Source organism: Pseudomonas sp. 43mfcvi1.1 (assembly GCF_900115935.1).
GTDB classification, from domain to species: Bacteria; Pseudomonadota; Gammaproteobacteria; order Pseudomonadales; family Pseudomonadaceae; genus Aquipseudomonas; species Aquipseudomonas bijieensis.
Window position 1 is genome coordinate 287365 of record NZ_UETT01000005.1, and the last position, 54897, is coordinate 342261.

At 60.3% G+C, this 54897-nt stretch carries 60 protein-coding genes, 1 tRNA gene and 1 pseudogene (2 of these 62 cut by a window edge); 43 read left to right on the top strand and 19 right to left on the bottom strand.

Annotated elements, in window-relative coordinates; translation table 11 throughout:
- Positions 1–1732: the 3' portion of a TonB-dependent receptor gene (locus tag DTP52_RS12205; RefSeq protein WP_109753594.1), read on the top strand. It extends 617 nt beyond the left edge of the window; the window shows 1732 of its 2349 coding nt (coding positions 618–2349); its start codon lies beyond the left edge, outside the window; the stop codon is at positions 1730–1732.
- Here the strand turns inward: DTP52_RS12205 and DTP52_RS12210 are convergent.
- Positions 1716–2801 (bottom strand): sensor domain-containing diguanylate cyclase, encoded by a 1086-nt coding sequence (locus DTP52_RS12210; protein ID WP_109753595.1) that lies wholly within the window; start codon positions 2799–2801, stop codon positions 1716–1718. The two genes, DTP52_RS12205 and DTP52_RS12210, sit on opposite strands and share 17 nt — an antisense overlap.
- A 498-nt stretch (positions 2802–3299) precedes the next feature.
- On the opposite strand from DTP52_RS12210, the gene DTP52_RS12215 reads away from it, so the two are divergent.
- Together DTP52_RS12215 and DTP52_RS12220 are read left to right on the top strand one after the other, a co-directional pair.
- A complete protein-coding gene (locus DTP52_RS12215) occupies positions 3300–3659 on the top strand; it encodes a DUF6124 family protein (protein WP_109753596.1) in 360 nt (119 codons plus the stop codon).
- 224 nt (positions 3660–3883) lie between these two features.
- Positions 3884–4114, top strand: coding sequence for a DUF6429 family protein (locus DTP52_RS12220; protein ID WP_109753597.1), 231 nt, complete (start codon positions 3884–3886; stop codon positions 4112–4114).
- 364 nt (positions 4115–4478) lie between these two features.
- Here DTP52_RS12220 and DTP52_RS12225 read toward each other — a convergent pair whose 3' ends face one another.
- The 6 genes from DTP52_RS12225 to DTP52_RS12250 all read right to left on the bottom strand — a co-directional run bounded on the left by DTP52_RS12225 (position 4479) and on the right by DTP52_RS12250 (position 7347).
- Positions 4479–4670: a hypothetical protein gene (locus DTP52_RS12225; RefSeq protein ID WP_109753598.1), complete on the bottom strand. Its 192-nt coding sequence runs from the start codon at positions 4668–4670 to the stop codon at positions 4479–4481.
- 273 nt (positions 4671–4943) lie between these two features.
- Positions 4944–5174 carry a hypothetical protein gene (locus DTP52_RS12230; RefSeq protein WP_109753599.1) on the bottom strand — a complete coding sequence of 77 codons (231 nt, stop codon included), beginning with the start codon at positions 5172–5174 and terminating at the stop codon, positions 4944–4946.
- A gap of 90 nt (positions 5175–5264) precedes the next feature.
- Complete coding sequence (locus DTP52_RS12235) at positions 5265–5519, bottom strand: colicin E3-like toxin immunity protein (RefSeq protein WP_109753600.1); 255 nt, start codon at positions 5517–5519, stop codon at positions 5265–5267.
- Between the two features lie 29 nt (positions 5520–5548).
- Positions 5549–5797, bottom strand: coding sequence for a pyocin S6 family toxin immunity protein (locus tag DTP52_RS12240; protein WP_109753601.1), 249 nt, complete (start codon positions 5795–5797; stop codon positions 5549–5551).
- A gap of 58 nt (positions 5798–5855) precedes the next feature.
- Positions 5856–6110: a colicin E3-like toxin immunity protein gene (locus DTP52_RS12245; RefSeq protein WP_109753602.1), complete on the bottom strand. Its 255-nt coding sequence runs from the start codon at positions 6108–6110 to the stop codon at positions 5856–5858.
- A 7-nt stretch (positions 6111–6117) separates the two neighbouring features.
- Entirely contained in the window at positions 6118–7347 is a 1230-nt protein-coding gene (locus DTP52_RS12250) for a colicin E3/pyocin S6 family cytotoxin (RefSeq protein WP_109753603.1), read from the bottom strand.
- Positions 7348–7837: 490 nt separating this feature from the next.
- On the opposite strand from DTP52_RS12250, the gene DTP52_RS12255 reads away from it, so the two are divergent.
- The gene (locus tag DTP52_RS12255; protein WP_109753604.1) at positions 7838–8197 is read left to right on the top strand and encodes a DUF6124 family protein; all 360 of its coding nucleotides are present in this window, start codon (positions 7838–7840) and stop codon (positions 8195–8197) included.
- A 254-nt stretch (positions 8198–8451) separates the two neighbouring features.
- Here the strand turns inward: DTP52_RS12255 and DTP52_RS12260 are convergent, their stop codons facing one another.
- The 4 genes from DTP52_RS12260 to DTP52_RS12275 all read right to left on the bottom strand — a co-directional run bounded on the left by DTP52_RS12260 (position 8452) and on the right by DTP52_RS12275 (position 9980).
- Positions 8452–8946 (bottom strand): hypothetical protein, encoded by a 495-nt coding sequence (locus tag DTP52_RS12260; protein WP_109753605.1) that lies wholly within the window; start codon positions 8944–8946, stop codon positions 8452–8454.
- A gap of 1 nt (position 8947) precedes the next feature.
- Positions 8948–9241, bottom strand: coding sequence for a hypothetical protein (locus DTP52_RS12265; protein ID WP_109753606.1), 294 nt, complete (start codon positions 9239–9241; stop codon positions 8948–8950).
- A gap of 24 nt (positions 9242–9265) precedes the next feature.
- The gene (locus DTP52_RS12270) at positions 9266–9595 is read right to left on the bottom strand and encodes a hypothetical protein (RefSeq protein ID WP_109753607.1); all 330 of its coding nucleotides are present in this window, start codon (positions 9593–9595) and stop codon (positions 9266–9268) included.
- A gap of 300 nt (positions 9596–9895) precedes the next feature.
- Positions 9896–9980 (bottom strand) — tRNA-Leu (locus tag DTP52_RS12275).
- Positions 9981–10088: 108 nt separating this feature from the next.
- Between DTP52_RS12275 and queA the strand changes: the two genes are divergently transcribed.
- The 6 genes from queA (at position 10089) to DTP52_RS12305 (ending at position 16172) form a co-directional block, all read left to right on the top strand.
- Positions 10089–11138, top strand: a complete 1050-nt coding sequence (queA, locus tag DTP52_RS12280) for a tRNA preQ1(34) S-adenosylmethionine ribosyltransferase-isomerase QueA (protein ID WP_109753608.1) — start codon at positions 10089–10091, stop codon at positions 11136–11138.
- Between the two features lie 14 nt (positions 11139–11152).
- Positions 11153–12268, top strand: a complete 1116-nt coding sequence (tgt, locus tag DTP52_RS12285) for a tRNA guanosine(34) transglycosylase Tgt (RefSeq protein WP_178082482.1) — start codon at positions 11153–11155, stop codon at positions 12266–12268.
- Between the two features lie 43 nt (positions 12269–12311).
- On the top strand, positions 12312–12650 hold the full coding sequence (yajC, locus tag DTP52_RS12290; RefSeq protein WP_007916913.1) for a preprotein translocase subunit YajC: 339 nt from the start codon (positions 12312–12314) through the stop codon (positions 12648–12650).
- A gap of 63 nt (positions 12651–12713) precedes the next feature.
- On the top strand, positions 12714–14582 hold the full coding sequence (gene secD, locus DTP52_RS12295) for a protein translocase subunit SecD (RefSeq protein ID WP_109753610.1): 1869 nt from the start codon (positions 12714–12716) through the stop codon (positions 14580–14582).
- Positions 14583–14591: 9 nt separating this feature from the next.
- Positions 14592–15506, top strand: coding sequence for a protein translocase subunit SecF (gene secF / locus DTP52_RS12300; protein WP_109753611.1), 915 nt, complete (start codon positions 14592–14594; stop codon positions 15504–15506).
- A gap of 117 nt (positions 15507–15623) precedes the next feature.
- Positions 15624–16172 carry a glycine zipper 2TM domain-containing protein gene (locus DTP52_RS12305; RefSeq protein WP_109753612.1) on the top strand — a complete coding sequence of 183 codons (549 nt, stop codon included), beginning with the start codon at positions 15624–15626 and terminating at the stop codon, positions 16170–16172.
- A gap of 266 nt (positions 16173–16438) precedes the next feature.
- On the opposite strand, the gene suhB is transcribed toward DTP52_RS12305, so the two are convergent.
- The gene (gene suhB / locus DTP52_RS12310) at positions 16439–17257 is read right to left on the bottom strand and encodes an inositol-phosphate phosphatase (RefSeq protein WP_003185165.1); all 819 of its coding nucleotides are present in this window, start codon (positions 17255–17257) and stop codon (positions 16439–16441) included.
- Positions 17258–17401: 144 nt separating this feature from the next.
- On the opposite strand from suhB, the gene trmJ reads away from it, so the two are divergent.
- From trmJ to DTP52_RS12420, 22 genes are all read left to right on the top strand, one after another.
- On the top strand, positions 17402–18172 hold the full coding sequence (gene trmJ, locus DTP52_RS12315; RefSeq protein WP_109753613.1) for a tRNA (cytosine(32)/uridine(32)-2'-O)-methyltransferase TrmJ: 771 nt from the start codon (positions 17402–17404) through the stop codon (positions 18170–18172).
- A gap of 1 nt (position 18173) precedes the next feature.
- Positions 18174–18950, top strand: coding sequence for a serine O-acetyltransferase (gene cysE, locus DTP52_RS12320; RefSeq protein ID WP_109753614.1), 777 nt, complete (start codon positions 18174–18176; stop codon positions 18948–18950).
- A 262-nt stretch (positions 18951–19212) separates the two neighbouring features.
- A complete protein-coding gene (gene iscR / locus DTP52_RS12325; protein WP_003185160.1) occupies positions 19213–19704 on the top strand; it encodes a Fe-S cluster assembly transcriptional regulator IscR in 492 nt (163 codons plus the stop codon).
- A gap of 50 nt (positions 19705–19754) precedes the next feature.
- On the top strand, positions 19755–20969 hold the full coding sequence (locus DTP52_RS12330) for an IscS subfamily cysteine desulfurase (RefSeq protein ID WP_109753615.1): 1215 nt from the start codon (positions 19755–19757) through the stop codon (positions 20967–20969).
- 43 nt (positions 20970–21012) lie between these two features.
- Positions 21013–21399, top strand: coding sequence for a Fe-S cluster assembly scaffold IscU (gene iscU, locus DTP52_RS12335; RefSeq protein WP_003185157.1), 387 nt, complete (start codon positions 21013–21015; stop codon positions 21397–21399).
- 24 nt (positions 21400–21423) lie between these two features.
- On the top strand, positions 21424–21747 hold the full coding sequence (iscA, locus tag DTP52_RS12340) for an iron-sulfur cluster assembly protein IscA (RefSeq protein ID WP_030139597.1): 324 nt from the start codon (positions 21424–21426) through the stop codon (positions 21745–21747).
- An 8-nt stretch (positions 21748–21755) separates the two neighbouring features.
- On the top strand, positions 21756–22277 hold the full coding sequence (gene hscB / locus DTP52_RS12345) for a co-chaperone HscB (RefSeq protein WP_003197997.1): 522 nt from the start codon (positions 21756–21758) through the stop codon (positions 22275–22277).
- Positions 22278–22327: 50 nt separating this feature from the next.
- Complete coding sequence (hscA, locus tag DTP52_RS12350) at positions 22328–24190, top strand: Fe-S protein assembly chaperone HscA (RefSeq protein WP_109753616.1); 1863 nt, start codon at positions 22328–22330, stop codon at positions 24188–24190.
- Positions 24191–24193: 3 nt separating this feature from the next.
- Positions 24194–24535, top strand: coding sequence for an ISC system 2Fe-2S type ferredoxin (gene fdx / locus DTP52_RS12355; RefSeq protein WP_092402602.1), 342 nt, complete (start codon positions 24194–24196; stop codon positions 24533–24535).
- A gap of 13 nt (positions 24536–24548) precedes the next feature.
- Positions 24549–24749: a Fe-S cluster assembly protein IscX gene (gene iscX / locus DTP52_RS12360; protein WP_109753617.1), complete on the top strand. Its 201-nt coding sequence runs from the start codon at positions 24549–24551 to the stop codon at positions 24747–24749.
- Between the two features lie 88 nt (positions 24750–24837).
- Entirely contained in the window at positions 24838–25263 is a 426-nt protein-coding gene (gene ndk / locus DTP52_RS12365; protein ID WP_042727994.1) for a nucleoside-diphosphate kinase, read from the top strand.
- Positions 25264–25291: 28 nt separating this feature from the next.
- Positions 25292–26440 (top strand): 23S rRNA (adenine(2503)-C(2))-methyltransferase RlmN, encoded by a 1149-nt coding sequence (gene rlmN, locus DTP52_RS12370; RefSeq protein WP_109753618.1) that lies wholly within the window; start codon positions 25292–25294, stop codon positions 26438–26440.
- Positions 26441–26452: 12 nt separating this feature from the next.
- Positions 26453–27211: a type IV pilus biogenesis/stability protein PilW gene (gene pilW, locus DTP52_RS12375; protein WP_109753619.1), complete on the top strand. Its 759-nt coding sequence runs from the start codon at positions 26453–26455 to the stop codon at positions 27209–27211.
- Entirely contained in the window at positions 27211–28248 is a 1038-nt protein-coding gene (locus DTP52_RS12380) for a RodZ family helix-turn-helix domain-containing protein (RefSeq protein ID WP_109753620.1), read from the top strand. The genes pilW and DTP52_RS12380 overlap by 1 nt, the downstream gene beginning before the upstream one ends.
- Positions 28249–28251: 3 nt before the next feature.
- Positions 28252–29361, top strand: coding sequence for a flavodoxin-dependent (E)-4-hydroxy-3-methylbut-2-enyl-diphosphate synthase (ispG, locus tag DTP52_RS12385; RefSeq protein ID WP_003185136.1), 1110 nt, complete (start codon positions 28252–28254; stop codon positions 29359–29361).
- 24 nt (positions 29362–29385) lie between these two features.
- Positions 29386–30675, top strand: a complete 1290-nt coding sequence (hisS, locus tag DTP52_RS12390; protein WP_109753621.1) for a histidine--tRNA ligase — start codon at positions 29386–29388, stop codon at positions 30673–30675.
- A gap of 40 nt (positions 30676–30715) precedes the next feature.
- Positions 30716–31357 (top strand): tetratricopeptide repeat protein, encoded by a 642-nt coding sequence (locus tag DTP52_RS12395; RefSeq protein WP_109753622.1) that lies wholly within the window; start codon positions 30716–30718, stop codon positions 31355–31357.
- Positions 31350–32501 (top strand): outer membrane protein assembly factor BamB, encoded by a 1152-nt coding sequence (gene bamB, locus DTP52_RS12400; protein WP_109753623.1) that lies wholly within the window; start codon positions 31350–31352, stop codon positions 32499–32501. Before DTP52_RS12395 ends, bamB begins: the two co-directional genes overlap by 8 nt.
- Positions 32502–32634: 133 nt before the next feature.
- The gene (der, locus tag DTP52_RS12405) at positions 32635–34107 is read left to right on the top strand and encodes a ribosome biogenesis GTPase Der (RefSeq protein WP_063322847.1); all 1473 of its coding nucleotides are present in this window, start codon (positions 32635–32637) and stop codon (positions 34105–34107) included.
- Positions 34108–34352: 245 nt separating this feature from the next.
- Positions 34353–35501: a pyridoxal phosphate-dependent aminotransferase gene (locus DTP52_RS12410; protein ID WP_109753624.1), complete on the top strand. Its 1149-nt coding sequence runs from the start codon at positions 34353–34355 to the stop codon at positions 35499–35501.
- Positions 35489–36283, top strand: a complete 795-nt coding sequence (locus DTP52_RS12415; protein WP_109753625.1) for an amidohydrolase — start codon at positions 35489–35491, stop codon at positions 36281–36283. Before DTP52_RS12410 ends, DTP52_RS12415 begins: the two co-directional genes overlap by 13 nt.
- A gap of 65 nt (positions 36284–36348) precedes the next feature.
- Positions 36349–36768, top strand: a complete 420-nt coding sequence (locus DTP52_RS12420) for a hypothetical protein (protein ID WP_109753626.1) — start codon at positions 36349–36351, stop codon at positions 36766–36768.
- Between the two features lie 206 nt (positions 36769–36974).
- Here the strand turns inward: DTP52_RS12420 and leuA are convergent, their stop codons facing one another.
- The 3 genes from leuA to xseA form a co-directional block, all read right to left on the bottom strand.
- On the bottom strand, positions 36975–38654 hold the full coding sequence (gene leuA, locus DTP52_RS12425; protein WP_109753627.1) for a 2-isopropylmalate synthase: 1680 nt from the start codon (positions 38652–38654) through the stop codon (positions 36975–36977).
- A 464-nt stretch (positions 38655–39118) separates the two neighbouring features.
- Positions 39119–39940: a peptidoglycan DD-metalloendopeptidase family protein gene (locus tag DTP52_RS12435; protein ID WP_109753628.1), complete on the bottom strand. Its 822-nt coding sequence runs from the start codon at positions 39938–39940 to the stop codon at positions 39119–39121.
- 3 nt (positions 39941–39943) lie between these two features.
- Positions 39944–41323 (bottom strand): exodeoxyribonuclease VII large subunit, encoded by a 1380-nt coding sequence (xseA, locus tag DTP52_RS12440; protein WP_109753629.1) that lies wholly within the window; start codon positions 41321–41323, stop codon positions 39944–39946.
- A gap of 229 nt (positions 41324–41552) precedes the next feature.
- Here xseA and DTP52_RS12445 point away from each other — a divergent pair, with 229 nt between their 5' ends.
- The 4 genes from DTP52_RS12445 (at position 41553) to guaA (ending at position 46335) form a co-directional block, all read left to right on the top strand.
- On the top strand, positions 41553–42320 hold the full coding sequence (locus DTP52_RS12445; protein WP_109753630.1) for a sulfite exporter TauE/SafE family protein: 768 nt from the start codon (positions 41553–41555) through the stop codon (positions 42318–42320).
- A 70-nt stretch (positions 42321–42390) separates the two neighbouring features.
- Positions 42391–42939 carry a sugar ABC transporter ATPase gene (locus tag DTP52_RS12450; protein ID WP_109753722.1) on the top strand — a complete coding sequence of 183 codons (549 nt, stop codon included), beginning with the start codon at positions 42391–42393 and terminating at the stop codon, positions 42937–42939.
- Positions 42940–43208: 269 nt separating this feature from the next.
- The gene (gene guaB, locus DTP52_RS12455) at positions 43209–44678 is read left to right on the top strand and encodes an IMP dehydrogenase (RefSeq protein ID WP_109753631.1); all 1470 of its coding nucleotides are present in this window, start codon (positions 43209–43211) and stop codon (positions 44676–44678) included.
- Between the two features lie 79 nt (positions 44679–44757).
- Complete coding sequence (gene guaA / locus DTP52_RS12460) at positions 44758–46335, top strand: glutamine-hydrolyzing GMP synthase (RefSeq protein WP_058542542.1); 1578 nt, start codon at positions 44758–44760, stop codon at positions 46333–46335.
- Positions 46336–46514: 179 nt separating this feature from the next.
- On the opposite strand, the gene DTP52_RS12465 is transcribed toward guaA, so the two are convergent.
- Positions 46515–47426 (bottom strand): LysR family transcriptional regulator, encoded by a 912-nt coding sequence (locus tag DTP52_RS12465; protein ID WP_109753632.1) that lies wholly within the window; start codon positions 47424–47426, stop codon positions 46515–46517.
- 101 nt (positions 47427–47527) lie between these two features.
- Here DTP52_RS12465 and DTP52_RS12470 point away from each other — a divergent pair, with 101 nt between their 5' ends.
- Together DTP52_RS12470 and DTP52_RS12475 are read left to right on the top strand one after the other, a co-directional pair.
- Positions 47528–47854, top strand: coding sequence for a nuclear transport factor 2 family protein (locus tag DTP52_RS12470; protein ID WP_109753633.1), 327 nt, complete (start codon positions 47528–47530; stop codon positions 47852–47854).
- Positions 47851–48633 carry an SDR family oxidoreductase gene (locus tag DTP52_RS12475; RefSeq protein WP_109753634.1) on the top strand — a complete coding sequence of 261 codons (783 nt, stop codon included), beginning with the start codon at positions 47851–47853 and terminating at the stop codon, positions 48631–48633. The genes DTP52_RS12470 and DTP52_RS12475 overlap by 4 nt, the downstream gene beginning before the upstream one ends.
- Positions 48634–48774: 141 nt before the next feature.
- On the opposite strand, the gene DTP52_RS12480 is transcribed toward DTP52_RS12475, so the two are convergent.
- Complete coding sequence (locus tag DTP52_RS12480) at positions 48775–49386, bottom strand: TetR/AcrR family transcriptional regulator (protein ID WP_109753635.1); 612 nt, start codon at positions 49384–49386, stop codon at positions 48775–48777.
- 104 nt (positions 49387–49490) lie between these two features.
- On the opposite strand from DTP52_RS12480, the gene DTP52_RS12485 reads away from it, so the two are divergent.
- The 5 genes and pseudogenes from DTP52_RS12485 (at position 49491) to tadA (ending at position 53237) form a co-directional block, all read left to right on the top strand.
- The gene (locus DTP52_RS12485; protein WP_109753636.1) at positions 49491–50405 is read left to right on the top strand and encodes an SDR family oxidoreductase; all 915 of its coding nucleotides are present in this window, start codon (positions 49491–49493) and stop codon (positions 50403–50405) included.
- A gap of 26 nt (positions 50406–50431) precedes the next feature.
- Positions 50432–50716 (top strand): annotated as a pseudogene (locus DTP52_RS12490) (hypothetical protein); the annotation flags it as partial.
- Positions 50717–50802: 86 nt separating this feature from the next.
- Positions 50803–51210, top strand: coding sequence for a DUF6632 domain-containing protein (locus DTP52_RS12495; protein WP_109753637.1), 408 nt, complete (start codon positions 50803–50805; stop codon positions 51208–51210).
- Positions 51211–51363: 153 nt separating this feature from the next.
- Entirely contained in the window at positions 51364–52740 is a 1377-nt protein-coding gene (locus tag DTP52_RS12500; protein WP_109753638.1) for a multicopper oxidase family protein, read from the top strand.
- A complete protein-coding gene (gene tadA, locus DTP52_RS12505) occupies positions 52740–53237 on the top strand; it encodes a tRNA adenosine(34) deaminase TadA (RefSeq protein ID WP_060739067.1) in 498 nt (165 codons plus the stop codon). Before DTP52_RS12500 ends, tadA begins: the two co-directional genes overlap by 1 nt.
- Before the next feature lie 158 nt (positions 53238–53395).
- Here the strand turns inward: tadA and cmoB are convergent, their stop codons facing one another.
- Both cmoB and cmoA read right to left on the bottom strand, forming a co-directional pair.
- A complete protein-coding gene (cmoB, locus tag DTP52_RS12510) occupies positions 53396–54352 on the bottom strand; it encodes a tRNA 5-methoxyuridine(34)/uridine 5-oxyacetic acid(34) synthase CmoB (protein ID WP_109753639.1) in 957 nt (318 codons plus the stop codon).
- Positions 54349–54897, bottom strand: partial view of a carboxy-S-adenosyl-L-methionine synthase CmoA gene (gene cmoA, locus DTP52_RS12515; RefSeq protein WP_109753640.1) — the 3' portion only. The gene runs 195 nt beyond the window's last position; 549 of the gene's 744 nt are visible here — the last part of the coding sequence; the start codon falls outside the window, past its right edge; it ends in the stop codon at positions 54349–54351. Before cmoA ends, cmoB begins: the two co-directional genes overlap by 4 nt.

Below are 54897 nucleotides of genomic sequence, written 5' to 3' on the forward strand. Positions count from 1 at the left end.
CACCGATGGCGCGGTGGAAAACCTGCAAGACGGTGCTCGCCTCGGCGACACCGACAGCCAAGGCCTGCGCGGCCAGTTGCTGTGGACGCCGAACACCGACTTCAGCGCCCGCCTGATCGCTGACTATGCCGAGCAAAACGAAGCCGGCAACGTCCTGCTGGTCAATCACTACAGCGAGCAAACCCGCAAGCGCGCCAAATTCTTCGGCTACCCGCTGACCGAGCCCGACCCCTACCAACGCGAAACCCGGATCGACGCGCCAGGTCATCCGCAAACCCTGCAAAACGGTGTCTCACTGGAATTGAATTGGGACCTGGACGAGGCGATGCGCTTCACCAGCATCACCGCCTACCGCGACTGGGACTACCGCGCCACCCGCGACACCGACAGCACCGCGCTGTCGGTGATCCAGTCCGAAACCGAGCTGGGCCACCGCCAGTTCAGCCAGGAATGGCGCCTGTCCGGCACGGCCGGCTCGTCCATCGACTATGTCGCCGGGCTCTACTACCTGCGCCAACAGCTCGACCGCGGGATCGGCACCGAATTCGGCAAGGACGCCGCGCCCTGGTTCGTCGGCGATCAAGTGGAGCAACTGAAGAAACTGGGCATTAACATCACCGATCCGAGCCAGGTGCCGGCCATGCTGCTCGACGGCGCCCGGCAACGCTATGACGGTGAACAGAAAGGCGACAGCCGGGCGATTTTCGGCCAGCTCTCCTGGCGTCCGATTGAGCCGCTGGAGCTCACCGGCGGCTTGCGCTACAGCCAGGAGCGCAAGGACGGCTGGATCTCCCGCGACGTCAGCAACCTGGCCCCGCTGACCGGCTTGCCACCGGTGTTCCAGTCGGGTGGGCAATTGCTGCGCGACATCGCCCTTGGTGGCGGTTACTACCGTGAGGATTCGATCGAGGAAGACAATATCTCCAGCCTCGCCAGCGCCAGTTACCGCTTCAGCGATGCCGTGATGGGTTATGTGAGCTGGTCGCGGGGCTACAAGGCCGGCGGCATCAACTTCGACGTGGTCGGCCCGTTCACCGCGCCCACTTTCGAACCGGAACGCGCCACGTCGCTGGAGCTGGGCATGAAAACGCGCTTCTGGGATGAGCGCGCATTGCTCGATCTCGCCGTCTACCAGACCGACGTCGACAACTACCAGGCGCTCACCTACAGCCCGCCCACGTCGGTGTTCGCCCCCCCGCTGCGAGACAACCTGATCAACGTCGGCAAAGTCCGCCTGCGCGGCATCGAACTCGATTCCGCCTGGCAACTTCACCCGCAACTCACCTGGCGCCTGGGCCTGGCCTGGAGCGACGCCCGCTACCGCAGCTTCCCCAACGCACCGTGCCCACCAGAGTCGGGCCAATGGACCTGCGACCTCAGCGGCGAGCGCCTCTACAACGCGCCGCAATGGAGCCTCAGCAGCGGCCTCGACCATAGCCATCCGCTGCCCTACGGGCTGGAAGCCTACAGCGGCGTCGACTACAGCTTCCGCACCGGCTACTCCGGCACCCTCGAAGGCGGCGAAGGCAGCTATCAACCCAGCTACGGCCTCACCAACCTGCGCCTGGGCCTGCGCAGCCAGGACCGCGCCTGGGAAGTGGAAGGCTGGGTGCGCAACGTCTTCGACCGCCAGTACATCACCGCCGTGTATTCACTGCTCGGCTCCGGCGACTACGGCGTCATGACCGGCGCCGAACGAACCGCCGGTACCACCGTCAGACTTCGCTATTGAGGGAAATAAACCGCGTCGGACAAAACGCCAAACGATTCCCGCCGGCCTTTTTCGACAGGTACATCGCCTGATCCGCCTTGCTGATCAGCCCATCGACTTCATGGCCATGCTCAGGAAAAAACGCCACCCCGATACTCGCGGCAATCTCCACCGTCTGCGCACCAATCAAAATCGGCGCATTCGCCGCCGCCAGCATCCGCTTGAGCAACGGCTCGCTGTCCTCCACCGCCTGCAACCCCACCACCCCCGCGACAAACTCATCACCCCCCAGCCGCGCCAACGTATCGCCCTCACGCAACGTCGCATTGATCCGCGCCGCGACAATCTGCAACACCCGGTCCCCCCAGTCATGGCCATAACTGTCGTTCAGCGCCTTGAACCCATCGAGGTCAATGAACGCGATGGCCACCTTCTGCTGATGAATGCGCGCCCTGCCCAACGCCTGGCGCATCCGCTCGGCCAGCAGCAAGCGATTGGGCAGTTGCGTGAGCGCGTCATACCGGGCGTCGCGTTCCAGCAACTGCAGACGCTGCTTCATCTGCGTCATGTCGCTGAGCAGCGCTACGTAGTGCTGAACATTGCCGTGCCGGTCATGCACGGCACTGATGCTGATTCGCGACGTCATCTCCCGGCCGTCCTTGTGGTTGCTTTGGATTTCGCCGGACCAGTGGCCGTGGAAATCCAACGCGTTCTTCATCGGCCCATAAAACGCCGCGAGCCGCCGTACCATGCGATGGGAGTTCAAGTCACGCCCCTTCAACTCTTCCTGCCCGTAACCGGTGAGCCGGGTGAAGGCCTCGTTCACGGCGATGACCCGCCCGAAAGGGTCGACCAGGATGATGCCTTCGCGGGCGTGGCTGAACACGGTGGCGGCGAGTTCTGGGCAGACGGTGTTGAGGCGACGGTCCAGTGTGGCTTCATCACGGGTGGTCGGCCATGTATTGGAATCGAAACCTTGCTGCGCCAGATAACCGGCCAGGGAGGACAGCGCCTTGTGCAGCCGGGTCAGGGCGTTCGTGGCGAGCCTGGAGTTGTGGCAGTGGCTCCGGATGAAGGTGCGTAGGTTCATGGGGGGTACGCGGTGCTCGGTTGCAGCGGTAGGGGGTGATTGAAGAAAGCATTATCGAGGTGGGAATTGATGGGGAGCTTTGCTGGAGCGGATGGGAGCTTTGCGGGAAGGGATGGATTGGAAAGATTTTTTGGGTGGGGTGTAGGAACGTCAGTCGGGACTGTCAGCCATTGGGCAGACGGGACTCGCCAGCCGACGTCGCCTTGCGCCTTTGCCTACAACTACGCCAGAATCCGCCGGCTTGTTCGCCTGGAGTTGCGTCGGTAGTTTGGGGCCTGTCACTGCTCATCAGTGATCGGGTTTAGCAGCTCGCGGTGAAACAGGTTGTGCAAGGCGTCATCCAGTCAGGAATCTCCATCCTGCACTTGATGGTGGCTGTGCGCAGGGCGTCCCCGGACGCGCCGGTTTCTTGTTTCCCCGGTCTGCTAACCTGCGTACAGCTGCCTCCCATCGTTTAGCAGCGAGTGGGTGATGGCTCCAATGACAGGAAGCAAGAAGATGGTAAAAGTGACTCCGAATCCTCCTGCGGCAGACGAACCCACATCCCGCGCCCAGTCCGCCCGCAACAAGAAAATCGACGACGCTGCCACGCGAGCGTTGGATTTTTATCTGAAGCCCAAGCCTCAGAACGAAACGTCTGATAAGTCCGACTCCATTTTACGGATTGACCCTGGGGTTGATTCTGAGTGTTTGCTTGCGAACCTCAGTGAGAATCTGGCCTCGGCGAACGCGATGATTAGTGATTTGGCGTTTGATCTGGATGGATCGAGGCGGCATGTGGCGTTGGGGATTTTGCAGGTGATTGAGGTGAGTGAGCTGTTGGCGAATCGGGCTTTGGATATTGTTGAGGTGAGGTAGCCGAGGCGTTCGCCTCAGTACAGGAAAGGTCTGCATAGCTCGACCTTTCCTGCCACCTTGGCGTTGGAGCAAGCCGGTGAGGTTGGCAACCAGGCATTCAAATGTTGGATAGCGACCAACAAGCCCTGCCGGATGGCTAAACTCTCTGCTCATGAGCAGAGAAGGTCAGGGGCGCTAATGCACGAGTTGAGCGCTACCGGCTAAACACGAGCGGAGCAGCGACCATGGAATACGACGACAAATTGATAGAAGAAGCTGTGCTTGCCTTGTTGGCAGCCTTCAGCTCCGACAGCGGCAACACCTGGAAAGGTTTTGACTTCGAGGTCATGAACCGATTGCATGAGCAAGGCCTCATCAGCGATCCGGTAAACAAGAACAAGTCGATCTGGTTGACGGACGAAGGGTTGGAGCGAGGTCGGCAGATTGCCGAGCGGTTGTTTGGGAAGGAGCGTTGAGAGGGGCGCCATATCGTGATGGATCGCCAGAAGCCATAGCAAACCCTGTCGAAAGCCTAGGTTCAGCTAATGCTGCATTAAATTTCCATCTTTAATGGATCTTTGAAGTGGCAAGGAAACGTCGTTTTTTATCTAAGTAAAAGCCCGTTGTGGGTAAGTTTCGCATTTGTCTGCCCTTCTAATCTGTAGTAGCTCAGCTGTCGATGTATAAGGAGAATGTCTTGTCCAATAAGACCTTCTGTAATAAATCCACACCCCTAGCTTCTGATTTTTATTTTATTTTTATTTTCTGAAAATCCAACCCGCCCAACTCCTGTTGGCGCCGATTGGACATAAGGATCGCTACAATCATCCATTTCGGCGATTAAGAATCTGTCGGAGATGTAAGTGCCGAAAGTTCAACCGAATACTCCCTGTAATTCAAATCATGATATTCCAGGCGCTCGGCAAAAATCTCATGAAAATAAACCCATTGGGTTGCTCTCGAGTTGGGGTCGAGCCTGATCTCCACCTTATCGCCAGCATTGAAGCCCGCGAATTCTTCTTTAGTCATCATGATTATCTCCTCCAGTCAGGCAGCATTTTTTGAGCCTTAAGCAACGAGTCGCCGCGGATTGTTGGATACTCAAGGCCTTCCTTTGCTTGAGACTAATGAAACATAAGGTAGGCATGCCCAGCTGCATACTGTCAGGAATGACAGGTTATTAGTTTTTTTGGGGATAGTTTTGCTGAGGGCTAGAATGATTGGTTATGTGTAGGTGGGGATTGGGGCATTTTCTCGTTGAATGGTTCTGTGTTAAATGGTCGTATTCGTCAAAACTCTTCAGCCTTATTCAAGACAGACAATTTGAATGATGCGGCTATCACCATGAATTGTTGTGTGAGTCCACTCTTCTATCGTCTTTATCTGTTCTGGTAACAGATCATAGCCAAAACAAAAATCTTCAGGCTTTGTCCAGCCCATAAGTGCGGCCAACTGGTCCATATAGGCGATTGGGACTTCTACCGTCATTATCAACTCTTCAGTAGTCATGTCAAAAATTTCAACGATGGGCTTCATTTCTCTACTTTCTTTGTCGGGAGGTCGGGTTTAGTTTACTCGCCAGCTATCAATTTTTTCGAGATATTGGCCTTGTATGTAGTACTAGTTTTACCAATTGGTTCTGTACCGAAATGCAATTTGATAGTCGAATATTTTTGGTTCGATTGGATGGGCAAAGAAGGGCTGGATGATAGGTATCCATTCGGCGCGCACATCAAAACCTCCGTCATATATTTCTGGTTCGCTTTCCAGATTCAACGCGGTGATTACCGATAAATTATCCCCCCTATCGTTCGAGTATTCTTTGCCTGCACCCAGCTCGTTTTTTTTGTCGTACCAATCAAGTCTTAATTTTACTCCCATTCGGCTTTTCTCCCGGTTTCTGCTGGGGGCTAGTCGGCGCAAGTTTCGATGTAATACTCCAGTCCCGCAGGAAATTTTATACCTAGAACCTTTTCTATTTCTCTGAATTGTTCTTCTGTTATCTCCAGCTCTCCTGGTTCAATTTCGTTGAAGGGTTTGGCTTCAGTTATTTGCGCCAGCGCTTCGTTTTGTTCAGGGTCCTCTATATAAATCTCGAACTGTAATGAGTCGTCCTTTTTGTCGTCTTGGTAGAAACCTGTTATTGAGAGGTAAGGCATGTTATTTCGCTTTGTGGCCTGAAGGCAGGTTAGTTTTTACTGGCTACTGTCTCTGTAGCTACCAACTGTCTCGATAATCGAAGGAGACCTGATAGATGTAGGTGGGCCAATCAATTGAATGCTGAAAATAAGGTTGGAGAATTTTTATCCATTCTTGTGGGACATTAAAGCCTCCGTTATTTATGTTGTTTTCGATTGGGATCCCTAAGGCTTCAATGACCGTGCCGTCCTCGCCCAAGTCTTTTGAATACTCTTCTCCTTCGTAGGATTCGGTTTGCTTGCTAAACCATTCAAGTCTGAGTTTGAGTCCCATTTGATCCTCACAAATATTTTTTGATATTACGGTTTTTTTTGGGGCCATCTGTCTGCTCGCCAGTAATATGATCGAACGCCCCTAAATGGCTTCCATCGCTTGAGCGATAGGCTTCCAATTCGCCATGTGAAGAATCCCATTCATAAATTGTTCTGCCCTTAGCATCAAGCCAGCGATGCCGTAGGCCTCCACCTCCTTGCACGGGTGTCTTTTTTACGCCTGTTTTCAAGCCAGGAAAGCCAATAATTTCATGTGTTTTCGGGGCTGGGTGATAGTCGTGGCCGGTCTCGGTCATGCCCTTTCGACGAACACTCAAAACCACATAAACCGGTCGGACCCCCGAGTCCGCCGGAAACACCAGAATGAAATCCTTGTACTCCGGCGGATAGATCGGGTCGACGATGATGCTGTCAGCCATCGGCGTCGGCGGATAGATCCAAATAGGCGGTGCTTGGGGCGCAGCTTCCAGGGCAGGAACGCCAAGTGTGTCAGTCGGATTAGTAGCCGGCGTCCAGATCAGTTCAATCCCATCACCCAGGTCGGCGATGAACTGATCGGCTCGCGGGGTGAACTGGACAACGTCGACCATTTCCCAATCGGGATGCTGGCCGGTATAGAAGCCATACCCCTTGAGACTGCCATCAGCCTGCTGCTCGACGCTCAAGCGCATGCGGCTGCGGGCTTGCTTGAGGTCACGTAGCTGGTCTTCGCTATAAAGCGCGCTGTCGCCCAGGCTGGACGGCCAGAGCAGGGCAACGACACCGGTCAGCAGGGCCGCGCCGACGGTACCGCCGGCAGTTGCAGCCGCAGAAGTTGCCGAACCGCCCAGCGCGAGTCGACCCAAGTTAACCGGAACCGAGCCCGCGCCAATCCGCTTGAGAGGAATGGCGCCGGATGGATCGGCGCTTCGACCGCCGAGCCACATAAGATCGCCGTACTGCTTGACCAGATCCGCCGGGACGTAGCCGCTGGGGTTGCTGTAATCGATGATGCCGTTGGGCAGCTTGCAGCTTTTGGCAAACACGCTTCCAGTCATGGTGAATACAGGCTTCTTGACCACCGTGGCCCAGCGTTCCTGTTCATAGGCTGCCTGCCGGGCGAGCATGGCTTCATGAGCCTGCTGTCGGGCTTCGCGCTCGGCTAGTTCGGTGGCCGTCATGTCCCGATAGGTGACGTGATGCCCGTCGCCCCCGGGCGGGTTTCGGACCTGGGGGATGTCTTTTTTGCGTGTCGCCACGTAGTGAGTCTCGTCCGCTAAATGCAGCGCAGACGCTAACGCGGGAAGAGAGGGGCGCGATGTAGGAGGTTTCTTGAAGTAGGTGTTCCGGTTTCCTCAATACAGGTAGGGCTGGCTATTGAGGGCCTGAATAATCTGAAGCGTCAGCTAGGGCTGTCAGCCATTGGGCAACCGCAACTCGCCAGCCGACGTCGCCTTGCGCCTTTGCCTACAACTACGCCAGAATCCCCCGGCTTGTGCGCCTTGGGTGGCGTCGGTAGTTTGGGACCTGTCACTGCTCATCAGTGATCGGGTTTAGTCGCCCAGGGTGAAACAGGTTGTGCAAGGCGTCATCCAGTCAGGATTCCCATCCTGCTCTCGATGGTGGCTGTGCGCAGGGCGTCCTCGGACGCGCCGGTTTCTTGTTTCCCCGGTCGACTAACCTGCGTACAGCTGCCTCCCCTCGTTTAGTCGCGAGCGGGTGATGGCTCCAACTACAGGAAGCAAGACGATGGCAAAAGATACTCCGAATCCCCCCGATACAAACGAGCACGTCTCCCGTGCTCAGTCTGCCCGCAACAAGAAAATCGACGACGCTGCCACGCGAGCGTTGGATTACTACCTGAAACCCAAGCCTAAGAGCGAAACGTCTGACAAGACCGACTCCATTTTTCGGATTGATCCGAGTGTGGATTCTGAGTGTTTGCTGGCGAATCTCAGTGAGAGTCTGGCTTCGGCGAACGCGATGATCAGTGATTTGGCGTTTGATCTGGATGGCTCGCGGCGGCGTGTTGCGTTGGGGATTTTGCAGGTGATTGAGGTGAGTGAGCTGTTGGCGAATCGGGCGTTGGATATTGTTGAGGTGAGATAGGTTGGGCATGTGGATCGTTAATCCACAAAGCATAAAAGGGTCTTGCTAAGCAGGATCCTTTAAATAAATTTGAGAATCATCTGGCTGCTCTTCACCGTCATGATACGACGCCAAGCCCGGCAGATTGTATGCAGCTCCGTGGAGGAGTTTGGGTAGAAGAAACCCCCTTGGGTATCCATCCCGGTAGATCACAGTTCGCGAGGCACTGACCTGTGGATGAAATTTCCGATAGTTTCCCCAGTGGCCACCCGACCTTAAGATGCAAGTGCTCTTATCATCCCCAGTGAGTAAACGTTTCCCTCGCCAGATCCCCATAATAGAGGGGATAGTCGGTCGTCGGCGGTGAATATTAAATGAGTGGATGACAGCTCGATTAGCTTGGAGTCAGTCAATCCAAATTGCGGAAGGTAGGGGTTTTGTAAATCGTCGTTGAGATTGGAGTCTATCTCTTTGAACGTTTCAAAAATGGTTCTGGCAATTTCAAAGGCTTTCTCTTGAGCATATCCCTTTAAATCTAGAAGATTGGAGACCTCTGCGGCAATGTATTTCGTTGTGTAGCCCTCTCCAAATGGTTGGATGGCTTTGAGCAACAAATCATAGTCGCCAACGCTAAAGTCTTTCAGCCTCTTCGAACTGGAGATGAACCTGCCTTCTTCTACGCTGCCAATTATTAGCAATAGCAGAAGGTTGGTATCAATAATGATGTTTCTTTTGTGATTGGGTACCGATCTTTTTTTGTTTTTGGCCATCTTATTGGCCTTTGTAGCGCTTGAATCCCTTGAGCGATCCATCTTTAGATGAAACTAAAAAAGTCTTGTATTCTTTCCGTTTGCCCAAAACAGTGGCCAATTCAAAAAGCGGCGTTCTGGTACGCGTTCCTGAGATTGGAGAAGGGGTGCGGTCGACATCGTAGCTAAAGGTAACCTCATACCGCGAATTGTCATCTGAAATGACAATCTCCTCCAGAACGATGTTACTTGCTCCCTGTACAAAATCATCGAAGCCATTACGGGCAGCCGCTTCAGCCATTTTAAAGTCGATCATGATTTCCTCCTGTCGGGGTTCGGTTCAAAGAACATCCCGCAGATAATCCTTCAGAATGATAGCTGGAGCATAAAGCCCCTCGATCGTCTGTGCAGCACCAAAATTTTTTGCCAAACGATGCAGCTCACCACCAAGCACCGTATCCACCCCACCAACCGCCCCCGATGCCAAATCCAGGCATCGTCCGATTTCGCCCTGAATCCCAGCCACATCGCCCCAGCGTATCAACAACTCAAAAACCTCACGGTCGCAACTGCCCATCAACGGATCATCTCGCAGAATCGGGCTGTGGCCTTCGGTCTCATAAGCCAGCTTGAGGGAGTAAAGAGCGACCGTTTCCAGCAGCAATTCCATGGGGTGAAATCCTTTGTCAGCGGGTGAGGAGGGGCGGTGAATCAACAGGGCGTCGCAAGGCGGAGCATCGGTGGGGGCTGTGACATTTTTGTGAGCGCTTTGCGCTCAAGCGGGAGCAAGCTCCCTCGCCACGGGTTCTTACTGGCCACAGATTCTTCCTTGCCACAGGTTTGGTATTTGGGGCCGCTTCGCGCCCCGGCGGGGATAAATCCCCTCGCCACAAAGGAGTGATTAGCCATGACCAATCACTTTCCTACAGACGAAAAAAAAGACCTTGAATTTCAAGGTCTTTCTTTAAGATGGTGCCCCGAGGGAGACTCGAACTCCCACTCCTTTCGAAAACGGATTTTGAATCCGCCGCGTCTACCAATTCCGCCATCAGGGCTCAATGGCGGCGAAGTATAGAGAGGTGACTACCGTTGGTCAATCACGTTTCATGGTGAATTTTTGATAATTCCGCTAGACTTTCCGGCCCTGCTAGACGAACCCCATCATGCGTGTTGCTGACTTTACCTTCGAACTCCCGGATTCGCTGATCGCTCGCCACCCTCTGGCCGAGCGTCGCGCCAGTCGACTGTTGACCCTGGACGGGGTCAGCGGTGCCATGGCTCACCGTCAATTCACTGATTTGCTTGAGCATTTGCGCCCGGGCGATTTGATGGTGTTCAACAATACCCGGGTGATTCCGGCGCGGTTGTTTGGCCAGAAGGCCTCCGGCGGCAAGCTGGAGATTCTGGTGGAGCGGGTGCTGGACAGTCATCGCGTGCTGGCCCATGTGCGGTCGAGCAAGTCGCCCAAGCCCGGTTCGTCGATTTTGATCGACGGCGGTGGCGAGGCGGTGATTGTGGCGCGGCATGATGCGTTGTTCGAGCTGGAATTTGCCGAAGAGGTGTTGCCGCTGCTCGACCGTGTCGGGCACATGCCGTTGCCTCCTTATATAGACCGCCCGGACGAAGGTTCGGACCGCGAGCGTTATCAGACTGTGTACGCCGAGCGCCTGGGGGCGGTGGCGGCGCCGACGGCGGGGCTGCATTTCGATCAGCCGTTGCTGGAGGCGATTGCCGCCAAGGGCGTGGAGACGGCGTTCGTGACGTTGCACGTCGGTGCCGGCACGTTCCAGCCAGTGCGTGTGGAGCGTATCGAAGACCATCACATGCACAACGAATGGCTGGAAGTGAGCCAGGAAGTGGTCGATGCCGTGGCGGCTTGTCGTGCTCGCGGTGGTCGGGTGGTGGCGGTGGGGACCACCAGCGTGCGCTCCCTGGAAAGCGCCGCGCGCGATGGCGTGCTCAAGCCGTTCAGTGGCGACACCGACATCTTTATCTACCCGGGCCGGCCGTTTCATGTGGTCGATGCCCTGGTCACCAATTTTCATTTGCCCGAATCCACGCTGTTGATGCTGGTTTCGGCGTTCGCCGGTTATCCCGAAGCCATGGCTGCCTACAAGGCCGCCGTCGAGCATGGATACCGCTTTTTCAGCTACGGTGATGCGATGTTCATCACCCGTAACCCCGCGCCACGCGGACCCGAGGAAACAGTATGAGTCGCACCTGTCGCATGTCCTTCGAGTTGCTCGCCACCGATGGCAAGGCTCGTCGCGGTCGTCTGACCTTCCCCCGCGGTACCGTGGAAACCCCGGCGTTCATGCCGGTGGGCACCTACGGCACGGTCAAGGGCATGCTGCCACGGGACATCGTCGCCACGGGTGCGGAGATCATCCTCGGCAACACGTTCCACCTGTGGCTGCGCCCGGGCATGGAAGTGATCAAGGCCCACGGTGACTTGCACGATTTCATGCAGTGGAAAGGCCCGATCCTGACCGACTCCGGCGGCTTCCAGGTGTTCAGCCTCGGCGCCATGCGCAAGATCAAGGAGGAGGGCGTGACCTTCGCTTCTCCGGTGGACGGCGCCAAGGTGTTCATGGGGCCGGAAGAGTCGATGCAGGTCCAGCGTGACCTGGGCTCGGACATCGTGATGATCTTTGACGAGTGCACGCCGTATCCGGCCGATGAGGACGTGGCGCGGGTGTCCATGGAGCTGTCGTTGCGCTGGGCTCAGCGTTCGAAGAATGCCCATGCGGATAACACTGCGGCGTTGTTTGGCATCGTGCAGGGTGGCATGCACCAGGATCTGCGCATGCGTTCGCTGGAAGGCCTCGACAAGATCGGCTTCGACGGTCTGGCCATCGGCGGTTTGTCGGTGGGCGAGCCCAAGCACGAGATGATCAAGGTGCTCGATTACCTGCCGAGCCAGATGCCCGCTGACAAACCTCGTTACCTTATGGGCGTTGGCAAACCGGAAGATCTGGTTGAGGGTGTGCGCCGCGGTGTGGACATGTTCGATTGCGTGATGCCAACCCGTAATGCCCGCAATGGGCATCTGTTCATCGACACTGGCGTACTGAAGATCCGTAACGCGTTCCATCGCCATGATGATTCGCCGCTGGATCCGACCTGCGATTGCTACACCTGCCAGAACTTCTCCCGCGCTTATCTGCATCATTTGGACAAGTGCGGCGAAATGCTCGGCAGTATGCTCAATACCATCCACAATTTGCGCCATTACCAGGTGCTTATGGCTGGTTTGCGCGAGGCTATTCAACAGGGTACATTGGCCGCCTTTGTCGAGGCCTTCTATGCCAAGCGCGGGTTGCCTGTACCGCCCTTGGACTGAGTTTTCCGATCCTAAGATTCAATACTTGCAACTGGAGTGCTAAATGAGCTTTTTTATCTCTAATGCCATGGCTGACGCGGCTGCACCTGCTGCTGCCGGCCCTATGGGCGGCGGTTTCGAGTGGATTTTCCTGGTCGGCTTCCTGGTCATCTTCTACCTGATGATCTGGCGTCCACAGGCCAAGCGCGCCAAAGAGCAGAAGAACCTGCTGAGCAGCCTGCAAAAGGGCGATGAAGTGGTCACCACCGGCGGCATCGCTGGCAAGATCACCAAAGTGGCCGATGACTTCGTGGTTCTGGAAGTGTCCGACACTGTTGAAATGAAGTTCCAGAAGGGCGCTATCGCGGCCACGCTGCCAAAAGGCACGCTGAAAGCGATCTAAGTAACAACTTCTATTCAATCGACGGGGCGCGCAAGGCGCCCCGCGTCATAAGCGGGCGGCGTGATGCTGAACAAATACCCTCTGTGGAAATATGTACTGATCCTGGCGGTGCTGGCGGTCGGTCTGATTTATTCCGCTCCCAATCTATACCCGGATGACCCGGCCATTCAGGTCAGTGGCGCAAGCACTGCGCTGCAGGTCACCCAGGCCGATCTGGATCGTGCGAGCGCTGCGCTCAAGGCGTCCAATATCGAGGTCAAGGCTGCGTCCATCGCCGAAAACGGCAAGGGCGGCCTGTTGCGCCTGGTCAAGGCGGAAGACCAACTGCCAGCCAAGGACGTGGTGCGCAAGGCGTTGGGTGACGATTACGTCGTAGCCCTGAACCTGGCCCAGACCACTCCGCAATGGCTGCGCAAGCTCGGCGCGCATCCGATGAAGCTGGGCCTGGACTTGTCCGGCGGTGTGCACTTCCTGCTGGAAGTGGACATGGAAAAAGCCCTCGACGCGCGGATGAAAGTCTACGAAGGCGACGTCAAGAGCCTGTTGCGCAAAGAGCGCCTGCGTTATCGCAGCCTGCCGCAACTCGACGGTGCCATCCAGCTGGGCTTCAGCGACACTGATACCCGCGAGCAGGCCCGTGCGCTGATTCGCAAGAACTTCAACGATTTCGACATTGTGCCGGCCGACCTCAATGGTCAGGCGGTGCTGCGTCTGGCGATGACCCCGGCCAAGCTGGCGGAAATCCGCGAATACTCCATCAAGCAGAACTTGACCACGGTGCGTAACCGCGTCAACGAGCTGGGTGTGGCCGAGCCGATCGTGCAGCGCCAGGGCGCCAACCGCATCGTGGTTGAGCTGCCAGGCGTGCAGGACACCGCCGAAGCCAAGCGTATCCTCGGCAAGACCGCCAACCTGGAATTCCGCCTGGCCGCTGAGCCGGGTGCTTCCAAGGCCACTTCCGAGAGCTTCGAGTTCCGTGAAGGCGGGCGTCCGGCGGCGCAGATCGAGCGTGGCCTGATCATCACCGGTGACCAGGTAACCGACGCCCAGGCGGGCTTCGACGAGCAGGGTCGCCCACAGGTGAACATTCGCCTGGACGGCCATGGCGGCGAACTGATGAGCCGCGCCACGCGCAGCAACGTCGGGCGCAGCATGGCGGTGATCTTCATCGAGCAGAAGCCGACCACCACTTACACCAAGCAAGTGGTCGACGGTGTCGAGAAAGACGTCGCGGTGCAGACCTTCAAGGAAGAGAAGAAGATCATCAGCCTGGCGACCATCCAGTCGCCGCTGGGCAGCCAGTTCCGCATCACCGGCCTGAACGGCCAGGGTGAATCCTCGGAGCTGGCCCTGCTGCTGCGTGCCGGTGGTCTGGCCGCGCCGATGTACTTCGCCGAAGAGCGCACCATTGGCCCGAGCCTGGGTGCCGACAACATCACCAAGGGTATCGATGCTTCGCTGTGGGGCATGCTGTTCGTGTCGCTGTTCATCATCGCCATCTACCGCTTCTTCGGCATCATCGCCACCGTCGCGCTGGCGGTGAACATGGTGATGCTGCTGGCGCTGATGTCGCTGCTGGGGGCTACGCTGACCCTGCCCGGTATCGCCGGTATCGTATTGACCATGGGTATGGCGGTGGACGCCAACGTGCTGATCTTCTCGCGGATACGTGAAGAGATCGCCGCGGGCATGTCGATCCAGCGGGCAATCAACGAAGGCTTCGGCCGGGCATTCACCGCGATCCTCGACGCCAACCTGACCACGTTGCTGGTGGGCGGGATTCTCTTCGCCATGGGCACCGGCCCGGTCAAGGGCTTCGCAGTGACCATGTCCCTCGGGATCTTTACCTCGATGTTCACGGCCATCATGGTGACCCGCGCAATGGTCAACCTGATCTTTGGCGGTCGTGACTTCAAGAAGTTGTGGATTTAAGGGGCTGCCATGTTACGTACAATCAACTTCATGGGCGTTCGCAACGTTGCGTTCGGCGTCACATTGTTCCTTACCGTACTGGCGTTGTTCAGCTGGTTCCACAAGGGCCTGAACTACGGCCTGGACTTCACCGGCGGTACGCTCATCGAGCTGACCTACGAGCGTCCGGCCGACGTCACCAAGGTGCGTGAGCAACTGGCGACGTCGGGCTACAGCGATGCCATCGTGCAGAGCTTCGGTGCGACTACCGACCTGCTGGTGCGCATGCCGGGTGAAGATCCGCAGCTGGGCCACCAGGTGGCCGAAGCCTTGCAGAAGGCTGGCGGCGACAACCCGGCCCAGGTCAAGCGCGTCGAGTTCGTCGGCCCGCAGGTGGGTGAAGAGCTGCGCGACCAGGGCGGCCTCGGCATGCTGATGGCGCTGGGCGGCATCCTGATCTACCTGGCCTTCCGCTTTCAGTGGAAGTTCGCGGTGGGCGCCATTGTCTCGCTGATCCACGACGTGATCGTGACCGTGGGCATCCTGTCGTTCTTCCAGATCACCTTCGACCTGACGGTGCTGGCGGCGGTGCTGGCGATCATCGGCTACTCGCTCAACGACACCATCGTGGTATTCGACCGGGTGCGTGAGAACTTCCGTGTGCTGCGCAAGGCCTCGCTGATCGAGAACATCAACATCTCGACCACCCAGACCCTGCTGCGGACCATGGCGACGTCGATCTCCACCTTGTTGGCGATTGCCGCGCTGCTGTTCTTTGGTGGCGATAACCTGTTCGGTTTCTCCATCGCACTGTTTGTCGGTGTGTTGGCGGGTACTTACTCGTCGATCTACATCGCCAACGTGGTGCTGATCTGGCTGAACCTGAGCACCGAGGACCTGATTCCTCCCGCGGCCACCGAAACGGAAGTGGACGACCGCCCGTAAGGCTTGTCGCTCCATCCGTCACTGCTGAAAAGGCGCGAGTTGAACTCGCGCCTTTTTTTGTGCTCCAAGGCTGGGAGAAGCGCGGATTAATCCGCTTGTGATGGTCAGGAGGTTCAAGTGAACAAATCGATGCTGGTTGGTGCGGTATTGGGTGCTGTCGGTGTAACTGCCGGTGGTGCGGTCGCGACCTACAGCTTGGTAAAAAGTGGCCCTGAGTATGCGCAAGTATTGGCCGTGGAACCGGTCAAGACCCAGATCAAGACCCCGCGTGAAGTGTGCAAGGACGTCACCGTGACTCGGCAGAAGCCAGTCCAGGACCAACACCAGATCGCCGGCACCGTGATCGGCGCCCTGGCCGGTGGCCTGCTGGGTAACCAGGTCGGCGGCGGCACCGGCAAGAAAATCGCCACCGTGGCAGGTGCAGCCGGCGGCGGTTATGCCGGTAACAAGATTCAGGAAGGCATGCAGGAACGCGACACCTACACCACCACCCAGACTCGCTGCAACACGGTGAATGACATCAGCGACAAGGTTGTGGGCTACGACGTTCGCTACATGCTCGACGGCAAGGAAGGCAAGGTCCGTATGGACCGTGACCCGGGCAACCAGATCCCGGTGAACAAGGAAGGCCAGCTGATCCTGGGGCAGAACGAACCGGCTCAGTGATCCATCCGCTATGAAAAAAGCACCCTTCGGGGTGCTTTTTTTATGCCCGCATTTTATGGCTCATCCCTCAAATATCCTGTGAAATGGTTGTGGGAGCAAAGCTTGCTCGCGATGCAGTGGCGCACTCAACAGAGAGGCCACCTGACCCACCGCCATCGCGAGCAAGCTTTGCTCCCACAGTCTTTGCTCCCACAGTGGTTCGGCTGTGGCAAAATCCAGGCATAAAAAAAGCACCCCGAAGGGTGCTTTTTTGTGTAGCCGGTTGCTTAGCGCTTCAGCGAAGCCGGCAAGTGCGGCTGGATAGCTGTCAGCACAGCCTTGAAGCATTTGGTGTTACCGGCAACGATGTGGCCTTTTTCAAGGAAGTCGTGGCCGCCGGTGAAGTCGCTCACCAAACCACCGGCTTCCTGGATCAGCAGGGCGCCTGCGGCCATGTCCCACTCGGACAGGCCCGATTCCCAGAACGCATCGAAACGGCCAGCCGCCACGTAGGCCAGGTCCAGGCTCGCAGCGCCGGCGCGGCGGATGCCGGCGGTCTGGCCGACCAGGGCGCGGAACATGCCCAGGTAGTTATCCAGGTTGTCCATCTGGTCGTCACGGAACGGGAAACCGGTACCCAGCAGGGCGCCGTCCAGGCTGGTGCGGCCGCTGACGCGCAGGCGACGACCGTTCAGTTGGGCGCCACGGCCACGGCTGGCGGTAAATTCTTCCTGGCGAACCGGGTCCAGCACGACGGCGTGTTCCAGGCGGCCGCGGTATTTACAGGCGATGCTGACAGCGAAGTGAGGAATGCCACGCAGGAAGTTGGTGGTGCCGTCCAGCGGATCGATGATCCACAGGTACTCTTCGCCTTCGATGCCCGTACCGGCGTGCATGCCGGTCTCTTCACCGAGGATCGAGTGGTTCGGGTAGGCCTTGCGCAGGGCGTCGACGATTTTTTGCTCGGCGGCGCGATCAACCTCGGACACGTAGTCCTTGGCGTCTTTTTCATCGACCTTGATGGTATCCAGGCGCTCGATGGAGCGGAAGATCAGTTCACTGGCGCTGCGGGCGGCGCGCAGCGCGATATTCAGCATGGGCTGCATGGATGTGTCACCTAAGGTTGTTAAAGAAAGCCGCGCATTCTATCAGAAAGTTTTCCGAGGAGAAGGTTGGTGTTCGCTTTCATAGCTTAACGGTAGGTGCTTATGTAAGATTTGCTCCCTTTATCGTGTTCGAGAGCGCCTCCCTTGTTGCAGAACATTCGTGTCGTCCTGGTCAATACCAGCCATCCGGGTAACATCGGCGGAGCTGCGCGGGCCATGAAGAACATGGGCTTGTCGCGGCTGGTGCTGGTCGAACCGCGCCTGTTTCCCCATCACGAGGCCGATGCCCGTGCCTCCGGCGCCGGCGACATCCTTGCCAATGCCCAGGTCGTCGCCACCCTCGAAGACGCCTTGGTGGGGTGCAACCTGGTGCTCGGCACCAGCGCCCGCGACCGCCGCATTCCGTGGCCGCTGCTCGACCCCCGCGAATGCGGGACCAAAGTGGTCGAGGAAGCCGCGCAAGGCTTTGAAATCGCCCTGGTGTTCGGTCGTGAAGACTCCGGCCTGACCAACGACGAGCTGCAGCGATGTCACTTTCACGTGCATATCCCTTCCGACCCCGAGTTCAGTTCCTTGAACCTCGGGGCGGCGGTGCAGGTGTTGAGCTATGAAGTGCGCATGGCCTGGCTGGCGGCTGAAGGGCAGCCCAGCAAGGTCGAAAAAACCGAAGTCACGTCGCCGCGCAGTGAGACAATGGCGACCATGGACGAGCTGGAGCGATTCTATGAGCACCTGGAGCAGACCCTGGTGGACATCGAGTTCCTCGACCCGGAAAAGCCGCGACACTTGATGGCGCGCCTGCGTCGGTTGTACGGACGAAGCTCGGTGAGCCGAGCGGAGATGAATATATTGCGCGGCATCCTCACGGAAACCCAGAAGGCGGCCCGTGGCGAGCTGATTAAGCGGAAGAAATAAAATGTTCGAACGTTTGCGTGAAGATATCCAAAGTGTTTTCCATCGTGACCCGGCGGCGCGCAATGCCTTTGAAGTGCTGACCTGCTATCCCGGGATGCACGCGATCTGGATCCATCGTTTGTCCGGCGCCTTGTGGAATATGGGCTGGAAGTGGCTGGCGCGGCTGGTGTCGAATTTCGGCCGCTGGCTGACCGGGATCGAGATCCATCCCGGGGCTAAGGTCGGTCGCCGGTTCTTCATCGACCACGGCATGGGCATCGTCATCGGCGAAACCGCCGAGATCGGCGATGACGTGACCCTGTATCAGGGCGTGACCCTCGGCGGCACCAGTTGGAACAAGGGCAAGCGCCACCCGACCCTGGAAGACGGCGTGGTGGTGGGCGCCGGCGCCAAGGTGCTCGGGCCGTTCACGGTAGGGGCGGGGGCGAAAGTCGGTTCCAACGCCGTGGTCACCAAGGCGGTGCCGCCTGGCGCGACCGTGGTCGGTATTCCGGGGCGGATCATCGTCAAGTCCGATGACGAGCAAGACGCCCGGCGCAAGGCCATGGCCGAGAAAATCGGCTTCGACGCCTACGGTGTCGGCGAAGACATGCCCGACCCGGTGGCCCGAGCCATCAACCAGTTGCTCGATCACCTGCAAGCCGTCGATGGGCGCCTGGAGGGGATGTGTGGGGCCCTGAAGGAGCTGGGGAGTAATTACCGTGCCAAGGATCTGCCTGAACTGCGCGAGGAAGATTTCGCGTGTGTGAAGGACAAGGATGAGACTCAGGCCAGCTGAGCCGAGGCGCCTGCATCGCGGGCAAGCCTTGCTTCCACAAAACCTTGCCCCACAGGAGTCCTGTTTCGCAGGCGTCCTGTGGGAGCAAAGCTTGCTCGCGATGAACGATAACGCGGTATAGCTGGTCGTTAGTCGCCTACCTTTGCTATCATGCGCGCGCTCTTTCGCGGGTAAACCCGAGTAACCCACTAGGTCTTATACTTGACTTAAATACTCGGGAATTGCATACTCGCCCCCATTCCGAACTCCGTGGTAATTGTCCATGCGACTGACTACAAAAGGCCGATACGCCGTGACCGCGATGCTGGATCTGGCATTGCACGCGCAGCACGGGCCGGTGTCCCTGGCCGATATCTCCGAGCGCCAGGGCATTTCCCTGTCTTATCTTGAGCAGCTGTTCGCCAAGCTGCGCCGTAGCAACCTGGTTTCCAGCGTTCGCGGCCCGGGTGGCGGCTACCAGCTGTCGCGCGACATGCAGGGCATCCAGGTTGCCCAGGTGATCGATGCGGTGAACGAATCGGTCGATGCGACCAAATGCCAGGGCCTTGGCGACTGCCATGGCGGCGATACTTGCCTGACCCACCACTTGTGGTGCGACCTCAGCCTGCAGATCCACGAATTTCTGAGCGGTATCAGCTTGGCTGACCTTGTAACTCGCCGTGAGGTGCAAGAAGTAGCCCAGCGTCAGGACCAGCGCCGTTGCAATAGCAAGGCGCCGCACCTGGACAAGATTGAAGCGTCCGCCGTCGAATGACCGCCGCAGAGCAAGCGGAACGCCAGCCAGCCTGATTTAGGAGAGAGTCCATGAAATTGCCGATTTACCTTGATTACTCCGCGACCACCCCGGTTGATCCGCGTGTCGCGCAAAAAATGAGTGAATGCCTGCTGGTCGACGGAAACTTCGGTAACCCGGCGTCCCGTTCCCACGTGTTTGGCTGGAAAGCCGAAGAGTCGGTCGAAAACGCCCGTCGCCAGGTCGCCGACCTGGTCAACGCCGACCCGCGTGAAATCGTCTGGACCTCCGGTGCCACCGAGTCCGACAACCTGGCAATCAAGGGTGTCGCGCACTTCTATCACACCAAGGGCAAGCACCTGATCACCTCCAAGATCGAGCACAAGGCTGTCCTGGACACCATGCGCCAACTGGAGCGTGAAGGCTTCGAAGTCACCTACATCGAACCGGGTGAAGACGGCATCATCACTCCAGCCATGGTGGAAGCCGCGCTACGCGACGACACCATCCTGGTTTCGATCATGCACGTGAACAACGAAATCGGCACCGTCAACGACATCGCGGCCATCGGCGAACTGACCCGTTCCAAGGGCATCCTGTTCCACGTCGACGCGGCGCAGTCCACCGGCAAGGTCGCGATCGACCTGTCGCAGCTGAAAGTCGACCTGATGTCGTTCTCCGCCCACAAGACCTACGGTCCTAAAGGCATCGGCGCCCTGTACGTCAGCCGCAAGCCGCGCGTTCGCCTCGAAGCGACCATGCACGGCGGCGGTCACGAGCGTGGCATGCGTTCCGGCACCCTGGCGACCCACCAGATCGTCGGCATGGGCGAAGCCTTCCGCGTGGCCAAGGAAGACATGGCTGCGGAGAACGTGCGCATCAAGGCCCTGAGTGACCGTTTCTTCAAGCAGGTCGAGCACCTGGAAGAGCTTTACGTCAACGGCAGCATGATCGCCCGCGTACCGCACAACCTGAACCTGAGCTTCAACTATGTTGAAGGCGAGTCGCTGATCATGGCACTCAAGGATCTGGCCGTGTCGTCCGGTTCGGCGTGCACCTCGGCATCCCTTGAGCCTTCGTACGTACTGCGCGCCCTGGGCCGCAACGACGAACTGGCCCACAGCTCGATCCGCTTCACCTTCGGCCGCTTCACCACCGAAGAAGAAATCGATTACGCCGCGCAGAAAGTCTGCGAGGCCGTCACCAAGCTGCGCGCTCTGTCGCCGCTGTGGGACATGTACAAAGACGGCGTCGACATTTCGAAAATCGAGTGGGCGGCGCACTGAAGAAGTCGCCACCAGAGCGACTCACTGATGAGGATTGAAGCAAATGGCATATAGCGAAAAGGTCATCGACCACTACGAGAACCCGCGCAACGTCGGCAAGATGGACGCGCAGGATCCTGATGTTGGCACCGGCATGGTCGGCGCCCCGGCGTGCGGCGACGTCATGCGCCTGCAGATCAAGGTCAACGAGCAAGGCATCATCGAAGATGCCAAGTTCAAGACCTATGGTTGCGGTTCCGCCATCGCGTCCAGCTCCCTGGCCACCGAGTGGATGAAGGGCAAGACCCTTGATGAAGCCGAAACCATCAAGAACACCCAGCTGGCTGAAGAACTGGCCCTGCCGCCCGTGAAGATCCACTGCTCGGTACTCGCCGAAGACGCCATCAAGGCCGCCGTTCGCGATTACAAGCAGAAAAAAGGCTTGATCTGATCTGTGCACAGGTAAGGAGTTTCCATGGCTATCCAGATGACAGAAGCGGCAGCTAAGCATGTGCAGCGCTCCCTCGCGGGGCGCGGCAAGGGCGAGGGTATCCGCCTGGGTGTTCGCACCACAGGCTGTTCTGGCCTTGCCTACGTGCTGGAATTCGTCGACGAAGTGGGCGAAGACGATCAGGTATTCGAGAGTCATGGTCAGAAAGTGATCATCGACCCGAAAAGCCTGACGTACCTGGACGGCACCGAGCTGGATTTCGTCAAGGAAGGGTTGAACGAAGGCTTCAAGTTCAACAACCCCAACGTGCGCGGTGAATGTGGCTGCGGCGAAAGCTTCAACATCTGAGGCGGCTTGTGGGTACTCCTTGTCATTTTGCTTTGTTCCAGATGCAGCCTGCGTTCCAGCTGGATCTCGACCAGTTATCCGCGCGTTACCTGGAATTGGCCCGTGGTGTCCACCCGGACCGTTTTGCTGATGCCTCCGAAGCTGAACAGCGGCGGGCGCTCGAGCAGTCTGCGAACCTCAACGAGGCCTACCAGACGCTCAAGAGTCCTGCCAAGCGCGCGCGTTACCTGCTCGCCATCAGCGGCCATGAGCTGCCCCTGGAAGTCACGGTCCACGATCCCGAGTTTCTTTTGCAGCAGATGCAATGGCGCGAAGAGCTCGAAGACCTGCAGGACAGCGCCGACCTGGCCGGTGTCGCGGTATTCAAGCGCCGCTTGAAAGACGCCCAGCACACATTGAACGAAAGCTTCGCAGCCTGCTGGAACGATGCCGCGCAACGCGAACAGGCCGAACGCCTGATGCGGCGCATGCAGTTCCTCGACAAGCTCACCTATGAAGTGCGCCAGCTCGAAGAGCGCCTCGACGATTAACCCAGTGCCGCTCCGGTCGCACGCCTGATTACAGATAAGTCCTGATTACGATGGCCCTACTGCAGATCGCCGAACCCGGCCAAAGTCCACAACCGCACCAGCGTCGCCTGGCTGTCGGGATCGACTTGGGTACCACCAATTCCCTGGTCGCTGCCTTGCGCAGCGGTCTTTCCGAACCGTTGGCCGACGAGCAGGGGCGGGTGATCCTGCCTTCCGCCGTGCGTTATCACGCCGATCGCGTCGAAGTGGGCGAGTCGGCCAAGCTGGCCGCCGCTACCGATCCGCTGAACACCATTGTCTCGGTCAAGCGCCTGATGGGTCGTGGTCTGTCCGACGTCAAGCAATTGGGCGATCAACTGCCGTACCGCTTCGTTGGCGGCGAATCCCACATGCCGTTCATCGAAACCGTGCAGGGCCCGAAAAGCCCGGTAGAGGTTTCCGCCGATATCCTCAAGGTGTTGCGCCAGCGTGCCGAAGCGGCGTTGGGCGGTGAGCTGGTGGGCGCGGTCATTACCGTCCCGGCCTATTTCGATGACGCCCAGCGCCAAGCCACCAAGGATGCCGCCAAGCTGGCCGGCTTGAACGTGCTGCGCCTGCTCAACGAGCCGACCGCCGCTGCGGTGGCGTACGGCCTCGACCAGCACGCCGAAGGCCTCGTAGCTATCTACGACCTGGGCGGCGGTACCTTCGATATCTCTATTCTGCGCCTGACCGGCGGAGTCTTCGAAGTCCTGGCTACCGGTGGCGACAGTGCCCTGGGCGGCGATGACTTCGATCACGCCATTGCTGGCTGGATCATCGAGCAAGCGGGCCTGTCCGCCGATCTCGATCCGGGTGCCCAGCGTCACTTGCTGCAAACCGCCTGCGCGGCCAAGGAAGCCTTGACCGACGCTGCGAGGGTTGAAGTCGTCTACGGCGACTGGAAAGCCTCGCTGACCCGTGAAGCCTTCGATGCCCTGATCGAACCCATGGTCGCCCGCAGCCTCAAGGCTTGCCGCCGGGCCGTGCGCGATTCCGGCGTGGAGCTGGAAGACGTCAAGGCCGTGGTCATGGTCGGTGGTTCAACCCGCGTGCCTCGGGTTCGCGAAGCCGTTGCCGAGGCCTTTGGCCGCCAGCCGCTGACCGAAATCGACCCAGACCAAGTGGTCGCCATCGGCGCCGCGATCCAGGCCGATACCCTCGCCGGTAACAAGCGCGATGGTGGCGAGCTGCTGTTGCTCGACGTGATTCCGCTGTCCCTGGGCCTGGAAACCATGGGCGGCCTGATGGAAAAGGTGATTCCACGCAACACCACCATCCCCGTTGCCCGCGCCCAGGACTTCACTACTTATAAAGACGGCCAGTCGGCGATGATGGTCCACGTGCTGCAAGGCGAGCGTGAACTGATCAGCGACTGCCGTTCCCTGGCGCGCTTCGAATTGCGCGGCATCCCACCGATGGTGGCCGGTGCGGCGAAGATTCGCGTGACCTTCCAGGTCGATGCCGATGGCCTGCTCAATGTCTCCGCTCGCGAACTGGGTTCGGGCGTCGAGGCGAGCATCCAGGTCAAGCCGTCCTACGGCCTGACCGACGGCGAAATCGCCAAGATGCTCAAGGATTCCTTCCAGCACGCCAGCGATGACAAGGTGGCCCGCGTGCTGCGCGAGCAGCAGGTCGACGCCCAGCGCCTGATCGAAGCCGTGCAAGGTGCCCTTGAAGCCGACGGCGAGCGCTTGCTCGACGCCGAAGAGCGCATGGTCATCGAGCTGCAAATGCAGGAACTGTCCGAATTGATCAAGGGCACCGATGGTTATGCCATCGAGCAGCAGACCAAGCGTCTGTCGCAAGTCACCGATGCCTTTGCTGCCCGCCGCCTGGACTCGACGGTGAAAGCCGCCCTGGCGGGGCGCAACCTGAATGAAATCGAGGAGTAACTGATGCCGCAGGTGATTTTTCTGCCCCACGAGAAGTTCTGCCCGGAGGGCATGGTCGTGGAGGCTGAGCCCGGGATTTCCATTCTCGAGCTGGCCCATGAGCATCACATCGAGATGGAAAGTGCCTGTGGTGGCGTCTGTGCATGCACCACCTGCCATTGCATTATTCGCGAGGGCTTCGATTCGCTGGAAGAAGCGGATGAGCTGGAGGAAGATTTCCTCGATAAGGCCTGGGGCCTGGAAGCCCAATCGCGGCTGGGCTGCCAAGCCATCGTCGGTACCGAAGACCTGACCGTCGAAATCCCGAAATATTCGCTTAACCATGCGGCTGAAGCGCCGCACTGATGGTGACACTGTCATGAGCTATGGTTGGAATGATGTACAACGCATCGCAGAAGAACTGGCCGAAGCCAAGCCGGACGTGAATCCGCTGACTGTGAATTTTGTCGATTTGCAGCGCTGGATCATGGAGCTGCCCGATTTCGACAATACCTCTGGCCGTTGTGGCGAGAAGGTCTTGGAAGCGGTCCAGACGCTCTGGATCGAAGAAATCGACTGATCTACCTGGCAGGTTAGGCAATACCCCTGAACCCGCGTATAATTCGCGGGTTTAATTTTTCGCAAATTACCGTTTCTGGAGTTACACCATGGCTGTTCAACGTACTTTCTCCATCATCAAGCCTGACGCCGTTGCTAAAAACGTGATCGGCAAGATCGTTACCCGTTTCGAAGACGCTGGCCTGCGCGTTGTAGCTTCGAAAATGAAGCAACTGTCCAAAGCCGAAGCCGAAGGCTTCTACGCTGAGCACAGCGAGCGCGGTTTCTTCGGTGAACTGGTTGCCTTCATGACTTCCGGTCCGGTTGTCGTTCAGGTGCTGGAAGGCGAAAACGCTATCGCTCGCAACCGTGAGCTGATGGGCGCTACCAACCCTAAAGAAGCCGCTGCCGGTACCATCCGCGCTGACTTCGCCGAGTCGATCGACGCCAATGCCGTCCACGGTTCGGACTCCGAAGCCGCTGCCGCTCGCGAAATCGCTTACTTTTTCTCCGCTACTGAAGTAACCACTCGCTAAGCCCAGGCTTTTGAGTGAAGGTGAATCCATGACTACATCGAACGGCAAAACCAACCTGTTGGGCCTGACCCAGCCGGAAATGGAGAAATTCTTCGACTCGATCGGGGAGAAGCGTTTCCGTGCCGGCCAGGTGATGAAATGGATTCACCACTTTGGCGTCGACGACTTCGACGCCATGACGAATGTCGGCAAGGCCCTGCGCGAAAAGCTCAAGGCTGTTGCCGAGATTCGCGGCCCCGAAGTGGTCAGCGAGGACATCTCCAGCGACGGCACCCGTAAGTGGGTGGTGCGCGTGGCGTCCGGCAGCTGCGTCGAGACCGTCTACATTCCCCAGGGCAAACGCGGCACCTTGTGCGTTTCGTCCCAGGCAGGCTGTGCCCTGGATTGCAGTTTCTGCTCCACCGGCAAGCAAGGCTTCAACAGCAACCTCACCGCCGCCGAAGTGATCGGCCAGGTGTGGATTGCCAACAAATCCTTTGGCAGCGTCCCGGCGACCGTCGACCGTGCCATCACCAACGTGGTGATGATGGGCATGGGTGAGCCGCTGCTGAATTTCGACAACGTCATCGCCGCCATGCACCTGATGATGGATGACCTGGGCTATGGCATCTCCAAGCGCCGGGTGACCCTGTCCACCTCGGGCGTGGTGCCGATGATCGATGAGCTGGCCAAGCACATCGACGTCTCCCTGGCGTTGTCGCTGCACGCACCCAACGACGCATTGCGTAACCAATTGGTGCCGATCAACAAGAAGTATCCGCTTAAGATGCTGCTGGAGTCGTGCCAGCGCTACATGTCGTCCCTGGGCGAAAAGCGCGTGCTGACCATCGAATACACGCTGCTCAAGGACGTGAACGACAAGGTCGAGCACGCGGTCGAGATGATCGAGTTGCTCAAGAACATCCCGTGCAAGATCAACCTGATCCCGTTCAACCCGTTCCCGCATTCCGGTTACGAGCGTCCGAGCAACAACGCGATTCGTCGCTTCCAGGATCAGCTTCACCACGCTGGCTTCAACGTCACCGTGCGCACCACCCGCGGCGAAGACATCGACGCCGCTTGTGGCCAATTGGTAGGACAGGTGCTGGATCGCACCCGTCGCAGCGAGCGCTACATTGCCGTGCGTGAGTTGAACGCCGCGGACGATGCGGTGCAAAACGCTGCGAACAGTCACTAAGAGAGGAACTCTATGTCCCTGCGCTTCGCGCTCGTTTTGCTGTTGGCCGGCCTTTGTTCCGGTTGTGTCCTGTCGGGTGACTACAACCCGATGAAGACCAGCAAAGGGCGCGACGAGGCACGTGTGGCCTATGTGCAACTGGGCATTGGTTACTTGCAGCAGGGCATGACCGAGCGGGCCAAGGTCCCGCTCAAGAAAGCCCTGGAGCTGGACAGTTCCGACGCCGATGCCAATGCGGCCCTGGCCCTGGTGTTCCAGGCCGAGATGGAGCCGGAACTGGCTGACGAACATTTTCGCAAGGCGCTGTCGGCCCGGCCTCAGGATGCACGGATCCTGAACAACTACGGCAGTTTTCTTTACGAGCAGAAACGCTACAAGGAAGCCTACGAGCGCTTCGAGCAGGCTGCCGCCGACACCCTTTATCCTGAGCGCTCGCGGGTTTTCGAAAACCTCGGCATGACGGCTGCGCAGCTCGGCCAACGCGACCTGGCGCGCCAGCAGTTGGAAAAAGCGCTGCGGCTCAACCGCCAGCAACCGCGGGCACTGCTGGAAATGGCTGAGTTGTCTTACGAAGACAGGCATTATGTGCCCGCACGTGACTACTACGAGCGTTTTAGCCTGCTGAGCGAGCAAAATGCACGTAGTCTATTGCTCGGCGTTCGGCTGGCACATGTGTTTGAAGATCGCGACAAGGCTGCAAGTTACGGCCTGCAACTCAAAAGACTCTATCCCGGTACGCCGGAATATCAGCAATACCTGTCGGAGCAATGATGAAAGCGGCGCATCCCGAAGTTGTAGCAGCGACTCGCGTAAATCCCGGTGAGACCCTGCGTCAAGCCCGCGAAAGCAATGGTTGGTCGCTGGCCGAAGTGGCCCTCAAGCTCAATCTCACCGCGGCTTCCCTGGGCAACCTGGAAGCGGGCGCGTTCGACAAGCTGCCGGGGCATACCTTCGCCCGGGGCTATATCCGTGCCTATGCCAAATTGCTCGGCATGGACCAGACCGTGCTGGTCCAGCAATTCGATCAATACACCGGTTCCGATGCCCAGGGCAGCAGCGTGCACAGCCTGGGTCGCATCGAAGAGCCGGTTCGCGTTTCCCACACCATTTTGCGAATCGTCAGCCTGTTGCTGCTGATCGCGGTGATTGGTGGTGGTTTTGTCTGGTGGCAGGACCAGGCTTCCTTGCGCAACAAGGAGCCGGTCGCCTTGAACCCTGAGCATGTCGAGGTCGAGGGTGCCGACGGCACCACCCAGATCCATCCGCTGGACGAGCCGGAAGACCAGGCGGTCGTCGAAGGCCAGACCGAAGGCGAAACTGCCCTGGCGTTGCCACAGAGCCCGGATGCCGCCGATGCCGAGGCGGGCGCCGAGCCGGCTGTCCCAGCCCCTGCGCCGACGGCACCCACAGCGCCAGCTGCACCGGGCACCGGCAGCGCACCGATTGCCACGACACCTGCCGCACCGACCGCGCCAGCGCCAAACGTCGCAGCGCCGACGACCCACACCGCGCCAGCCGCGCCAGTCGTTCCGGCAGCGCCAGTGGTTCCGGTAGCACCTGCCGCGGGTGAAGGCCAGGTACAGATTCAGTTTGTCGCCGACTGCTGGACGCAGATCACCGACGGCAACGGCAAGGTGCTGTTCAGTGGCCTCAAGCGCAAGGGCGACAGCACTTCCATCAACGGCAAGCCACCCTTTGCCGTACGCCTGGGTTATGCCCGTGGCGCGCAGGTCAGCTACAACGGCCAGCCGGTCGATGTGGCTCCGTTCACCAGTGGCGAGACCGCTCGCCTGAAGTTGGGTCAATAAGTCATGCACGGCGAATCTCCAATCAAGCGTCGCGAATCCCGGAAGATCTGGGTCGGTAACGTGCCCGTGGGCGGCGATGCGCCTATCGCTGTGCAGAGCATGACCAACAGCGACACCAATGACGTGGCCGCCACGGTCGCGCAGATCAACCGCCTGGAAGCCGCCGGTGTCGACATCGTGCGGGTATCGGTGCCGGACATGGACGCCGCCGAGGCGTTCGGCAAGATCAAGCAATTGGTCAAGGTCCCCCTGGTGGCCGACATCCACTTCGACTACCGCATCGCCCTGCGTGTGGCCGAATTGGGTGTCGATTGCCTGCGTATCAACCCGGGCAACATCGGTCGCGAAGACCGTGTCCGTGCCGTGGTGGATGCCGCCCGCGACCGGGGCATTCCGATCCGCATCGGCGTGAACGCCGGTTCCCTGGAAAAAGACCTGCAAAAGAAATACGGCGAACCGACCCCGGCGGCGCTGGTGGAGTCTGCCCTGCGCCATGTCGAGCACCTGGAGCGCCTGAATTTCCAGGACTTCAAGGTCAGCGTGAAGGCGTCCGACGTGTTCATGGCCGTCGAAGCCTACCGCCTGCTGGCCAAGGAAATCGTCCAGCCGCTGCACCTGGGCATCACCGAAGCCGGTGGGTTGCGTTCGGGCACGGTGAAATCCGCCGTCGGCCTCGGTATGCTGCTCGCCGAAGGGATTGGCGATACCATCCGCATCTCGTTGGCGGCCGACCCGGTCGAGGAAGTGAAAGTCGGCTACGACATTCTCAAGTCCCTGCACCTGCGTTCCCGTGGAATCAACTTCATCGCCTGCCCGAGCTGCTCGCGGCAGAACTTCGATGTGGTCAAGACCATGAACGAGCTGGAAGGGCGCCTCGAAGACTTGCTGGTGCCGCTGGATGTCGCGGTGATCGGTTGCGTGGTCAACGGGCCGGGCGAAGCCAAGGAGGCCCATATCGGCCTGACTGGCGGCACACCGAACCTGATTTACATCGACGGCAAGCCGTCGCAGAAACTGACGAATGACAATCTGGTGGATGAGCTGGAACGGCTGATTCGCCAGAAAGCGGCCGAAAAGGTCGAAGCCGACGCCGCAGTGATTGCGCGTGGTTGAGTCGAACGAATTTAAGGATTACCTGTGAGCAAGTCCCTGCAAGCCATTCGTGGCATGAACGACATCCTGCCCGAGCAGACGCCCCTGTGGCGCTATTTCGAGGGCACCGTGGCGCGTTTGCTGGATAACTACGGTTACCGGCAGATCCGTATGCCGATCGTCGAGTTCACCGAGCTGTTCAAGCGTTCCATCGGCGAAGTGACCGACATCGTCGAAAAAGAGATGTACACCTTCGACGATCGCAACGGCGATTCCCTGACCCTGCGCCCCGAAGGCACAGCGGCGTGCGTGCGTGCGGTGCTCGAACACGGCATCACCGGCGGCGGCCAGGTGCAGAAACTCTGGTACATCGGCCCGATGTTTCGTCACGAGCGCCCGCAGAAGGGCCGTTATCGCCAGTTCCACCAGATTGGTCTCGAGGTGTTCAACCTCGAGGGGCCGGACATCGACGCCGAGCTGATCGTCATGACCTGGCGTCTGTGGGGCGAGCTGGGGCTGCGCGACGCGGTCAAGCTCGAGCTCAACAGCCTGGGTACCAGCGAGTCCCGTGGCCGCTACCGCGAGGCATTGGTGGAGTTTCTTTCCGCCCACCTGGACAAACTCGACGAAGACAGCCAGCGCCGTCTGAAGACCAATCCGCTACGCGTGCTCGACACCAAGAATGCCGAGACCCAGGCGGTCCTGGTCGATGCGCCGAAAATGGCCGACTACCTTGACGACGAATCCCGTGCGCACTTCGAGGGGCTGAAGGCACGCCTGGACGCCGTTGGCATTCCTTACGTGATCAACCCCAAGTTGGTTCGCGGGCTGGATTACTACAGCAAGACCGTCTTCGAATGGGTCACCGACAAGCTCGGCGCCCAGGGCACCGTGTGTGCCGGTGGCCGCTACGACGGGTTGGTGGAACAGATGGGCGGCAAGCCGACCCCGGGCGTGGGCTTTGCCATGGGTATCGAGCGGCTGGTGTTGATGCTCGAAGCCCTGGACAAGGTGCCTGAAGAGCTTTCCCGCCAGGTCGACGTCTACCTGTGCGCCTTTGGCGAGGCCGCCGAACTGGCAGCCCTGGCCTTGAGCGAGCGGATCCGCGACCAGTTGCCCAACCTGCGCCTGCAGATCAACGCCGGCGCCGGTAGCTTCAAGAGCCAATTCAAGAAGGCCGACAAGAGCGGTGCGCTGTACGCACTGATCCTCGGTGACGACGAACTGGCCCAACAAGTGGTAGGTTTCAAACCCCTGCGTGGCCAGGGCGAACAACAAAGCATTGCCTGGGATGCGCTTGCTGCACACCTGGCCACCTGCGTCGTGCAGGGTTGAAGCTGTCAAACAGCCGATTTAGCGATTAAGGAGTATTGGGGTGTCGAGTACCGAAGATGAACAGCTGGCGGATTTGAAGGACTGGTGGACGCGCAACGGCAAGCCGCTGGTCACTGGCGGCCTGTTGGCGCTGGTCATCGTGTTCGGCTGGCAGGCCTACCAGAAATACCAGAGCAACCAGTCGCAAGGCGCCTCGGTGCTCTACCAGCAATTGCTGGAAACCACCCTGACCCCGGACGGCAAGCCTGACGCGGCCCGCGTGGCGGACCTGGCCGGCAAGCTGGACAAGGAATTCGGCGGCACCGCCTACGCGCAGTACGGTCGCCTGTTCGTGGCCAAGGTGGCGGTGGACAGCGGCAAGCTGGACGACGCGGCCACCGAGCTCAAAGGTATCGTCGACAAACCGGCCAACCCGACCCTGGGCGAAGTGGCGCGTCAGCGCCTGGCGCAGGTGCTGGCGGCACAGAACAGGGCCGAAGACGCCCTGAAACTGCTTGACGGCGATGCCGACAAGGCGTTCCTGGCGACCCGCGAAGAACTCAAGGGCGACCTGCTGGTGCAGCTGGGTCGTGCCGATGAGGCCTATGCGGCCTACCAAAAAGCCAAGGCTGCGCTGTCGGATGAAGCCGCAGTCGGTGGCCTGCAAATCAAGCTGGACGACCTGGCCAAAGGGGATGCGTGACGTGATCCGTTGGAAACATGCAGCATTGCTGGCCCTGGCCATTCTGGCCGCGGGTTGCAGCAGCAACAGCAAGAAAGAACTGCCTCCGGCCGAGCTGACCGACTTCAAAGAAGAAGTCGTGCTGCAGAAGCAGTGGAGCCGTTCCATCGGCGATGGCCAGGGTGAAACCTACAACATGCTGGTGCCGGCTATCGATGGCGACACCATCTATGCAGGCGACGTCACCGGTGTGGTGATGGCGATGGATCGCAGCAACGGCGACGTCAAATGGAAGAAAGATCTTGAACTGCCTGTTTCCGGCGCCGTTGGCGTGGGTTATGGCCTGGTCATGATCGGCACGCTCAAGGGCGAGATCGTCGCCCTGGACGCGAGCAGCGGTGAAGAGAAATGGCGCGCCCGCGTGACCAGTGAAGTGCTCGCACCGCCGGCCACCAACGGTGACGTGGTCGTGGTCCAGACCCAGGACGACCGTCTGATCGGCCTGGATGCCGCTACCGGCAACCAGCGCTGGTTGTATGACAGCACCCCGGCGGTCCTGACCCTGCGTGGCACCAGTGCGCCAGTCGTCACCAACCGCCTGGCGGTGGCTGGCTTGTCGACCGGTAAAGTGGTTGCCCTGGATATTTCCAATGGCGTGCCGGTGTGGGAACAGCGCGTGGCGATCCCGCAAGGTCGTTCGGAGCTGGAGCGTGTGGTCGACATCGACGGCGGCTTGCTGCTGTCCGGCGGCACGCTGTACGTCGCCAGCTACCAGGGCCGTGTTGCGGCACTGGACCTGGAAAGCGGTCGTCCGCTGTGGCAGCGCGATGCGTCCAGCTACGCCGGTGTCGCCCAAGGCTTTGGCAGCGTCTACGTGAGCCTGTCCTCGGGCACCGTCGAAGGCGTTGACGAGCGTTCCACCACCGCACTGTGGAGCAACGACTCCCTGGCCCGTCGTCAACTGTCGGCCCCGGAAGTGTTCTCCAGCTACGTTGCAGTGGGTGACCTGGAAGGTTACCTGCACCTGCTCAGCCAGGTGGACGGTCGTTTCGTCGGCCGTGAGCGCATCGACAGCGACGGCCTGCGTGCCCGTCCGCTGGTGGTGGGCAACATGATCTATGTGTATGGCAACAGCGGCAAACTGGAAGCCCTGACCATCAAGTAAGACTATGCTTGGGGCTAATCCCCCAAGCGGCCTTGTTCACAAGGTTTGCAGTGCTTGCCCAGACTGCCCCGAGCACCAGCCGCTGCCTCGCAGCGGCTTTTGTATTTTCTGAAATAACGAAGTGGAGAGCCGCATGGTTCCCGTAATCGCCCTGGTGGGCCGACCGAACGTCGGCAAGTCCACCTTGTTCAATCGCCTGACCAGGACTCGCGACGCCATCGTCGGCGACTTGTCCGGTCTGACCCGTGATCGCCAATACGGTGAGGCCAAGTGGCAAGGGCGTACCTATATTCTGGTCGACACCGGCGGCATCTCCGGTGATGAACACGGCATGGACGAAAAAATGGCCGAGCAGTCGCTGCTCGCCATCGAAGAAGCCGATGTGGTGCTGTTCCTGGTAGACGCCAAGGCCGGTTTTACCGCCGCCGACCAGATGATCGCCGAGCATTTGCGCAAACGTAACAAGCGTTCCTATGTGGTCGCCAACAAGGTCGATAACATCGACCCGGACATGGCTCGCGCCGAGTTCGCCCCGTTGGGCATGGGTCAGGCGATCCCGATCGCCGGTGCCCACGGCCGTGGTATCACCCAGATGCTGGAAATCGCTCTGGAGAGCTTCCCGAAGGACGACGTGGAAGAACCGGAAGAGGGCGAGGAAGAGATCGTTGCCGAAGGCGAGGAAGCCAAGCGCATTCCGGGCCCGAGCGAAAAAGACGGGATCAAGATCGCCATCATCGGCCGCCCGAACGTGGGCAAGTCGACGCTGGTCAACCGCATGCTCGGTGAAGACCGGGTCATCGTCTACGACCAACCTGGCACCACCCGTGACAGCATCTACATTCCCTTCGAGCGTAACGAAGAGAAGTACACGCTGATCGACACGGCCGGTGTGCGCAAGCGCGGCAAGATCCACGAAGAAGTCGAAAAGTTCTCCGTGGTCAAGACCCTGCAGGCGATCAAAGACGCCAACGTGGTGATCTTCGTGATGGACGCCCGCGAGGGCGTGGTCGATCACGACCTCAACCTGCTGGGCTTCGCCCTGGAAGCCGGTCGTGCGCTGGTCATCGCGATCAACAAGTGGGACGGCATGACGCCGAGCGAGCGGGATTTCGTCAAGGTCGAATTGCAGCGTCGGCTGTTCTTCGTCGACTTCGCCGACATCCACTTCATCTCGGCCCTGCACGGTACCGGCGTGGGCAACCTCTATGCGTCGGTGCAGAACTCGTTCAAGTCGGCGGTCACCCGTTGGCCGACCAACCGCCTGACCCAGATCCTCGAAGACGCGGTAGGCGAGCACGCGCCACCGATGGTCAACAACCGCCGGATCAAGCTACGTTACGCCCACTTGGGTGGTGCCAACCCGCCGATTATCGTGATTCACGGTAACCAGATCGAGAAGGTGCCCAAGTCGTACGTCCGCTACCTGGAAAACACCTATCGCCGCGTCCTGAAGCTGGTCGGCACGCCGATCCGCATCGAGTTCAAGGGCGGTGAGAACCCGTATGAAGGCAACAAGAACACGCTCACCGACCGCCAGGTCAACAAGAAGCGCCGCTTGATGTCGCACCACAAGAAGGCTGACAAGAAGCGTCGCGACAAGCGCTGATCCAGTCTGGATCTGAAAGTTGGGATGTTGATCTGTGGGAGCAAGGCTTGCCCGCGATGACCGCGCCGCGGTGTAACAGCTGAACCGCGTTATCGTTCATCGCGGGCAAGCCTTGCTCCCACAGGCATGAGTATTCAGCATGAAAAGGGTGCCCTGTGTGGCACCCTTTTTCATGCCCGGCGATTGGGCTATCCTCGAGCTCTCCCGCGCCGCACCTGAGCCGGGTGCAGACCAGGGAACCCTCGATGATCACCAGCAAGTTGCCGAATGTCGGCATCACTATTTTCACCCAGATGTCCCAGCTCGCCGCGCAGACCGGCGCGCTCAATCTGTCCCAGGGGTTTCCCGATTTCGATGGTCCGCAGGCCCTGCGCGATGCAGTTGGCCGGCACATTGCTCAAGGTCATAACCAATACTCGCCCATGACCGGCTTGCCGGCGCTGCGCGAGCAGATCGCGGCGAAGATTGCCCGCAGTTATGGCGTCAGCGTCGATGCCGATCAGGAAGTGACCGTGACCCCCGGCGCGACCCAGGCGATTTTCTGTGCCATTGCGGCCGTTGTGCACAGCGGCGACGAAGTGATCGTCTTCGACCCCAGCTACGACAGCTACGAACCTGCCGTGCAATTGGCTGGTGGGCGTTGCGTGCACGTGCCATTGGGCCTGGATGACTTCGCCATCGATTTTGAAAAGCTCGGCCAAGCCCTGAGCCCGCGCACGCGGATGATCATTCTCAACAGCCCCCACAACCCCAGCGGCGCCCTGATCAGCCACACTGAACTGGACCAGTTGGCGGCGCTGATTCGAGACCGCGACATTTACCTGGTCAGCGACGAGGTCTACGAACACCTGGTGTTCGACGGCGTCGCCCACGCCAGCGTCCTGGCCCATGAGGAGCTGTACCGGCGCGCCTTCGTGGTCAGTTCGTTCGGCAAGACCTACCACGTCACCGGTTGGAAAACCGGCTACGTGGTGGCGCCAGCGGCCCTGACGGCGGAACTGCGCAAGGTGCACCAGTACGTCAGCTTCTGCGGCGTGACGCCGTTGCAATACGCCCTGGCCGACTACATGGCCGAACATCCGGAACACGTCGATGAACTGCCGGACTTCTACCAGGCCAAGCGCGACTTGTTCTGCGATCTGCTGGCGCCGTCGCGGTTCAGCTTCAAGCGGGTGGCCGGCACTTATTTCCAGTTGGTGGATTATTCGCAAATCCGTCCGGACCTGAACGACGTCGACATGGCGGTGTGGATGACCCGCGAGCACGGCGTGGCAACGATTCCAATCTCGGTGTTCTACCAGAACCCACCACAAGGCCAGCGCCTGGTGCGCCTGTGCTTTGCCAAGCGCGAGGAGACGCTGCGCGAAGCGGCGGAAAAACTATGCGTGATCTGAGCACATTGCCCGACCTCAATATCGCCTTGGTCCAGACCACCTTGGCCTGGCACGACCGCCGGGCCAACCTGGAGCATTTCGAAGGTTTGCTGGAGCAGGCGCGTGGCGCGGACCTGATTATCCTGCCGGAGATGTTCACCACGGGCTTTTCCATGGAGTCCGAGACCTTGGCGGAAGCGGAGAACGGCCCGACACGCCAATGGCTCAAGGCCCAAGCCGCGAAGCTGGATGCGGTGATCACCGGCAGTGTGATCATCCAGGCCGCTGACGGCAGCCATCGCAATCGCCTGCTCTGGGCGCGGTCGGACGGTGAGGTGCTGCATTACGACAAGCGTCATCTGTTTCGCATGGCGGGGGAACACAATCACTACACGCCGGGTGACCGCCAGGTGCTGTTCGAACTCAAGGGCTGGCGCATTCGTCCGCTGATCTGCTACGACCTGCGCTTTCCGGTGTGGAGCCGCGATGCCGAGGACACCGACCTGCTGCTGTACACCGCCAACTGGCCCGGCGCGCGGCGTATGCACTGGAACCGGCTGCTGCCGGCCCGGGCGATCGAGAACCTGTGCTACGTGGCGGCGGTCAACCGCATCGGCACCGACGGCAAGGGTTTTGCCTACACCGGTGATAGTCAGGTGCTGGATTTCCAGGGCGAGACCCTGCTCAGCGCCGGCGAGGCCGATGGGGTGTTCACGGTGTGTTTGAAGGCGGCGGACCTGGCGGCCTATCGCACGCGGTTTCCGGCGAACCTGGATGCCGATCGCTTCGAATTCACGAATTGAAACGATTCAGCCTCAAGGAGCAGTGTTGCGTGCCGATAACCGGTCAGCCAAGGAGAGAAGTCCCTATGACCAGTATCAGCGCAACCACCGTAAACCCTTACCCATTGTCAGCCCCTAAAGTCTCCATTCGCGGGGCTGAAGAGGAGAAAGCGGTCAGTCCAGTGGCATCGGCTGACAGCAGCGAAGACAAGGACAAGAAGCTGGAAGTCGACACCAGCGGCGCGAATATCGCAGGTGCGGGCGGCAGCAGTGGCAGCGGCGATGTTATCGAACAACTGAAGAAGCAGATCGAGCAGACCGAGAAGTTGCTGGCCGAACAGCAAGCTCAGCTGGCTCGGGTACAAAAAAGCCGGGCTGATGAGGAGCAGAAAGCCCAGGAAACCATGGCGATTCAGACCCAGATCATGGCGACCCAAGCGACTTTGCAGACCTTGCAGGCCGCGCTGTTGCAGGCGATGACCGTTTCGATCGATACCCATGCCTGACATCTCGGTTGCCTGAGAGGCCGCCATCGCGAGCAGGCTCGCTCCCACAGGGAGTCTGAGGTGGGCACAGGATTTCGGCCCCACTGAAGATCCAGTGTGGGAGCGAGCCTGCTCGCGATGAGGTCGGAACAGCCAGCGCAATAACATCAGCCAAACAAAAGGCCCCGAGGTTCACACCCCGGGGCCTTTTGTATTTCATCGGTGGATCAGGCCGCCTTGGCCTCTGGCTGGCTCAGCGATCGGTTCAGCGCGCTGAACAGCGCCTTGAAGCTCGCCGTGGTGATGTTTTCATCGATCCCCACGCCGTGCACCGCACGCTCGCCGTTGACCCGCAGTTCGATGTACGCCGCCGCCTTGGCATTGGTGCCGGCGCCGATGGCGTGTTCGTTGTAGTCCATGATCTCCACCGGAATTGGCAGCCCGGCCACCAGCGCTTCCAGCGCGCCGTTGCCCTTGCCGCGCCAGTGCAGGTTGGTCTCGCCCTGGCCTTTGCTCGCCACTTCCACTTCCACGGCGCTGTGGCCGTTTTCTTCCTGCAGGCGATGGCTGACCAGCGCGTACGGGGTGTTGGCTTGCAGGTACTCGCTGTGGAGCAGGGCGTGGATCTGCTGGGCAGTCATTTCCAGGCCCAGGCGATCGGTTTCGCGCTGCACCACCTGGCTGAACTCGATCTGCATGCGACGCGGCAGGCTGATGCCGTATTCCTGTTCCAGCAGGTAGGCGATACCGCCCTTGCCGGACTGGCTGTTGACGCGAATCACCGCCTCGTAGCTGCGGCCGATGTCGGCCGGGTCGATCGGCAGGTACGGGACTTCCCACAGGGTGTCCGGTTTCTGCTGGGCAAAACCTTTGCGAATGGCGTCCTGGTGCGAGCCGGAGAACGCGGTGTGAACCAGGTCGCCAACGTACGGATGACGCGGGTGCACCGGGATCTGGTTGCATTCCTCGACCACTTTGCGCACGCCGTCGATGTCGGAGAAGTCCAGCTCAGGGTCGATGCCCTGGGTGTAAAGGTTCAGTGCCACGGTCACCAGGTCGACGTTACCGGTGCGCTCGCCGTTACCGAACAGGCAGCCTTCGACACGGTCGGCGCCGGCCATCAGGCCCAGCTCGGTGGCGGCCACGCCGGTGCCACGGTCGTTGTGGGTGTGCAGGCTGATGAGCACGCTGTCACGACGAGTGATGTTGCGGTGGAACCACTCGATCTGGTCGGCGTAGATGTTCGGGGTGGCGACTTCCACGGTGGCGGGCAGGTTGAGGATCACCTTGCGCTCGGGCGTCGGGTTCCACACTTCGATCACCGCGTCGCAGACTTCCTTGGCGAACTCCAGCTCGGTGGCGCTGAAGGTTTCTGGCGAATACTCGAACTGCCACTGGGTTTCCGGCTGCTGCGCGGCGTATTTGACGAACAGCTTGGCCGCGTTCACCGCGATTTCCTTCACGCCTTCCTTGTCCTGGTTGAACACAATGCGGCGGAACGACGGGCAGGTGGCGTTATACAGGTGGACGATGGCTTTTTTCGCGCCGCGCAGGGACTCGAAGGTACGGGCGATCAGGTCTTCACGGGCCTGGGTCAGCACCTGGATGGTGGTGTCGTCCGGGATGTGGCCTTCTTCGATGAGAGTGCGCACGAAGTCGAAATCGGTCTGCGAAGCGGCTGGGAACGACGCCTCGATTTCCTTCACGCCCACCGCGACCAGGGTTTTCCAGAAGCGCAGCTTCTTGACCGCGTCCATCGGCTCGATCAGCGACTGGTTGCCGTCGCGCAGGTCGGAGCTGCACCAGATCGGCGCGGCGGTGATGGTCTTCGACGGCCAGGTGCGATCCGGCAGGTTGATGGTCGGGAAGGCGCGGTATTTGGAAGACGGGTCTTTGAGCATGCTCATGGGGAAATCCTTATTGTCGTGGCCGGAAAAAGGCGGCCTGCCGGTGGTTCGAATGGGGTGGCTTCGCAGCCGGGACGAGGTGCCGCGATTCAGCCCGGCAGTCGTGCGCTGACGAGGCACAGGCTGCGGTGCTGGCGAAGCTGGATGAGGGTGTGAGAGGTTTTCATGCCCTCAACCCTAACCGCGTGAGGGGCGGATCGCAAGCAGTCGGAAAAAATTGAGAGAAGTTCTGTTTTTGCGGAGGTTTGCGAGATTTAATCGCTCATATCTCGAATATTTGTCTTGTGAATTGCGTTGATGTTTAGAGCTTGGCAATTCCTGGAGTCGCGGTGATATGGCTGCCGTCATCGCGAGCAGGCTCGCTCCCACAGGGATTTCTGTTGGGCACAATGTTGTATTTACAAGAGATCCAAATGTGGGAGCGAGCCCGCTCGCGATGAGGCCAGTAGCCTCACCGCAAAAACTCAGGGCTGAAACGCGCCAATGAAAATCGCCGGATCCACCCGCGCATCGTTCAGGCTGATGTTCCAGTGCATGTGCGGCCCGGTCGCCCGACCGGTGGCGCCAACCTTGCCCACCACCGTGCCGCGGGCCAGTTGCTGGCCGACTTTCACGTCGATCTTCGACATGTGGCAGAACATGCTGATGAAGCCTTGGCCGTGATCGACGAATACCGTGTTGCCATTGAAGAAGTAATTGCCGGTAAGGATCACCTTGCCGGCGGCCGGGGTCTTGATCGGCGTGCCGGCGGGCACGGCGAAGTCCAGGCCGGCGTGGGGGTTGCGTTCTTCGCCGTTGAAGAACCGGCGCACGCCGAACTTGCTCGACAGCGGGCCGTTGACCGGTTTGTCCAGCAGCAGGTTACTGGGGATGTTCGGGCTGAAGCTGCGGTAGGCCTTCAGTTGCACGGCCAGTTCGGCGTCGATGCGCTTGAGATCCGCCGGGTTCGGGTTGACCTGGCGTTTGTTCTTCAGGGTGATGTGTTGCTCAGGGTACTTTTTATAGCCGACCACGAACGGTTGGGTGCTGCCGCCACTGCTGATCTGCTGAGTGCCGGGCTGGACCGTCAGCGGGATGCCGACAATCGCCAGCCAGTTGTCCTGTTCCTTGACCACCAACACCGGTTTGCCCTGGTAACTGGCCTTCGGCGCCTTGGCTGCGCTGCCCAGGTCCACCACAGCGACGCCGCCGGGCACCGGTTTGTTCAACAGGCGGGAGATGTAACTGTCGGCGTGGGCGTTGAAGGTCAGGCACAGCAAGAGCAATGGGGCGAGATATCGCGGCATGAATCAATCCAGTAAAGAAAGGGTGACCGGCGTCAGGTGATTGTCTTCGACCCGCACCAGCAGTTCGCCTTCGCCCAGCTTGGCAGTCAGGCGTTGGCCGGTCTGGGTTTGCCCGGCGCTACGGATGGCATGGCCGCGCTCGTCGAGCAAAATGCTGTAGCCCCGACCGAGGGTCGCCAGGGGGCTGACGATGTGCAACGTCTGCATCTGGTTGTGCAATTGCACGCGGCGTGTTTTCAGGCCTTCGCGCATGGCCCGGGGCAGGCGTTCGGCCAGGCTGTCCAGGCGCTGGCGCAGCAATGTCAGTTGCCGGCCCGGGTGTTGCCCGGCCAGGCGGGTTTCCAGGCGGATCAGGCGTTCGCGGCGGGTATTGAGGCTGCGTTCGAAGGCCCGGCGCAGGCGCATGTCCAGGTCGTCGAGGCGCTGGGCTTGCTGGCGCAGGCGTTCACCGGGATGACGCAGGCGCCGGGTGAGGCCTTCGAGGCGCAGTTGATCGCGCATCAACCGGTCGCGCATGCGCATCACCAGCCGGCGATGCAGGCTTTCGACCCGGCGCACCAGGTCGCCGGCATCCGGTGCCAGCAATTCGGCGGCGGCGGACGGGGTCGGGGCACGCACGTCGGCGACGAAATCGCTGATAGATACGTCGGTTTCATGGCCCACGGCGCTGACGATCGGCGTGACGCAGGCATCCACCGCCCGAGCCACGGCCTCTTCGTTGAAGCACCACAAGTCTTCCAGCGAACCGCCGCCCCGGGCCAGGATCAGCGCATCGAAGCCACGGGCATCGGCCAGTTTCAGGGCGCGGACGATTTGCGCGGTGGCTTCGCGGCCCTGCACTGCGGTGGGAATCAAGGTCAGGGATATCTGCGGCGCACGGCGGCGAAAGACGCTGATGATGTCGCGGATCACCGCGCCGGTGGGCGAACTGATGATGCCAATGCGTTGCGGGTGGGCCGGCAGCGGCACCTTGCGCTCGGCACTGAACAGGCCTTCGGCGCTGAGCTTTTCCTTCAGCGCCTCAAAGGCCAGGCGCAGGGCGCCATCGCCGGCCGGCTCCACGGTGTCGAGGATCAGTTGGTAGTCGCCACGGCCCTCGAACAGCGAGACCTTGCCGCGCACCTTCACCGCCAGCCCGTCCTTCAAGGCCTGGCGCACCCGCGCGGCGTTCTGCCGGAACAGCGCGCAGCGCACCTGGGCGCCGCTGTCCTTGAGGGTGAAATACACATGGCCGGACGCCGGGCGGGCAAGGTTGGAGATCTCGCCCTCGACCCAGATGTTGCTGAACACGTCTTCGAGCAACACCCGCGCGCGGCCGTTGAGCTGGCTGACAGTCAGGACCTCGCGGTCCAGGCCCAGTCGGGCAAAGGGATCTTTAATCATGGGCGGCATGATAAGGGCATTCGCCGATGAATCTCCATGCGTGCAGACAATTAGACCGAGTCGTCTGCATCGCGAGCAGGCTCGCTCCCACACTGGATCTTCGCTGCGACACAGATCCCCTGTGGGAGCGAGCCTGCTCGCGATTGCAATGGGTCAGTCACCACAAACGCTGGATGTGTCGCCCTGGATCTGGCTAAAGTCGCCCCCTTCGTCACCAAGGAAGTCGACAATGGATCTTCTGTCATGGTTAGGCCAATGGGCATTCGCGCCAACGCAATGGCTGGTGATCGGCCTGGCCATCACCCTGGCCTACATCGTGTTCGGCATCGCCGGGTTCGGCACGGCGTTGGTGGCCGCCCCCGTCCTGCTGCTGTTCATGCCACTGTCGAAAATCATCCCGTTGCTGGTCTTGCTCGATTTTGTCGCGGCCTTCGGCAACCTGTTGCCATCGCGCCGGGACGTGTCTCGGCCTGAACTGTTGCGGTTGCTGCCGTGCATGGCGGTGGGCTGCACCCTGGGGGTGATTTTCCTGCTCAACCTCAAGTCCGACCTGTTGTTGCTGTTGATGGGGCTGTTCATCAGCAGTTATGCGATCTATAGCCTGTCGATAAAAACCCGGCCGAAGCAGCTGTCATCGCTGTGGGCGTTCCCGATGGGCACGGTGGGCGGGATGTTCGGCGCATTGTTTGGCAGCGGCGGCTTTTTATATGCGATCTACCTGAACAGCCGTCTGCCGAAGGACGCGGCCCGCGCCACGCAAAGTGCCTTGATCAGTTGCAGCACGGTGGTGCGCTTGAGCCTGTTTATCGTGGCCGGGGTGTATGCCGAGCTACCCTTGTTGGTACTGGCGCTGTGTTTGTTGCCGGCCATGGCGCTGGGGTTGTGGGTAGGGCGGCGCTTGACCATGAAGATGTCGCGAGAGGCGTTCGTGCAGTTGGTCACCTGGTTGGTGCTTGCCAGCGGCCTTGCGTTGATCGTGCGCTACCTGAGTGCTTGACCTGGCCCCGCCAGGGATTAAGCTGCCGGCCTTCGATCAGACCCTGCCAGGGAAACAGCCAGGCCTCGCCATGAACTCGCAAAGCATCATCGTTCCGAAAATTTCCACCCTGCCGGTCCACGAGCCACGGGCCCGGGCGATCGTGCGCTGGCTGGTGCGCAAGAATATCGTCGAAGAACAGCTGACCACCTGCGGGCGCACCGGCAATCGCATGGCCCACGCCATCGCCCCTGGTGCCCGCGAAGTGGTCATGCACCCCGAAGCCTTGCCGTTCGGTGAGTCGATCAATGGCCTGGAGATCATCACCAAGCGTTGCATCTATACGCCGGCCAAGGGCTTTCTCGAAGAGGCCGGCTGCGCCGAGTGCCGTAAGGAAATCGGCGAAGCGCTGTTCGAGAGCCTGGAAGACTGGATGCCGGCGCGCACCGACAACTTCACTTGTCCCGAATGTGGCCATGAAGATGACATCAATGGATTTCTGTTTCTGCAGCCCTGTGGCTTTTCCAACCTGGGGTTCATCTTCAACAACTGGCTGGAGGCGGGGTTCAAGCAGGCGTTTCTGGATGAATTCGCCGATTGGCTGGATCAGCCGGTGAGTTGGGTGAAGGTGGAGTTGTAGCGAGCAACACACACTGGGGCGATGAATACACAACCCCTGTGGCGAGGGAGCTTGCTCCCGCTGGGCTGCGAAGCGGCCCTGAGATGTTTGCGGTCGCTGCGCAACCGAGCGGGAGCAAGCTCCCTCGCCACGGGTTCGGCGTATGGTCGGAGTGCAGTGATTTAGCCCGTCAATCACCCCGCCAATAATAGACAGAGTTTTACATTGAGCCAGACGGGGTCCATGAGTATAATGGCGCGCTTCCATTTTCCCGCTCGGGAGCCCCCGCGATGCTGCGTATCAGCCAAGAAGCTCTGACCTTCGACGACATTCTCCTAGTGCCCGGTTATTCCGAGGTACTGCCTAACGAAGTCAGTCTCAAAACCCGTCTCACCCGTGGCATCGAACTGAATATCCCCCTGGTTTCCGCCGCCATGGACACCGTGACCGAAGCCCGTCTGGCCATTGCCATGGCCCAGGAAGGTGGTATCGGTATCATCCACAAGAACATGACCATCGAACAGCAGGCCGCCGAAGTGCGCAAGGTCAAGCGGTTCGAGGCTGGCGTGGTCAAGGATCCGATCACCATCGAGGCTGATGCCACGGTCCGGGATCTGTTCGAACTGACTCGCATGCACAACATCTCCGGCGTGCCGGTGCTGCACGATGGCGACCTGGTCGGCATCGTCACCTCCCGCGACGTGCGTTTCGAGAACCGCCTGGATGCCACCGTCCGCCAAGTGATGACGCCTAAAGAGCGCCTGGTCACGGTCAAGGAAGGCACCAGCAAGGACGAAGTTCGTGAATTGCTGCACAAGCACCGCATCGAGCGCGTGCTGATCGTCGACGACAAATTCGCCCTCAAGGGCATGATGACCGTCAACGACATCGAAAAAGCCAAGGCCTACCCGCTGGCGAGCAAGGACGACCAGGGTCGTCTGCGCGTCGGCGCTGCGGTCGGCACCGGCAAGGACACCGGTGATCGTGTCGCCGCCCTGGTCAATGCCGGCGTCGACGTGGTGGTGGTCGACACCGCCCACGGTCACTCCAAAGGCGTGATCGACCGCGTTCGCTGGGTCAAGCAGAACTTCCCGGAAGTGCAGGTGATCGGCGGCAACATTGCCACCGGCGCTGCGGCCAAGGCCCTGGCCGAAGCCGGCGCCGACGCGGTCAAGGTCGGTATCGGCCCAGGCTCGATCTGCACCACCCGCATCGTCGCCGGTGTCGGCGTGCCACAGATCAGCGCCATCGCCAACGTCGCCGCTGCCCTTGAAGGCACTGGCGTACCGTTGATCGCCGACGGCGGCATCCGGTTCTCCGGTGACCTGTCCAAGGCCATCGTCGCCGGTGCCTCCTGTGTGATGATGGGTTCGATGTTCGCCGGTACCGAAGAAGCACCGGGCGAGATCGAACTGTTCCAGGGCCGTAGCTACAAGGCCTACCGCGGCATGGGTTCGCTGGGCGCCATGTCCCAGGCCCAGGGCTCTTCCGACCGTTACTTCCAGGACTCCTCCGCGGGTGCCGAGAAGCTGGTGCCGGAAGGTATCGAAGGTCGCGTGCCGTACAAAGGCACCCTGAGCGCCATCATCCATCAACTGATGGGCGGCCTGCGTTCTTCCATGGGTTACACCGGCAGCGCGGACATCGAAGAGATGCGCACCAAGCCGGAATTCGTGCGCATCACCGGTGCCGGTATGGCCGAGTCCCATGTCCACGACGTGCAGATCACCAAGGAAGCGCCGAACTACCGCGTAGGTTAAGGCTTCCAGCAAAACGTTAATCACCGGGGCTGTTCATTCAGCCCCGAGTTGTTTCTGATTCACTACATGAGAATGAGTCATGGCCCTCGACATTCACGCTCACCGCATCCTGATCCTCGACTTCGGTTCCCAGTACACCCAGCTGATCGCCCGCCGCGTGCGTGAAATCGGCGTGTACTGCGAATTGCATCCGTTCGACATGGATGACGAAGCGATTCGCGAATTCGCGCCTAAAGGCGTCATCCTCGCTGGTGGCCCCGAGTCCGTGCACGAAGCCGACAGCCCGCGCTGCCCGCAAGCGGTGTTCGACCTGGGCGTGCCGGTCTTCGGTATCTGCTACGGCATGCAGACCATGGCTGAACAACTGGGCGGCAAGGTCGAAGGTTCCGACCTGCGTGAGTTCGGTTATGCCCGCGTCGATGTGGTCGGCAAGAGCCGCCTGCTGGACGGCATCGAGGACCACGTCGACGCCGACGGCCTGTTCGGCCTGGACGTATGGATGAGCCACGGTGACAAGGTCACCAAGATGCCGGAAGACTTCCACATCCTGGCCAGCACCCCGAGCTGCCCGATTGCCGGTATGTTCAACGATGATCGTCGCTACTACGGCGTGCAGTTCCACCCGGAAGTGACCCACACCAAGCAAGGTGGCCGGATCCTGTCGCGCTTCATCCTCGACATCTGCGAGTGCGAAGCCCTGTGGACCCCGTCGAAAATCGCTGAAGACGCCATCGCCCAGGTGCGCGCCCAGGTCGGTACCGACAATGTGCTGCTGGGCCTGTCCGGCGGTGTGGATTCCTCGGTGGTCGCGGCGCTGCTGCACAAGGCCATCGGCGACCAGTTGACCTGCGTCTTCGTCGACAACGGCCTGCTGCGCCTGCACGAAGGCGAGCAAGTGATGGCCATGTTCGCCGAGAACATGGGCGTCAAGGTGATCCGCGCCAACGCCGAAGAGCAGTTCCTGAACAACCTGGCCGGCGAGTCCGACCCGGAGAAGAAGCGCAAGATCATCGGCCGTACCTTCATCGACGTGTTCGACGCCGAATCCTGCAAGCTGGACAACATCAAGTACCTGGCCCAGGGCACCATCTACCCCGACGTGATCGAGTCGGCCGGCGCCAAGAGCGGCAAGGCCCACGTGATCAAGTCCCACCACAACGTCGGTGGCCTGCCGGAAGAGATGAACCTCAAGCTGGTCGAGCCGCTGCGCGAACTGTTCAAGGACGAAGTACGTCGCCTCGGCCTGGAACTGGGCCTGCCCTACGACATGGTCTACCGCCACCCATTCCCGGGCCCGGGCCTGGGCGTGCGGATCCTCGGTGAAGTGAAGAAGGAATACGCCGACCTGCTGCGTCGCGCCGACCACATCTTCATCGAAGAACTGCGCAAGGCCGACTGGTACCACAAGGTCAGCCAGGCCTTCGTGGTGTTCCAACCGGTGAAATCGGTGGGCGTGGTTGGCGATGGCCGTCGTTACGCCTGGGTCGTGGCCCTGCGTGCCGTGGAAACCATCGACTTCATGACCGCTCGCTGGGCACACCTGCCGTACGAGCTGCTGGAAACCGTTTCCGGACGCATCATCAACGAAATCGAAGGCATCTCCCGCGTCACGTATGACGTGTCGAGCAAGCCGCCGGCGACGATTGAGTGGGAATGATGGGGCGCCCGGCATTGTCCGGCACCCATTAGCAGAAAATGCCCTGAAGCCCGCGTAATTGCGGGCTTTTGGCTTTTTTGGGCTGGCCAGTTCTGGCCGCTTTGTGCATCGCCGAGACCGTGTTTTCCATAGCCCACTCCATGCTGTTTGCCGACGCTATGGTGACCCTTCCTGGGGGCCTAGAGCTGATCGAACGGTTTTCGATCCAGGAGACAGTCGATGAACGCCCCTAGAAGGGCTGGTCGATGCTGGCGGCTCGGATAGTAGAGGAACAGCCCCGGGCGCGAAATCGACCAGTCCGGCAGGACCTGGACCAGCCGCCCCTGGGTCAAGAGCTCGCCCACGCCATCTCGCTCAAAGTGATAGGCAATGCCGAGCCCGTTCAGCGCAGCAGCAATGCCGATGTCAGCATGATTGGTGACGACGGGGCCGTCCACCGCCACTTCGAGTCTTTGCCCTCGTTTCTTGAACTCCCAGCGATATTGCCTGCCGTCCATCTGGAGCCGCCAGTTGATGCATGTATGGTTATGCAAATCGGCGGGCGACTTGGGGGTTCCTCTACGGGCGATATAGTCCGGGGAGGCCACGGCCACCATGTTCAGGTCCGGCGTGAGGCGGACGGCAACCATGTCTTTCTCGAGCTGCCCACCCACGCGGATGCCCGCATCAAAGCGGCCCGCGACGATATCGGCGAGCGCGTCGTCGACCACGATGTCGAGAACCACGTCAGGGTGTGCTTGATGGAAGCGTGAAAGCCGGGGCGCGATGATGGTCCGCGCTGCGATCCCCAGCGTGTTGATGCGAAGCGTGCCGCTCATCTGTCCTGTCGCCTCACTGGCTTGGGCGACTGCAGCAGCCATCTCCCGAAACAATGGCGCTATGCGCCTGTAGAGCAGTTCGCCACTGGCCGATGGCGCGACGCTTCGAGTTGTGCGATTCAGAAGGCGAGCGCCGATGCGGCCTTCGAGTTGCCGGATGGTCTGGCTGAGTGCCGACGGCGATAGGCCCAAATGCTCTGCCGCTCGGGCAAAGCTCTGGCGTTCCACGACGGCTACGAAGGCCTTCAGTTCAGCGAAGTCGGATCCGCGCATTATGTATCGTTTCCTAAGCAACCTATAAAGATTATAGCGTATTCACTGAATTCAAGTAGACGCGCATCCTGAGGCCTTCGCTGACCCCATGGAGCCAAAAATTGAACACCTTGACCCTTCCTGAGCCTATTGCCGCGTACTTCGCGGCCGAACACAACCCTGACGCCTTGGCGCGTTGCTTTACCGCGCAAGCCGTCATGAAGGACGACGGCCGTACCTACACGGGCATCAACGCCATCAAGGCCTTTATGGCCGAGGCATCGGTCAAGTACAGCGCGACGAGCGTGCCATTCGCCATTGAGGGAGAGGACGGCTTTCAACTTGTCCGCGCCAACGTCACCGGCAACTTCCCTGGCAGCCCGATCGTCCTGTCCTACCGCTTTCGCCTTGAACGCGGCCTGATCGCATCGCTGGAGATCACGGCATGAGCTTCGACCTTCATCTGAATGGCCTGCGGACATTGGTCACCGGCGGCACGCTGGGCCTTGGCGCTGCAGTCGTGAAAACCCTTGTGGAGGCCGGCGCTCGGGTGGCGACATCCGCGCGCACCTTGCCAGCGGAGCCGGTGGAGGGCGTCACCTACGTGGCTGCCGATCTGTCGACGGCGCAAGGTACGAATCACCTTGCTCAGACCGTCCTGCAGGACTGGGGCGGCGTCGATATCCTGATCAACGTGCTCGGCGGTTCGAAGACCCCCGGTGGCGGTTTCGCCGCGATCAGTGATGAGCACTGGTTCGCCGAGCTGAACCTGAACTTGATGCCTGCCGTGCGCCTGGATCGTGCGTTGCTGCCTGCGATGCTGGCTCAGGGCTCCGGCGTCATCATCCACGTCAGCTCCATCCAGCGCGTGCTGCCTTTGCCCGAGTCCACCACCGCCTACGCCGCAGCCAAGGGGGCCCTCACGACCTACAGCAAGTCTCTGGCGAGAGAGGTGACGCCGAAGGGCGTTCGCGTGCTGAGCGTTGCGCCGGGCTGGATTGAGACTGAGGCTTCCGTAGCGTTTGCGCAGCGGATGGCGGCAGACGCCGGAACGGATTACGAGGGCGGCAAGAAAATCGTCATGGATTGGCTGGGAGGAATTCCAGTGGGCCGACCGGCCACACCACAAGAGGTGGCCGATTTGATCGCCTTCCTGGCGTCCCCTCGGTCCGCTTCGATCGCAGGGTCCGAGTATCGGATCGACGGCGGCACCGTTCCGACTCTTTAGCCCACAGCCGCGACTGGCTGAACACGGGGCGCGTGACCTCGCAGCATGGCCCCGGCAGGCGCCGAGGCTTTCCCGAACCGGACGTGGCAGGTCTGCCGCGTCCGGTATCAATGTCCACCCGCAAACGCCCCGTCGCTACAGTCAAAGCTCTGCTCTCAAACTGTCAAAGGCGTCCTCCAGGAATTTGGCCACCGGTTTTCGCTGGCCGGTCTGATCCCGCCACGCCTGAAGCGCGAGTCTCATCGCACCGACGGACACCACAGCCACCATCCGAAGGGCCAACCGCCGCTCAGGCTGCCGCCAGACCTCACACAGCGCGTTGAACAGCGCTTGCTCCTGTTCCGCGTAGTACGCCTGCTTGCGCGCAAGAAGCGACTCGCTCGAACGCATGAGATTGTCCACGGCTGTCATCTGCTCGGTCGTATAGCGCGCGATGTGCTTGACCATCACATCGCGAACAGCATCGAGTGGCGGTACGTCGGGCGATGTCTTCAGCAGATCGGCAATCAGCCTGGCCGAATCGGCGTCCTGCCAGAACAAGATGATGTCGTCCTTCGATTTGAAGTACGAGAAAAACGTGCGGCGCGAGATGCCAGCCGCTGCCGCGATGGTGTCCAGCGTTGTGCCTTCGTACCCGTTGGCGAGGAACAGGCGCTGGCCGGCCTCGGCGATGCGCTGGCGTGTTTCGCGGCGCTTGCTTTCGCGCAAGCCTTCTGTGGGTGCTGCATCTGCGGGGGGGAAGGATTCTGACATTCCAATGGCCTGTTGCATTTCTGCACTAAGTGCAGCAGAGTTAGCACTGAGTGCATATTTATATGCACCTAGTGTATATTTCAACTTCTCGACAGGCAAGGATCATGACCCACTGGACAGTTTCCGACATCCCTTCCCAACGCGGCCGTACGGCGGTCGTCACCGGTACTGGCGGCCTTGGATTCCAAGACGCGCTGGCACTGGCCCGGGCCGGTGCGAATGTCATCATCGCAGGTCGAAATCCGTCGAAAGGGGCGGCGGCAGTCGATCAGATTCGCCAAAGTGTTCCCGGCGCGAATGTGACTTTCGGGGCACTGGACCTCGCCAGCCTCGAATCCATCGAGTCGTTTGGTGAGCGTCTGCGGAGTTCGCGCGACAGCCTGGACTTGCTGATCAACAACGCGGCAGTGATGGCGCCGCCGAAGCGTCAGGTGACTTGCGACGGATTCGAGTTGCAGTTCGGCACGAACTACCTGGGTCACTTCGCCTTGACGGCCCAATTGCTGCCGCTGTTGCGCAAGGGCAACAAGCCGCGCGTGGTCAGCCTTTCAAGCGTCGCCGCTCGAAGCGGCACGATCAACTTCGATGATCTGCAAGCTCAGCGCAGCTACAGGCCGATGCCGGTTTACAGCCAATCGAAACTCGCTTGCCTGATGTTCGCCCTTGAATTGCAACGCCGCAGCGATGCTGCGGGCTGGGGCATCCAGAGCATCGCTGCCCATCCTGGCATTTCGCGCACCGATCTGTTGCCCAATGGCGCCGGCGCATGGAGCGTTCCGGGTATGGCTCGTCGTTACATGTGGTTCCTGTTCCAGCCGGCAGCGCAGGGGGCGTTGCCGACCATCTTCGCCGCGACTTCACCGCAGGCTCAAGGCGGTGTCTATTACGGCCCGGACAGGTTCGGCGAAATACGCGGCTATCCGGCCGTTGCCAAGATTCCTGCGCAAGCACTGGATGCGAGCGTCGCTGCGAGGCTGTGGATTGAATCGCAAGGGCTTACGGAAGCGGTCTTTCGGTAAACCAACCCTGTACAAATACGTTGTCTATGCTTCGCGACTGCCAATCGCGCCTTCCGGCAGTACCCGACGGCCAGAATACCTTGAAATATCAGCTTGCTGACGATGGCTGCGCTCCGGATGAACTGGTCGAGCGGCTGGGTGAAGCGGGCTGCGATGATGCCTTGGTAGGCATCGGGCAGCCGGGGCGGCTTGCGCTTGAGTTCACGCGCGATGCGCCTGACGCGGTTGAAGCCGTGCTTAGTGCGCTGAGCGACGTTCGCCGCGCAGTGCCATCGGCCAGACTGATCGAGGTTGCGCCTGATTTAGTCGGGGGGGATAGCAAGGTATGCGTCCCAGATGAGTTCTATACTCTCGGCACCCATTGCGGCGATGAACAGGTCGCAATAAGGAGCCTGCCATGAATGACACTCAAAAACTTGCCGCCTTGCGCATCGTCTTGATCGTAGTCGGTCTGATCGCCGTCTTCGCGTTCTGGCCGTTGATGGTTCTGTGGCCGTCCGGTTGGGCGTGGCACAGCGGCCATTCCGATTATCCGCTGATGATGGTCGGCATCTATGCGACGCTCGGTGTGTTCCTGCTGCTGGCATCCCGCGATCCGCTGAAACACCTGAGCTTGATCTGGTTCACGGTGTGGTCGAGCGTCGTGCATGGCGCGATCATGGCTGTGCAGTCGTTTGGCATCGGGATGGACGGGGCAAGCCAGTACGGCCATCTATTGGGCGATGTGCCTACGTTGCTCATTGTCGCAGTGGTGCTGGCATTCTTAACACCGCGGGGCGAGAAAGCGCATTTGCTGCCTGATTGACCCTCAGTGCGGCGGTAATCCAAGGCCTTGTGGATAACTTCCATGAGGCTTTTTTCATTTTCGCCGCCCTTACTGTTTCTCATCTGCGGGTGTATCGTATTCGCCTTTTGCGGGCCCAACGGTTCGCCGCGGATTCAAGAGGTGCTTGCGTTCATGTCCTTTACCCGTCGCCAAATACTCGGTGGCCTGGCCGGTCTTGTTGTCGTTGGTGTGGGTGCGGGAGGTGCTTCGCGGTATTGGCTGGGCAAGATGGCGGATGCCGAGGCCGGCCATGACTATGAATTGATCGCGGCGCCCCTGGACGTCGAGCTGGTGGCCGGGCACAAGACCCAGGCCTGGGCCTTTGGCCCGTCGGCGCCGGGCACCGAGCTCCGGGTGCGCCAGGGCGAATGGTTGCGGGTGCGCTTCATCAATCACCTGCCGGTTGCCACCACCATTCATTGGCACGGGATCCGTTTGCCGTTGGAGATGGACGGCGTGCCGTATGTCTCGCAACTGCCGGTTCTGCCGGGCGAGTATTTCGATTACAAGTTCCGCGTGCCGGATGCCGGCAGCTATTGGTATCACCCCCACGTCAACAGCAGCGAGGAGCTCGGGCGTGGGCTGGTGGGGCCGCTGATCATCGAAGAGCGCGAGCCTACCGGGTTCAAGTACGAACAAACCCTGAGTCTCAAGAGCTGGCATGTGGACGAGCAAGGCCAGTTCGTGGCATTCAGCATTCCTCGCGAAGCCGCGCGAGGTGGCACGGCCGGGCGCCTGGCGACCATCAATGGCGTGCCGGAGGCGGTGATTGAGCTGCCGGCCGGGCAGATCACTCGGGTGCGTTTGCTCAACCTGGATAACACCCTGACCTACCGGATCAATATTCCAGGCGTTGAAGCGCAGATCTATGCGCTGGACGGCAACCCCGTCGAACCGCGCCCGCTGGGCAAGGAATACTGGCTTGGCCCGGGCATGCGCATTTGCCTGGCGATCAAGGCGCCGCCGGCCGGGGAAGAGCTGTCGTTGCGCAATGGCCCGGTGCGCCTGGGGACTTTGCGTTCGGTGCCTAACAGTGACGCACCGACCCAGTGGCCGCCGGCGCTGCCACCCAACCCGGTGTCCGAGCCGGACCTGGCCAATGCCGAGAAACTCAACTTCAATTTCGAATGGGTCGGCTCGGTGTCGGTCAACGTCGACAATGGCAAGCCGCCGAGTCTGTGGCAGATCAACGGCAAAGCCTGGGACATCACCGACAAGACCTGCGCCGACCGGCCAATCGCCACGCTGAAAAAAGGCCAGAGCTACATTTTCGAATTGAAGAACATGACCCAGTACCAGCATCCGATCCATTTGCACGGAATGAGCTTCAAGGTGATTGCATCGAACCGGCACAAGGTCGTGCCGTACTTCACCGACACTTACCTGCTGGGCAAGAACGAGCGGGCGCAGGTGGCGCTGGTGGCGGATAATCCGGGGGTGTGGATGTTCCACTGCCATGTCATCGACCACATGGAAACCGGCCTGATGGCCGCCATCGAGGTGGCTTGATGCGCCAGATTCGCCCCGCCAGAATCATCGACCGCAGCCGTGACCAGGACTTCATGCGCGAAGCCCTGGCCCTCGCCGCACAGGGCGCGGCCCTGGGCGAAGTGCCGGTGGGCGCGGTGCTGGTGCAGGATGGCGAGATCATCGGGCGCGGCTTCAACTGCCCGATCAGCGGCCACGACCCCAGCGCCCATGCGGAAATGGTCGCCATCCGCGCCGCCGCCCAGGCGGTGAGCAACTATCGCCTGCCCGGCAGTACCCTTTATGTGACGCTGGAGCCCTGCAGCATGTGCGCCGGCCTCATCGTCCATTCGCGTATCGCCCGGGTCGTCTACGGCGCCCTGGAGCCCAAGGCCGGGATCGTGCAGAGCCAGGGGCAGTTTTTCAGCCAGGGTTTCCTGAACCATCGGGTGATGTTCGAAGGCGGGGTGCTGGCTGAAGAATGCAGCACGGTGTTGAGTGAGTTCTTCAAGGCCCGTAGAGCCAAATCCTCAGACTGACACCTTTCCCCCTAATGTGGGAGTGAATCTCTGTGGGAGCAAGGCTTGCCCGCGATGAACGATAACGCGGTCTTGCTATAGACCGCGGTGCCGCCATCGCGGGCAAGCCTTGCTCCCACAGGTTCATTCCCACAGAAGCTTGCACACAGCGGGGCGATTTATTTCCGCGCCACAATCACTGCCCGCATTGGTGCCGGCAGTCCTTCGATGGTCTTGCTGTGGTCGGCGGGATCGAGGAAGTCACTCAACGACTGGTATTTCATCCACTCGGTGCTGCGCTGTTCTTCCACGGTGGTCAGGCTCACGTCCACACAACGCACATCGCTGAACCCGGCGCGGTGCAGCCAGCGTTCCAGGGCCGGGACCGAGGGCAGGAACCACACGTTGCGCATCTGCGCGTAGCGGTCCTCGGGCACCAGCACCTGATGTTCGTCGCCTTCGATTACCAGGGTTTCCAGCACCAGTTCGCCGCCTTTGACCAGGCAGTCCTTGAGGGCCAGCAGGTGTTCGATCGGCGAGCGGCGATGGTAGAACACGCCCATGGAGAACACCGTGTCGAAGCCTTCCAGCTCTGCGGGCAACGCTTCGAAGGGGAATGGCAAGTGCCAGGCATTGGGCTGTGACAGGTAACGCTGCACGGCCTGGAACTGGCAGAAGAACAGCCAGTTGGGGTCGACGCCGATCACCGTGTCGGCCCCGGCGCCGAGCATGCGCCACATGTAGTAACCATTGCCGCAGCCCACGTCGAGGATGCGCTTGCCTTTGAGATCCAGGTGCGGTGCGACCCGCGACCACTTCCAGTCCGAGCGCCATTCGGTGTCCACGTGCACGCCAAACAGGTCGAACGGCCCTTTGCGCCACGGCGACAGGCCCATCAACGCCGTGCGCATTCGTGCCCGGGTTTCGTCAGAGCAATCGGTGTCGAGGGTCAGCCCGTTCAGCAGGTCGATTTCAGTCGGTTGCAGCATTGGCAAGGCGTCGAGAGCGTTCTGCCAGCGCTCCAGGTCGCCATGGCCTTTTTCCATTTTGCTGTCGAGTTGCGTCTGCAGGGTCGCGGCCCAATCGGCCAAGGGGGTACCGGCCAGGCGGCGGGCGAGGGGAGACAGATCGATCATGGCAGGGCAATCAACGAGGCGAAGTTAAGACACTGGAACCACGGCACGACTTTCGAGAACCCGGCCGCCAACAGGCGTTCGCGGTGTTCTTCGAGGCTATCGGGCTTCATGACGTTTTCGATGGCGCTGCGTTTCTGGGCAATCTCCAGCTCGCTGTAGCCGTTGGCGCGCTTGAACGCCACGTGCAGGTCGGTGAGCAGGGCGTGTTCCTCGACATCGTTGAAGCGCAGTTTTTCCGACAGGATCAGGGCGCCGCCGGGCAGCAGCGACTGGCGAATGCGGCTCAACAGCGCGGTGCGCTGGTCCGGCGCGATGAATTGCAGGGTGAAGTTCAGCGCCACCACCGAGGCGGGCTGGAACGTCAGGGCGAGGATGTCGCCTTCGATCACCTCAACGGGCAGCAACTCCTGGAACATCGAGTCCTGGCCGTTGAGGTATTCGCGGCAACGCTCGACCATGGCCGCCGAGTTATCCACAGCGATGACACGGCAACCGTCGGTGCGCACGTGGCGGCGCAGGGCCTGGGTCACCGCACCCAGGGACGA

Excerpts from the sequence above, each read along its gene's own strand:
- bamB (WP_109753623.1), top strand. The coding sequence starts at position 31,350 with ATGCGTGACGTGATCCGTTGGAAACATGCAGCATTGCTGGCCCTGGCC.
- DTP52_RS12500 (WP_109753638.1), top strand. The coding sequence starts at position 51,364 with ATGTCCTTTACCCGTCGCCAAATACTCGGTGGCCTGGCCGGTCTTGTT.
- hscA (WP_109753616.1), top strand. The coding sequence starts at position 22,328 with ATGGCCCTACTGCAGATCGCCGAACCCGGCCAAAGTCCACAACCGCAC.
- queA (WP_109753608.1), top strand. The coding sequence starts at position 10,089 with ATGCGTGTTGCTGACTTTACCTTCGAACTCCCGGATTCGCTGATCGCT.
- DTP52_RS12495 (WP_109753637.1), top strand. The coding sequence starts at position 50,803 with ATGAATGACACTCAAAAACTTGCCGCCTTGCGCATCGTCTTGATCGTA.
- guaA (WP_058542542.1), top strand. The coding sequence starts at position 44,758 with ATGGCCCTCGACATTCACGCTCACCGCATCCTGATCCTCGACTTCGGT.
- DTP52_RS12225 (WP_109753598.1), bottom strand. The coding sequence starts at position 4,670 with ATGATGACTAAAGAAGAATTCGCGGGCTTCAATGCTGGCGATAAGGTG.
- DTP52_RS12435 (WP_109753628.1), bottom strand. The coding sequence starts at position 39,940 with ATGCCGCGATATCTCGCCCCATTGCTCTTGCTGTGCCTGACCTTCAAC.
- secF (WP_109753611.1), top strand. The coding sequence starts at position 14,592 with ATGTTACGTACAATCAACTTCATGGGCGTTCGCAACGTTGCGTTCGGC.
- secD (WP_109753610.1), top strand. The coding sequence starts at position 12,714 with ATGCTGAACAAATACCCTCTGTGGAAATATGTACTGATCCTGGCGGTG.
- ispG (WP_003185136.1), top strand. The coding sequence starts at position 28,252 with ATGCACGGCGAATCTCCAATCAAGCGTCGCGAATCCCGGAAGATCTGG.
- DTP52_RS12235 (WP_109753600.1), bottom strand. The coding sequence starts at position 5,519 with ATGGGAGTAAAATTAAGACTTGATTGGTACGACAAAAAAAACGAGCTG.
- DTP52_RS12230 (WP_109753599.1), bottom strand. The coding sequence starts at position 5,174 with ATGAAGCCCATCGTTGAAATTTTTGACATGACTACTGAAGAGTTGATA.
- DTP52_RS12270 (WP_109753607.1), bottom strand. The coding sequence starts at position 9,595 with ATGGAATTGCTGCTGGAAACGGTCGCTCTTTACTCCCTCAAGCTGGCT.
- cmoB (WP_109753639.1), bottom strand. The coding sequence starts at position 54,352 with ATGATCGATCTGTCTCCCCTCGCCCGCCGCCTGGCCGGTACCCCCTTG.
- leuA (WP_109753627.1), bottom strand. The coding sequence starts at position 38,654 with ATGAGCATGCTCAAAGACCCGTCTTCCAAATACCGCGCCTTCCCGACC.
- DTP52_RS12210 (WP_109753595.1), bottom strand. The coding sequence starts at position 2,801 with ATGAACCTACGCACCTTCATCCGGAGCCACTGCCACAACTCCAGGCTC.
- fdx (WP_092402602.1), top strand. The coding sequence starts at position 24,194 with ATGCCGCAGGTGATTTTTCTGCCCCACGAGAAGTTCTGCCCGGAGGGC.
- guaB (WP_109753631.1), top strand. The coding sequence starts at position 43,209 with ATGCTGCGTATCAGCCAAGAAGCTCTGACCTTCGACGACATTCTCCTA.
- iscR (WP_003185160.1), top strand. The coding sequence starts at position 19,213 with ATGCGACTGACTACAAAAGGCCGATACGCCGTGACCGCGATGCTGGAT.
- tgt (WP_178082482.1), top strand. The coding sequence starts at position 11,153 with ATGTCCTTCGAGTTGCTCGCCACCGATGGCAAGGCTCGTCGCGGTCGT.
- DTP52_RS12380 (WP_109753620.1), top strand. The coding sequence starts at position 27,211 with ATGAAAGCGGCGCATCCCGAAGTTGTAGCAGCGACTCGCGTAAATCCC.
- DTP52_RS12450 (WP_109753722.1), top strand. The coding sequence starts at position 42,391 with ATGAACTCGCAAAGCATCATCGTTCCGAAAATTTCCACCCTGCCGGTC.
- DTP52_RS12465 (WP_109753632.1), bottom strand. The coding sequence starts at position 47,426 with ATGCGCGGATCCGACTTCGCTGAACTGAAGGCCTTCGTAGCCGTCGTG.
- DTP52_RS12330 (WP_109753615.1), top strand. The coding sequence starts at position 19,755 with ATGAAATTGCCGATTTACCTTGATTACTCCGCGACCACCCCGGTTGAT.
- iscU (WP_003185157.1), top strand. The coding sequence starts at position 21,013 with ATGGCATATAGCGAAAAGGTCATCGACCACTACGAGAACCCGCGCAAC.
- xseA (WP_109753629.1), bottom strand. The coding sequence starts at position 41,323 with ATGATTAAAGATCCCTTTGCCCGACTGGGCCTGGACCGCGAGGTCCTG.
- cysE (WP_109753614.1), top strand. The coding sequence starts at position 18,174 with ATGTTCGAACGTTTGCGTGAAGATATCCAAAGTGTTTTCCATCGTGAC.
- pilW (WP_109753619.1), top strand. The coding sequence starts at position 26,453 with ATGTCCCTGCGCTTCGCGCTCGTTTTGCTGTTGGCCGGCCTTTGTTCC.
- DTP52_RS12240 (WP_109753601.1), bottom strand. The coding sequence starts at position 5,797 with ATGCCTTACCTCTCAATAACAGGTTTCTACCAAGACGACAAAAAGGAC.
- rlmN (WP_109753618.1), top strand. The coding sequence starts at position 25,292 with ATGACTACATCGAACGGCAAAACCAACCTGTTGGGCCTGACCCAGCCG.
- DTP52_RS12245 (WP_109753602.1), bottom strand. The coding sequence starts at position 6,110 with ATGGGACTCAAACTCAGACTTGAATGGTTTAGCAAGCAAACCGAATCC.
- iscA (WP_030139597.1), top strand. The coding sequence starts at position 21,424 with ATGGCTATCCAGATGACAGAAGCGGCAGCTAAGCATGTGCAGCGCTCC.
- suhB (WP_003185165.1), bottom strand. The coding sequence starts at position 17,257 with ATGCAGCCCATGCTGAATATCGCGCTGCGCGCCGCCCGCAGCGCCAGT.
- DTP52_RS12480 (WP_109753635.1), bottom strand. The coding sequence starts at position 49,386 with ATGTCAGAATCCTTCCCCCCCGCAGATGCAGCACCCACAGAAGGCTTG.
- DTP52_RS12265 (WP_109753606.1), bottom strand. The coding sequence starts at position 9,241 with ATGATCGACTTTAAAATGGCTGAAGCGGCTGCCCGTAATGGCTTCGAT.
- iscX (WP_109753617.1), top strand. The coding sequence starts at position 24,549 with ATGAGCTATGGTTGGAATGATGTACAACGCATCGCAGAAGAACTGGCC.
- tadA (WP_060739067.1), top strand. The coding sequence starts at position 52,740 with ATGCGCCAGATTCGCCCCGCCAGAATCATCGACCGCAGCCGTGACCAG.
- der (WP_063322847.1), top strand. The coding sequence starts at position 32,635 with ATGGTTCCCGTAATCGCCCTGGTGGGCCGACCGAACGTCGGCAAGTCC.
- DTP52_RS12255 (WP_109753604.1), top strand. The coding sequence starts at position 7,838 with ATGGCAAAAGATACTCCGAATCCCCCCGATACAAACGAGCACGTCTCC.
- DTP52_RS12445 (WP_109753630.1), top strand. The coding sequence starts at position 41,553 with ATGGATCTTCTGTCATGGTTAGGCCAATGGGCATTCGCGCCAACGCAA.
- yajC (WP_007916913.1), top strand. The coding sequence starts at position 12,312 with ATGAGCTTTTTTATCTCTAATGCCATGGCTGACGCGGCTGCACCTGCT.
- DTP52_RS12475 (WP_109753634.1), top strand. The coding sequence starts at position 47,851 with ATGAGCTTCGACCTTCATCTGAATGGCCTGCGGACATTGGTCACCGGC.
- DTP52_RS12220 (WP_109753597.1), top strand. The coding sequence starts at position 3,884 with ATGGAATACGACGACAAATTGATAGAAGAAGCTGTGCTTGCCTTGTTG.
- DTP52_RS12415 (WP_109753625.1), top strand. The coding sequence starts at position 35,489 with ATGCGTGATCTGAGCACATTGCCCGACCTCAATATCGCCTTGGTCCAG.
- DTP52_RS12260 (WP_109753605.1), bottom strand. The coding sequence starts at position 8,946 with ATGGCCAAAAACAAAAAAAGATCGGTACCCAATCACAAAAGAAACATC.
- ndk (WP_042727994.1), top strand. The coding sequence starts at position 24,838 with ATGGCTGTTCAACGTACTTTCTCCATCATCAAGCCTGACGCCGTTGCT.
- DTP52_RS12410 (WP_109753624.1), top strand. The coding sequence starts at position 34,353 with ATGATCACCAGCAAGTTGCCGAATGTCGGCATCACTATTTTCACCCAG.
- DTP52_RS12215 (WP_109753596.1), top strand. The coding sequence starts at position 3,300 with ATGGTAAAAGTGACTCCGAATCCTCCTGCGGCAGACGAACCCACATCC.
- DTP52_RS12420 (WP_109753626.1), top strand. The coding sequence starts at position 36,349 with ATGACCAGTATCAGCGCAACCACCGTAAACCCTTACCCATTGTCAGCC.
- DTP52_RS12485 (WP_109753636.1), top strand. The coding sequence starts at position 49,491 with ATGACCCACTGGACAGTTTCCGACATCCCTTCCCAACGCGGCCGTACG.